Here is a 57,478-nt window from a genome sequence, read left to right as displayed (position 1 = left end):
GCAATATTCATTCTGTACATCAGGCTGTTATTCCTTTTTCGCAGGTGTGGTTTCAGCGGCGGGTTATTTATCCAGACGCCGATAATAAAGGACAGGCTTTCCTGTCTGGCGGCGTGTTTATTTAAACTGAGGTGGCAACCGGCGCCCGTTCAGGGGGGACAATGTGTTTTATCATGCCAGCATTGTCAATCCGCTATGGTCTGCAAATCATCGTCAGCCCGGCAATATAATCTCTACCATTCATCCTTATCATTCCGTGGCGACCAGAGAGATATATGGTCAGCGGAATAGCCTCAGCGGATTGATATTCTCTGTCGTAACGGCCCGATATCCATGCATTAGCCATTATTGATAATCCGCGTCGCCTTCATAAGCCGAATGCCTCGAAATCCCGCCCTTCGCAGCCATACATTGCTTGCCCCATACCAGGATTGGGGGTACCCTGACAAACAATTAAACCACACGGTCTAAATGATGAATCCCGCTATCTCCGCCAACCTGAAGCCCCGCCGCGGCCGACCGCCAAAGGCCGATCGGCAGTTTGTCGACACCCGCCAGGCGCTGATTCGCTCGGGCCTGGAGGTGCTGACCGAAACGGGCTATCTCGCGGCGGGGATTGATGCGGTAATCAAGAATATCGCCGTGCCAAAGGGGTCGTTTTACCACTGTTTCAAAAGCAAGGAGGCCTTTGGCCTCGCCGTGCTTGCCGCCTATGGCGACTACTTTGCGCATAAATTAGATAAATTCCTGCTGGACGACGCCGTGCCGCCGCTGGAACGGATGGCGGCCTTCGTGCGAGATGCCGGTCAGGGAATGGAGAAATACCAGTTTCGTCGCGGCTGTCTGGTAGGCAACCTGCTGCAGGAAGCTCCGCTGTTGCCCGAGGCATTTACCCAGCGGTTGCAGGCCATCCTGGCGGCATGGGAGGCGCGCGTGGCCCGCTGCCTGCACGAGGCGCAGGCTGCCGGGGCGATCGCCAGCGACACCTCACCGGAGGCGCTGGCCCAGGTGTTCTGGATCGGCTGGGAAGGCGCGGTGATGCGCGCCAGGCTGGTCCAGTCCGCCGCTCCCCTTAACCAGTACTGGGATTTCTTTGCGCACAATATGATGACAATAACACCTGCACAGGACGGCGATAGCGCCGATAACTCCCTTCAGACGAGGAATACTCAGTCATGAAAGCATTAGTTCTGGACCAGATTGACAACCGCACCGTGGCCGCCGTCAAAGCGATTGACCTGCCCGCCCTTGCCGAAGGCGACGTGCGGGTCGCCATCGACTGGTCGAGTCTCAACTATAAAGATGCCTTGGCGATCACCGGCAAAGGCAAAATCATCCGCCAGTTCCCGATGGTGCCGGGGATTGATTTTGCCGGCAGGGTAAGTGAAAGCCGCGATCCGCGCTTTGTTCCCGGCCAGGCCGTGATCCTCACCGGCTGGGGCGTGGGCGAAAACCACTGGGGCGGTCTGGCCACAGAGGCCTGTGTCAAAGGCGACTGGCTGGTTGCCCTGCCGGAGGCACTCAGCGCGCGCCAGGCGATGATCATCGGCACCGCCGGCTTTACCGCAATGCTGTGCGTCGATGCCCTCGTCAGTGCGGGCATCACCCCGGAAAGCGGTGATATCCTGGTCACCGGCGCCAGCGGCGGGGTCGGCAGCACCGCCGTGGTACTGCTGAAAGCGCTCGGCTACCGGGTGACAGCCGTATCGGGCCGCGAGTCGACGCACGATTACCTTCGCCAGCTCGGCGCCGACGCCATCCTGCCGCGCAGCGACTTCGCAGAGACCCGCCCGCTGGAGAAACAGCTGTGGGCGGGCGCGGTGGATACCGTTGGCGGCACGATGCTGGCTAAAGTGCTGGCGCAAACGCAATATCGCGGATGCGTCGCCGCCTGCGGTCTGGCCGGGGGCTTCGATCTGCCGACCACCGTAATGCCGTTTATTCTGCGCAATGTGCGTCTGCAGGGGGTGGATTCGGTGATGGTGCCCACCGCAGAACGCGACGCGGTCTGGCAGCGTCTGGCCCAGCTGCTGCCGGAGGGCTACTACCAGCAGGCAGCCACCGAAATCACGCTGGAGCAGGCGCCAGCGTATGCCGCAGATTTCCTCAGCAACAATATTCATGGCCGCACGCTGGTCAACATCGGCCAGTAATTCTCTCCTCCCGGCGCCCCATGGCGCCGGTCCCCCGGGCGATCCTGACATATCATTTCCTTCCCCACGGGATTATGATGACGCGAACGAATGGCTTTGCGAGTGGTAAAGAACGTAAATGGATGTCATAAGCATCATTATGGCGGCGGGCAAATCGTCCGTTGACGTCGCGCTGTATACGCTGTTGCCGATCATGGTGATCATGCTGATTATCATGAAATATCTGGAGGTCCGCGGCATCCTCGATGTGATTGTGCGCTGGGTTGCGCCATTGCTGAAGCCCTTCGGCTTAACCGGGATGAGCGCCTTCGCCCTGATCCAGATTAACTTTGTCAGCTTCGCCGCCCCGCTGGCCACGCTGTCCATTATGGACAAACGCGGCGTTTCTGACCGGCAAATGGCCGCCACGCTGGCCATGGTCTTCGCCATGGGGCAAGGCAACGTCTTCTATCCCCTCACCCCTTTCGGCCTCCACTGGCTGGCCTCGATCGTTATCTCAGTGGTCGGCGGCCTGTGCGCGGCAGCAGTCGCCTGGCACGTCACCGGACGGCGCTTATCGGTCGCCGAGAATCCTCGCGCGGAAGCGCTGCCCAACGCCGAGCAGAACAGTCAGGGCATTCTGGCGGTGATCAATAGCGCCGGCTCCGACGCCATCCGCCTGGCGCTCGGCGCGGTGCCGATGCTGATCCTGTCGTTAACCATCGTCGGACTGCTGCAGGGCGCTGGCGCCATCGACCTGCTGCAGCAGCTGCTGAAACCGGTGCTCGGCTGGCTGCACATTCCGCAGAACTTTGTGCTGCCGGCGCTGGTGAAGTGCGTCGCCGGAGGCACCGCTTACTTTGGCGTCATTTCCGAGCTGATCCAGCAGGGCAAAGTCACCGTCAGCCAGGTCAACGCCTCGGCAGGCCTGCTGATCCAGACCTTCGATCTGCCCGGAATCGGTATTTTCCTCGGCATCAGCTCACGGTTTGTCCGCCTGTTTCGCTTCGTGGTTCCCGCGGCGATCGTCGGCATTCTGCTGCGCACCGTCCTGCACCTGAGCCTCTTTTAACGCCTGCGCGCTGGCCTGCGCCTTCAGGCAGGCCACTACCGCCGCCTGTTCGCCGCAGGCGATATGCTCATCGACGCGCGCCAGCATCCACGGAAAGAAAGGATTAGAGGTGACGCGCATTAACGTCTCCAGCCCCACGCTCAGCGTTCCGGTTTCTCCACGCAGTGAAATGGTGCCCAGGCTAATGCCGTAGCGGTTCTTCTCGTCCGGCTCGCGGCCATACAGCGAGTCGCTCAGGGGAAACGGCACCGCCACATGCGACAGGGAGTACATATCCGCCGGCCAGGCAAGGTGTAGAGGATAACGATGCTCTTCCCGTTCCTGCGCCAGCGTAGTGCGGGCGACGGTCTGCAGCGTGTGCGCCGTCGCGTTGGTCACCACCGTGGTGGTATAGGCCCTCGGCGCCGGCGGCAGCAGCGTATTCACCGCCGCATAGAGCGCGGGACGGAACAGGACACGGAGATCCGCCGCCTGGTTTATGTCGAACACCACCAGCTCACTGCCGTTGTCCGGCAGGTAGCGATACAGGGACTCCACCACCGCCCGGGTGCTGACGGTGGAATCCATCACCGACTGAAAGGTGAGGACTGGCGGCAGCGCTTTCAGCTCCCCCTGACGGGACGCACGAATAATCTGCTGCTGCAGCGCCTGGCTTAACAGCCAGGACTGTCTCGCCGCTTTTACCGGAAAAGAGTTGTACTTGAACGGATTAAATTCAGGCGCCACGTTTAGCCAGGCCGCGCGGGCAAACGCCGGGAAGATGGACGGCAGCCCGGCGAGACCGGCAAAACGGGCAAACGCCGTCACGCCGATCATCGGCGACAGCAGGATAATCTGCTGCGGCTGGCGCAAATGGCTGTCCTCCAGGCTATCGAGGGCATACTTGAGCGCCAGCGCGCCGCCGTTAGAGTAGCCGACCAGATGCAGCGGCACGTCCGCCCCGGCCAGGCGCGTCGCTTCGCGCACCGCCAGACGCGTTGCCGCCAGCCAGGTCTCCCAGTCAACGGCGGTTAACGCCCCCGGCGCGGTGCCATGGCCCGGCAAACGCGGCGCCACCGCCACATAGCCCCGCTGCCGCCAGAGTTGCGCCAGATAGCGCACGCTGTAGGGCGAATCGGTCAGGCCATGGAGCAGCACCACGCTGCCGCGCGGTTTGCCCTGCGGCAATAGTACAAAAGAGCGGTTCCAGTCCTGCGTAAACTGCCCCGGCCAGACCCGGCTATGGCGATAAAAGCGGTTGACAGGGGTTTTATCTTCTTCCGGCAAGGCCTCTGTCACCTCGCGCTGAAGATCGGCGAAAATCGTTTTCTCCCGCGCCAGATACTGGGCAAAGGTCGCCTGGTCGATCTCTTTGGCCGTCATCTCGTTGCCATGCCAGGTATGCCAGGAATGCAGCGCGGGGCCGCGCTGGGACTCATAGATCCGTCCGGCGAGAAACACCACCAGCAGCGCCAGCACCGCAACGATCCCTTTTTTTAACAGTGAGCCAATAACGGCGCCTGACGTTCGCCAGTGGCGTAAAACATGCTTCATGACGCTCTCTCTATTATTTTTCGCATAGCCGAACTCAGCTGCCCTATTCCTGACAGGCTATTTTCACTGTCTGCTTCTCAGCATAGCCATCGGCTCCGGCAAATTAAACCCGGCAGATCATTCATGTTCAGCGAAAAAAAGCCTACCGCTGAGATCAACGTTAGGTCGCCTATTTTTAAACACTGTATAAACCAAGGGGATAATCTTATTGTCAGGCCTTCAGGAAACATGAATTATCGGCAGGGATGTGATCAGGACAGGAAGATATAGATGGAGTGGTGGGTAAAAAAAGTGAGAAAAAATTCAATGACCAGCCCCTGCTGCGTCGTGCTTCAGAGCGGTACATTAGCGATGATTGCTGAAATTGAAGCCTGTCGCCTTCACCTGCAGGAAGGCGATAAACTTACTCCGCTGGCCGATGCGCGTTATTGTCTGAATAATAACCCGACACAGACGTTGAAGATCCTCAAAGCAACCCACTATAGCAGTGAGCGCTGGGCAAACGCCGGCAAATAAATCGGGTCCGACCCCTTTGCCAGAGATGATCTGGGTCTCTTCGCATCTGACAGATAAATTCCCCTTCGCCCTTTTCACGCTGTGACATACTATCGGGAATGTCAGCAGACCTGAAACAAGGAGCGAATCATGAATAACAAGGCCGCCAGTCTGACCCCGGAACAAGCGCTTGCCGAGCTGGAAGCGCGCTATGAAGCCTCGGTCACGGCATTACGCAAAGCCATCGGCGACTATATCGACCATAATACGCTCCCCGATACCGAAGCCCGCGCGGAAGGTCTTTTTGTCTATCCGCAGCTCTCGGTCTCCTGGGACGGCGCCGATCATAAAGCCCTCAAAACGCGCGCCTGGGGACGTTTCACCCATGCCGGGTGCTATACCACCACTATCACGAATCCGAAACTGTTCCGCCACTATTTGCTGGAACAGCTGACCCTGCTGTATCAGGACTATGGCGCGCATATCAGCGTCGAGCTGTCGCAGCATGAGATCCCCTATCCTTACGTGATAGATGGTTCCACCCTGACACTCGACCGCTCGATGAGCGCCGGTCTGACGCGCTATTTCCCTACCACCGAGCTGTCGCAGATTGGCGATGAGACCGCAGACGGCCTGTTCCATCCTACCGAGTTCTATCCGCTGTCGCACTTTGACGCCCGCCGCGTCGATTTTTCGCTGGCGCGTCTGCGGCACTATACCGGCACGCCGGCGGAACACTTCCAGCCCTACGTGCTGTTCACCAACTATACCCGCTACGTGGATGAGTTCGTCAGCTGGGGCTGCAGCCAGATCCTCGATCCCGACAGCCCCTATATCGCTCTCTCCTGCGCCGGCGGGATCTGGATCACCGCCGAAACCGAAGCGCCGGAGCAGGCCATTTCCGATCTGGCGTGGAAGAAGCACCAGATGCCGGCCTGGCATTTGATCACCCACGACGGCAAAGGGATCACGCTGATTAATATTGGCGTCGGCCCGGCCAACGCCAAAACCATCTGCGACCACCTGGCGGTGCTGCGCCCGGATGTCTGGCTGATGATCGGCCACTGCGGCGGCCTGCGCGAAAGCCAGGCCATCGGCGACTATGTGCTGGCCCACGCCTATCTGCGCGACGACCATGTACTGGATGCGGTGCTGCCGCCGGATATTCCCATCCCCAGCATTGCCGAAGTGCAGCGCGCCCTGTACGACGCCACCAAGCAGGTGAGCGGGATGCCGGGCGAGGAAGTGAAGCAGCGGCTGCGTACCGGGACGGTGGTCACCACCGACGACCGTAACTGGGAGCTGCGCTATTCCGCTTCGGCGCTGCGCTTTAATCTCAGCCGGGCGGTGGCTATCGATATGGAGAGCGCGACCATCGCCGCCCAGGGCTATCGCTTTCGCGTCCCCTACGGCACGCTGCTCTGCGTCTCGGACAAACCGCTGCACGGTGAGATCAAGCTCCCCGGTCAGGCCAACCGCTTCTATGAGGGGGCCATCTCTGAGCATCTGCAGATCGGCATCCGGGCCATCGATCTGCTGCGCGCCGAGGGGGATCACATGCACTCGCGTAAGCTACGCACCTTCAACGAACCGCCGTTCCGCTAACCGGTGACGTGGGAATAAAGAGGAAAACGCTGGCGTTCCCCGCTGGGGAGCGTCAGCGCTCGGGTGAGGAAACAAACGTCCCGGCGGTGACTCCAGGTTTTTCGTCCGCAAGGAAACAGGCAGACAGAAAAGCAAAAAGCCTGCTCGAAAGCAGGCTTTTTTAAATTTGGCTCCTCTGACTGGACTCGAACCAGTGACATACGGATTAACAGTCCGCCGTTCTACCGACTGAACTACAGAGGAATCGTGTGAACGGGGCGAATATTAACGATGACGCCGGACGCTGTAAAGCCTGTTTTTAATAAAATGAATCGTTTGCCGAATTATTCCTCACTTTGCGCAAAAAATGGCGTTTATCCGGCAAACGGATCAGGTTTCCGGCGTTGAGGCCTTCACCCGCGGGTACTTCCACAGCCAGCGGCCGCTCACCATGCGGAAGTAAAACAGCGCGCCGCGCACTGCCCAGTCGAGCACCATCCCTAACCAGACGCCGATCACCCCCATCCCCAGCACGATGCCCAGCGTATAGCCCGCCACCACCCGACAGCCCCACATACCGAGCATCGACACCCACATGGTATAGCGTACGTCACGGGCGCCTTTGAAGGCGCAGGGTAAAGTCCACGACAGCGACCAGATCGGCATAAACAGGGCGTTGAGCCACAGCAGCTGCTTCACCACCTCTTTTACATCCTCTTCATGGGTATAGAAAGAGGCGATAAAGCCCGCGAACGGGGCACTGCCCCAGGCAATCAGCGTCAGAATAATGGTCGACAGCCAGAACACATGCCAGGCCTGGAATTCCGCCTGACCAATCTGCCCTTTCCCCAGCCGCTTGCCGGTGATGATCGTCGAGGCGGAGCCGAGGGCGTTGCCCGGCAGGTTAATCAGCGACGCCACCGAAAAAGCAATGAAGTTGCCGGCGATAACGTTGGTGCCCATCCCGGCGACGAACATCTGGGTCAGCAGCTTACCGCCATTGAAGAGAACCGATTCGATACTGGCCGGGATGCCGATCCCCATCACTTCCCAGATAATGGCGAAGTTAAAGGGTTTGAAGTAGCCTTTCAGCGACAGCCGCAGCGCGGGATTGAGGCCCACCATCAGCACCCAGATAGTGGCGATGGCGCCAATATAGCGGGCAATGGTCAGCCCGAGACCGGCGCCGACAAAGCCCAGCCCCGGCCAGGAGAAGAGGCCATAGATGAGCACGCTGCTGATTAGGATATTGAGGATGTTCATCCCGCCGTTGATCAACAGCGGGATTTTAGTGGTACCGGCCCCGCGCAGCGCCCCGCTGCCGATCAGCGCAATCGCCGCCGCCGGATAGCTCAGCACCGTCAGCTCGAGATAGGTCAGCGCCAGGTCCTTGACCTGCGGGGTGGCATCGCCGGCGACAAAATTAATAATTTCCTGACCAAAGGCGTGGATCACCCCCGCCAGCACAATGGAAAACAGGGTCATAATGGCCAGCGACTGGCGCGCGGCCGCTCTCGCTCGCCGCCGATCTCGCTTGCCGAGGCTAAAGGCCACCACCACCGTGGTACCCAGATCGATGGCGGCAAAGAACGACATGATCACCATGTTAAAGCTATCGGCCAGACCCACCCCGGCCATGGCCTCTTTTCCCAGCCAGCTGACAAGGAAGGTGCTCAACACCCCCATCAACAATACGCAGGCATTTTCCAGCAGAATGGGCACAGCGAGGGGGCTGATTTCGCGCCAGTACAGCACACGATAACGCTGACGTTTTTTAAACCAGGATGTCCGTTCGACTGCCTGGCGTACGGCGGAGGTGACGTTCAAGAGAGACCTTAGTGAGAGATGTTGAAACAACATTTCAAATGATGATCGAGAAATGGATATCCTGCAAAGTATTTTTCCGTAATAATTGTCGGAAATGACAACAAATTGTTGATGGAAGCGGCAGTTGCACCTGAACGGACGAATTGATGTTTGACAAAAGATTTTTCGCCGCTAAGATACGACTCCACACGATTCCTCTGTAGTTCAGTCGGTAGAACGGCGGACTGTTAATCCGTATGTCACTGGTTCGAGTCCAGTCAGAGGAGCCACATTTAAGAAGCCTGCTTTCGAGCAGGCTTTTTGCTTTTCTGCGTCTCTGGCCTTAACGCAGAATCGCATCCAGCCCGGCAAGCACCTCATTGACAACGGAGACAGGTATGCGTTTCAGACGCTTGCCTTTCGCTACCGCCGCCCTACGCCCCAGGTATCCTCCATGAACACGCCGCCGCTCAGCCTGAAAAAGCGCCCGGCGGTAGGATGATTTTGCTGACGCTTGCGGGTGAGATAGCGTGAATGAATCACTCTGTCCCATGTCTTATAAGGAGGCGCCATGAACCTCAGACAACAGCAGCAGCAGGCGTTTGACCGCAGCGGTCAGCCGCTTATCGTCGGCGACGTCAACCACTGTCCACTGCCGCCGGAGACCCTCGCCGCGCTGGGTCCGGATTCCCCCTATGTGGTGCAGGTATACGGTTCGGGTCTGACCGGCGAGGTTTACCGGCTGCGCATCGCCGGTAAGGAGTATAATTTAAAGAAACGACGTGCCGTCGCCGGCGTTGCCAACCTTAACGGCCAGCTGTCGTTTTTGAATGAGGTACAGCGCCGGCAGGCGTTGCAACGGCTGAAGGATGACCCAAATACCGCACCGCGCTTCACCCACATCGTCCCAACGCTGTATGCCGACTATCGCCTCGGCATCCTGCTCTCCCCCTGGATCGATGGCGAGCCGATTCACCAGCTGACCCCGCCGCTGATCGCCCAGCTGTTCACCACGCTGGAAGCCTGCGAGGAGCAGGGGCTGATGGAGTGGGATCTCTGTAGCGGGAACCTGTTGGTGGACCGGGAGGAGCAGCTGTGGCTGTTCGATTTTGGCTATATGTATCCCTTCGACCCGCTGAAAGAATTCAACAGCAACGGTCTGGCCGATCCCCTGTTTCACTTTGTCGAGCGCTTTGAGACCCGCTTCTTTTTTAGCTGGCTGATGACCCGGGTGCCCGATGCCGAACAGCAGCTGGCGCAGTATCGCGAGATGAAGCGGCTGGCCGTCGAAAGCTACCGGCGCAAGCTGGTCTGGCTTCGCGCCCGGCGGGCAGCCCCGCAGGTGCAGGCTCATTTTCAGCAGATAACGACGCGCTGGGAGACGGCGCTGGCTGACCCTGCCGCGCTGCGCCGCTTGTTCGCCCTGGAAGCCTTCCGCTCCCATGTGCTGGATATTGAAGACGACCTGCATGGCCAGTCCTGCACCTTGCTCACCCTGCAACGTATCGACTGGGTGATAGGCCAGCTGGAACAGCATTATCGCTTTATCGCCGACGAAGGCGGCCTGTTTTACGACAACGCTGGGAAATCGCAGAAGGCGCTACTCGGTGACTATGCGCAGAAGCGGCAGCAGGCGCAGCAGTACCTGCTCAATGCCGCCGCGGCAAAGGATTAACGGCGTTCGCGCCCCTGTTTCTGCTTCGCCTGATACATCAGGCGGTCGGCGGTGGCCACCAGCGCGTTGAGACTGGGATGGCTGGCGGGATCGTACTCGACGCAGCCCCAGGAGAACGCCAGCTGCCAGGGGTGAGCCGCCTGTTGATTGAAACGCGCTACGTTGTGGCTGAGCGTCTCCATTGCCGCCGCGGCATCGTGGCGGCTGGTATTGGCGAACAGAATAATAAACTCATCGCCTCCCTGCCTGGCGAGGATATCGGATTCACGGAAGGCGCTTTTCATCAAATCGGCGATGGCGATCAGCGCGCGATCGCCCTCTTCATGCCCCCAGGTATCGTTGATGTGCTTAAAGCGATCGAGGTCGACAAACGCCAGGCTCACCGGCTCATGGCGGCGCTGGGCCGTCAGCAGGGCATACTCGGCGAGGGTGAGGAATCCCCGGCGGTTAAACAGTCCCGTCAGCTCATCGGAGGTTGCCGCATCCAGCACCTTGAACTCATCCTCCACGATCGCCGCCAGATCGCTTAAGATCTGTATTTCATGCGCGGAGAACGAACGCGGCTGATGGTCCATCAGACAAAAAGACCCCACCGTCGCGCCATCCGGCAGCTGAACCGGGTACCCGGCGTAAAAGCGGATAAACGGCGCCTGAATCACCAGCGGATTGTCGTGAAAACGCTCGTCCTGCTGCATGTCGTTAACGATAAGCGGGTCGGTTTGCAAAATGGTATGGGCGCAAAATGAAATATCTCTCGGCACCGTGTCCACATCCAGACCGGCACAGGATTTGATGTGCAGCAGATCTTCCCCTACCAGGCTGATGGAGGCCACCGGCAGGTTATACAGCGAACGGGCAAGCCTGGTCAGGCGATCAAAGCGTTCTTCTTTTCCGCTATTCAACAGCCCGGAAGAGCGAAGCGATTGCAGGCGACGCTGCTCGTCGGGATGAAGTCCGGCTAATTTCATTGTCTCTCTCTTGTCTCTTGCGCAGAATTCCACCGGGATTCCCGCTGGAAACCCGGTGTTTTATCCTGCCAGGGGAAAAATAGTCGTCAGGTATCCCATGAGTTAAGCAGATTTCCCCTGCTCGTCAACCGGCGCGCCCCGGCGACTGGCGGCCAGGGCGCTGGCGGAAGGCCATTGACGGCTTTCCGCCCGGCGAAAGGGAAGATCAGGCGCGGATAAACGCCAGCAGGTCGGCGTTGATGGTATCGGCGTGAGAAGTGTGCATCCCGTGCGGGAAGCCAGGATAAATGATCAGCTGGCTGTTGGGCAGCAGCTGGTCCTGCAGGATAGCGGCATTTTTATAGGGAACGACCTGATCGTCATCCCCCTGCATAACCAGCACCGGCAGCGTAATCGACTTAAGATCTTCGGTCTGGTCGGTTTCTGAAAACGCCTTGATGCCTTCATAATGGGCTTTGGCGCTACCGATCATCCCCTGTCGCCACCAGTTCTGGATCGTCCCCTGCGACACCTCCGCCCCGTCACGATTGAAGCCATAGAACGGGCCAGAGGCGACGTCGAGATAGAACTGGGCGCGGTTAGCCGCCAGCGCTTTGCGGAAACCGTCAAACACCTCGATCGGCGTGCCGCCAGGATTCTGTTCGGTCTTGACCATCAGGGGCGGGACGGCGCTGATGAGCACCGCCTTCGCCACCCGCCCCTGCGGCTGACCGTAGCGGGCCACGTAGCGGGCGACCTGGCCACCGCCGGTAGAGTGTCCAACATGGACCGCATTGTGCAGATCCAGATGCTCCACTACCGCCGAGACGTCTGCCGCATAATGGTCCATATCATGCCCCTCGCTGACCTGATCGGAGCGGCCATGGCCCCGGCGGTCGATAGCGATGACCCGAAAACCTTCGGCAAGGAAAAACAACATCTGGTTATCCCAGTCGTCGGCGCTTAACGGCCAGCCGTGATGGAAAACAATCGGCTGAGCTTCCTTTGGACCCCAGTCTTTGAAGTAAATATTGACGCCGTCTTGGGTGGTGACAAATGCCATGTTACAGACTCCTCTCTCAGGATAACCAGCCTGCAGGCCCGTGCCTGGGCTGAATGCCGACGGCGGCCGGCTGAGATGCCAGCCGCGCAGGAATGTGATGCCAGTAACAGTGTAGAAGAAATTTATCACCCCGCCGGACGACTTATCCCGTCTCGCTTGATCGGCTCGCTCAAGCCCAGCAAGCGCCAGCGGCTACGCCGCACTCTCCTGCTGGCGGATCCGCACAATCAGCGCGCCGAGCAGCGCCCAGTCCAGCAGCACGGCGAAGGCAAAGCACACACCGCCGCGTCCTGCCCCGGCGGTGTGCCAGGTCAGCAGCGTCGCCGCGATGGCGACAGCCACGCTCAGCGCCGTGGCGCCGCTGACGCGGCTACCCGACAGTGCCGCCCGTCCCGCGGCAACGCGCCAGGCGACAGCCGCCCCCGCGCTGCCGAACGTCACGCCGGGGAGCAGCGCCGGCCAGGCCTGGCCGCCATACCACGCCACCAGCGCCAGCAGCCAGCCGGCCGCCGACAGCAGGAAAGCCCAGCGCGTTGCCGCCAGGGGCGCCCGATAGAGCCTGGGCTGCGCGCGCGCGAATCCCCATCCGGCGCCGAAGGCCGCGATCAGGAGCGCCAGCAGACCCAGCGTGCCGCTCGCCCCGATAACGGGAGCCATGATTAACAGCAAGGCCCCGGCGGCGAAGAGCACGCTGAGAGCGATGGCGCGGCCGCGCGGGTCGATGGTTCCCGCCGCGTCCGCGGCGGCATGGTGGTGTAAAACGTGCATATTCAGCTCCTGACACTGTAAACGACATGAAAATAACTCATGCCATCGTCTTTACATGCCCGTAGCCTATCGCCACTATACAGGGACACACAAACGCATAGTTTTCAGCCATAGATGAGAAAAACTCAGCCATGAGAACACCCCGCCTGCCGCCGCTGGGCGCCCTGCGCGCCTTCCACGCCGTCGCCCGCCAGCGTAGTTTTAAACTGGCCGCCGGGGCGCTCGGCGTCAGCGCGACGGCGGTCAGCCATCAGATTAAACTGCTGGAATCGGTCCTGGAGTGCCGGGTCTGCGAGCGCAGCGCGCAGGGCGTCAGCCTGACCGCCGACGGCGAGATCCTCTACGCCGCCACCCAGCGCGCCTTCAGCGCCCTGGAGCAGGCCGTTGTGCAGATAGCCCAGGCCCGCCAGCCGCCATCCTTAACCGTCACCACCACCTCCAATTTTCTCACCCACTGGCTGGTGCCACGGCTGGCGGACTTCACCGCCCGCTTTCCTGCTATCGACCTGCGTCTGCACACCAGCGTCGAACGGGTGGATCTGCATCTGGGCACGGTGGACGCCGCGATTCGCTATCGCGAAACGCCCGAGCGGGATCTGTGCTGTACGCTGCTGCATGAGGATCGCTTTATCGTGGTCGCCAGCCCGACGCTGGCCCTCAGTCGGCCTGACGATCTGGCGGAAGTAACACTGTTTCACGTCGCCAACCGGCACGTACCGGCGGATTCGCCGAGCTGGGAGAACTGGCGTCGCCGCTATGGACCGCCGACGCTGAATATTGACGCGGGGTTAACATTTAGCGATGAAACCCATGCCCTGCAGGCGGCGGTGGCTGGCCAGGGGGCGGTGATCGCCAGCGAACTGCTGGCGCGGGATCTGCTGCAGCGCGGAGTGTTATCCTCGCCATTCAGCAGCGCGTTACCGGGCGCCAGCTACTACCTGGTCACCACCGAGGCGGCAGCGCAGCGGGGGGATATTATCGCGCTGCGGGAGTGGCTGGTGGGGCAGATGGCCTCGGGCGACAGCGGCCAGCCGGCAGCGGGATAGCGGCCTTACCAGCCGCAAACGTTGGTCTCTTCGTCGGACTCATAGCCGCGGACGATATTGATCAGCTCCTTCACCGCATCGGCCGCGGTGAGCGGGTCGCGCAGCGCCGCCAGCGAGGAAAAGCTTTTATCGACTGAGACGCCGTTATTGTTATTGGTGACCGTCAGCACAAACTCCCCCTCTAAATTGTCGTCCGGCAGATCGCTCAGCAGCCCATTAACGGCCTCCACCGCCTGCTGCGGAATATACAATACCATCGGTTTGAGGAATATTTTTTCTTGTTTCCGCTGAAGGCGGCCATTCTCTACCGCTAAGGTATAACCTTTATTTTCACTGTTCATGCTTTTAGCCCTCGATGAGAATATTCGGATCAACATAGAAGTCGACATTAAATACCGTGTCCTCCGACAGGGCCTCAATGCAGTGCCATTTTTCCGGCGGAAAAACGCCAAACTGGCCGGCTTCAATGGTCAGGGTTTCAACCGGCTCGGGGCTGCTCTCATCGGCATAGCCGAGATAGCGGATCGCCCCCTGCATCACCGACAGCCGGGGATAGACCCCCTGGCGGGTGCCAGCGTCCAGATGGCGGCGCCAGATAGAGGCCGGAGCGGTCTCCTTTGTCCACAGCGGCGTGCTGCGGGTATGAACGTAATGGGTGGGAATAATAATTCGCTGCATGATTGCGCCTCACTTTACCGTCGCACAGGATACGGTCAGAAATAATCGATATGATGCATATCATATACCTCTTTCAAAGGGGAAGGATATTATTTTGCTGGTGAATTTTACCTCTACTCCTTTTTATACCCCTCAGGGATTAACGCTTTGATAAAATAAAAAAGGCGATTACAGTGTCCTGAAATCGCCCCGCAATAATTATGTTAAGCCGTTTACATTTAAATTAGCGCAGCGGACTCGGTTTGCCGATTAAATAGCCCTGCACCAGGTCGCAGCCCAGCGCCTGTAGCGAGGCCAACTGCTCTTCGGTCTCCACGCCTTCAGCCACAATACGCATATGCAGGCTCTTTCCCATGCTGATAATTAGGCGCACGATATCCAGATCGTCTTTTTGCTCCGGAATATTAATAACAAACGAGCGGTCGATTTTGATTTTGTCGAACGGGAAGTAGCTTAAACGTGACAACGAAGAATAGCCGGTACCGAAGTCATCGATGGAGATTTGAATGCCCTGCTCGCGCAGCTGGCTGAGAATTTCCAGCGAACGGGTGTTCTCATTGAACACGTCCGACTCGGTGATCTCCAGATCCAACCGTCGCGGGTCGAGGCCAGTCTGCTGCAATACGCTGATAATGGTGTCGGTCAGCGAGGTGTTCATCAGCTGAATCGGCGAAACGTTGACCGAGACCTTGAGCGGCGTCGCCCAGCTGGCCGCTTCGGCACAGGCGGTTTTCAGCACCCACTCGCCGAGGGCATTGATAAGGCCGATTTTCTCTGCCACCGGGATAAACACCGTCGGCGGCACGGCGCCGCGCACCGGATGGAACCAGCGAACCAGCGCTTCGTAGCCGTAGATTTCGCGCGTGACGGTATCTGCGATCGGCTGGTAGTAGACTTTGAATTCGTCATGGGACAGGGCCTGCAGCAGATCGTCTTCAAACGATTTATTCTCCTGCAGACGCTGCAGCATCCCCGGCCGGAAGATTTGTACATGGCCGCTGCCCTCTTTTTTCGCCTCATACAGCGCGAGGTCGGCGCACTTGTACAGATAATCGGTCCGGCTTTCGCCATCAGAGATCACGATCCCGATGCAGGCGTCGATATTAATCTGCGCATCGTAGATCTGATAGGGCTGGCTGATCTTCTCCCGGATAACATTGGCCCGCTCGAGGGCCATCTCTTCGGTGAGATCGTAAGAGAGCATCGCGAACTCATCGCCGCCGAGGCGATACAGCGTCTCAGAGGTTTTACGGAAAAAAGAGAGGCGGCTGGCCAGATCCTGCAGCAGCTTATCGCCGGCGTCATGGCCGAGGGTATCGTTTACATCCTTAAAGCTGTCGAGGTCAAAAAGCATCACCACGGCGCATCCGTTATAGGGACGCACCTGATTGACGATCTCCTGCAGACGCTGCCAGAAAGAGAGACGGTTTGGCATACCGGTCAGCGAATCATGGTAGGCGTCGTACTGCAGACGACGGTTCTGCACCTGCAGCTTCTCTTTCGAGACCTGCAGATCGTTGGCCAGGGTTTTCATACGAACGTGGGCGCGCCGCAGATTATTATTCTGCCGCAGCATCAGCAGCCCGAGGGTAATACACATGGCGATCAGCAAAATGGAGATCACCGAGTAGATATAATAGAGATGCTGAATTTTATCATGGGTGATATTAACGATATTAATATCTTGCGTCAGCGTGGCGGCCGCCATTGAGGTCAGGGGACCATCCAGCTCGCTTAACACCGGCAGGATCGCTTTAACCTGTGCCGGCGTCATGGTGTCAACTTGTTTATCAAGCAAATGAAGATTGCGGATCAGCGTGGCGACCACCGCCTTCCGCTGTTCGCTTTTATTAATAAAGCGACCCAGATCGCCCTGCTGCAGAAGTTCGATCTGGCTCATCATGATCTCGAGGCGCAGGCGCACCTCATCGTGGTCCGCCCCTTCGGCCCCAATCGCCATGCCCGCCAGACGAGACTCCAGTCGCATATATTCCGATACCATCTGCGACATTGACCACGAGTCCGTATAGCGGGTAAATTTTTGCAACTCACTTTGTCGCTCATGCACCAGATAAGTAATATATCCAGTAACAATAAACAACGACAAAATAATAGCCGTGAGTATTCGATTCAAGATCCAACCCTTACTCTATAATAATCTTAGAAACTTGCCAGGCCGATCGGGAATAATAGATCTGGTTCTGTAATTCAGCACTGCTGTCGTAAGGGTAGACGATAAATAACGGGCCTTTATCCCGAACGCGCATATATTCGCCGTTCATTTTTAACGCCATAATGACCGGGAATTTATAAAAATCGTCCATCGGGATAAGGGTGGTGTAGTCGTTGAGCGCCAGCACGCGGACGGATTGGCCTTTAGCGCCGACTAAATCCATGAGTTTATTAAGGGGAATGCCATCAAAACGGACCTTCCCGGTGTACCAGGGGGTGGTGGTTTCCACCGTCTTCATGCCCAGTTTTTCCAGCATCGCGAGATCAAAAACCGCCTTGTCACCGACGTTCGTATTTCCGATTTTCCCGGAAATGGTCAGTACAGGTTTTCCTGTCGGCGCAGGCAGTTTTTCAGCATAAGCAGAAGGCAACATGACAGAACAAAATAAAACTGCAAGAAGTAGACGCATTTAACTCACCATTCCAGAGAAGGAGACATGTTAAGTGTAAACCATTTACGTCAATTCTTAAAAGGTGCTCCTCTTTGTTATCCGTTGATTTAATTAAAAGTATAAGCTGGCTGGCAAATTGCCAGAATGTTTAGTAAAGGGTGTGATTTCGCCCGCCTTTCCGGCCGCTTATTTTTGCACCAGTTCTCCGCTTAGCAGGCAAACTACTTTCCTCCACGGCCGCCGCGCGGTAGTCTCAGAGCAGACGCAATGCTAAAAGCGTCTCATTCCAATAACAACGAATATGTGACTGACAGGACAGGATATGGATTCAACAATAAGCGTGCTGCCCGACGAGGCGCCGGATTCGCTGCATCGGGCCCGGCGGGCGGCATGGGGCAGCTTTGCCGGCGCCGTGGTCGACTGGTACGATTTTCTTCTCTATGGCATTACCGCCGCGCTGGTGTTCAACCGCGAATTTTTCCCGCAAATCAGCCCGGCGATGGGCACCCTTGCCGCATTTGCCACCTTCGGCGTCGGGTTTCTTTTTCGCCCGCTGGGCGGGATTATCTTTGGCCACTTCGGCGACCGTCTCGGGCGCAAGCGGATGCTGATGATGACCGTCTGGATGATGGGTATCGCCACCGCCTGCATCGGCCTGCTCCCGTCGTTCAGCCAGATCGGCTGGTGGGCGCCGGTGCTGCTGGTATTCCTGCGGGCGGTTCAGGGCTTTGCCGTCGGCGGCGAATGGGGCGGCGCGGCGCTGCTCTCGGTGGAGAACGCTCCGAAGGGAAAAAAAGCCTTTTACAGCAGCGGTGTGCAGGTGGGCTACGGCGTCGGCCTGCTGCTCTCCACCGGGCTGGTATCGCTGATCAGCAGCCTGACCACCGACGAGCAATTTCTCAGCTGGGGCTGGCGCTTACCCTTCCTGTTCAGCGTGGCGCTGGTCCTGATTGCGCTGTGGATCCGTAACGGTATGGCCGAATCGCAGGAGTTTGAGGCCCAACAGCGCCAGACCAACGCGCCGCAGGTGAAAAAGCGGCTGCCGGTGGTGGAAGCCCTGCTTCGCCATCCCGGGGCGTTTTTACTGATTATTGCCCTGCGGTTGTGCGAACTGCTGACCATGTATATCGTTACCGCCTTCGCCCTCAATTACTCAACGCAAAACCTCGGCCTGCCGCGTGAGCTGTTTCTCAACATCGGCCTGCTGGTGGGCGGCCTCAGCTGTCTGACTATCCCCTGCTTCGCCTGGCTGGCGGACCGTTTTGGCCGTCGGCGGATCTACATTACCGGGGCGCTAATCGGCACGCTGAGCGGTTTCCCGTTCTTTATGGCGCTGGAGAGTCAGTCCGTTTTCTGGATCCTGTTCTTCGCCCTGATGCTGGCCAATATCGCTCATGATATGGTGGTCTGCGTCCAGCAGCCGATGTTTACCGAGCTGTTCGGCGCCAGCTATCGCTATAGCGGCGCCGGCGTCGGCTACCAGGTAGCGAGCGTAGTCGGCGGCGGCTTTACGCCGTTTATCGCCGCGGCGCTGGTCACCTTCTCCGGGGGAGCCTGGCACAGCGTGGCCCTCTATCTGACCGCGGGATGCCTGCTGTCAGCACTCACCGCGCTGCTGATGAAAAAACATACCGTCGACTGACCCGCCTGCGGAGGGCGCGACCCGCGCCCTCCGGTAAGGAGAATGCATGTCTTTATTGCCTCTGGCCGACTGCTGGCCACGCCGCTTTACCCCCGCCTCGCTGGCGCTGCAGTTTTGCGAGGACCCCACCCTGGCAGAACAGCCGCTGTTTGCCAAAGCCTGCGCCGGCGAGGCCGTCGCCCAGCTCTGGCAGGCGCCGCAGGGATTCGTGGTGCCGGGGAGCTATCGTCAGTTTGCGGACCTGCCGGCGGTCAGCGCGCATTTTGCCGCGCGGGGCTGGCCGGTATGGCTCCGCCGCTCCGGGGGCGGTCTGGTGCCCCAGGGGCCGGGGATTATCAACCTCAACCTCGCCTGGCCGGTGCAGCAGCCGCTCGGCGAAGCCGCCGAACCCATCTATCACTCGCTGTGCGCTGTGCTGCAGCGCACCCTCGCGCGCTTCGGCGTTGCCAGCCACCCCCGGGCGGTGAGCGGTTCCTTTTGCGATGGCCGGTATAACCTCGCCTGCGGGGAGGGAGAGGCGGCGCGTAAGATTGTCGGTACCGCCCAGTACTGGCGGCCGCTGACGGCGAGCGGCGGCCATGTGGTGCTGGCCCATGCGGTGATCCTTATTGACGCCGACCTTAGCGCGGCGCATCAGGCGGCGAACGCCTTCGAAGCGCAGCTCGGCAGCGGGCGGGTCTACCGCGCCGACAAAACCGTCACCCTGGCGCAGTTGCTTCCCGGCGAGCGCCATCTGCTCCCCCGATTCAGCGAGGCGCTGGCGCGGGAGCTGGACGCGGCTCGCTGAAGGTCGCTTTCAGGTAGCGGCTGAATGTCTCCACCGCGCGCGACACCCGCGGAGCATAGGGCCGGATGACGTACAGCCGATCGGCGAACACCTCCACCGGCTGCCACGCCGGCAGCAGCTCCTGCACCAGCCCGCGGCCGATGGCCTCCCGGGCGCTAAAATCCGGCAGCAGCGCCACCCCCAACCCCGCCAGCACCGCATCGCGCAGCGACTCGCTGTTGTTGGTGGCGAACGGCCCCTGCACGTTGATGGTCACCCGTTCATCGGGCGTCTGGCGGGAGGCAAACGTCCACTGCGGGCGCTGGGGCCCACGGGGATAGGTCAGGCACTGGTGATGACGCAGATCGTCAGGCGTCTCCGGGCGGCCATGGCGAAGGATATAGTCGGCGGACGCGACGATCAGCGTCGCGGTGTGGCACAGCGGCCAGGCGACGTGGGTGTCCGGGAGCGCCTCGCGCCGACAGTGGCGGATGGCGAGGTCGAACCCTTCGCTGCCGAGAGAGACCAGCCGGTCGGTCACCTCCAGCTGCAGATGCAGCTGGGGATGCTGATGCAAAAACGGCGCGATCGCCGGCACCAGCTGTTGACGGGAAAAAGCCACCGGCGCGGTCAGGCGCAGCGTCCCCCGCAACGGCCCGCCCTCATCGCAAGCGCCGGTGAAAATATCCCGCAGCTGGCCAAACGGCTCATTGAGCTCCGCCACCAGCCGCAGCCCGTCGTCGCTGAGGCTGACGCTGCGGGTGGTGCGATGGACCAGTGTTTTACCGGTCACCCGCTCCAGCTCGCTGATTTTCTGGCTGATGGCCGACTTGCTGATCCCCAGCTTTTCCGCGGCCCGGGTATAGCTTTTCTGCTCTTCCAGCACCGTCAGCCAGTAGAGATGGGCCCAGTAACTCTCCGGACGACTCTCGCTCATGTTGATTGTTCACCAGTAAAAACAATGTATTCAACTATAGCGGTTTTTGCCCGCGACGGCATCGGCTAGCATCTTTATCAGACCGCGATTATTGCCTAACGATAAGGAACACCTGCATGCCATTACTGACATTTGACCTGATAGAAGGCCGTACGGAACAGGAGATCAGAACCCTGCTGGATGCCGCTCATCGCGCCGTGCTGCGCGCCTTCGAGGTACCGGAACGCGACCGCTACCAGATTGTTCACGAAAACAAAGTCCACCATATGGTGATTGAAGATACCGCCCTCGGACTGACCCGCACGCGGGATCTGGTGGTGGTGCGGGTCTATACCAGCCCGCGCAGCGACGCGCAGAAGCAGCGCTTCTTCGCCATATTGCAGCAGGAGCTGGCGGAGCACTGCGGCCTGAGCGGCGATGATCTGATGGTGTCGATTATCAGCAACCAGAAAGGCGACTGGAGCTTTGGCCGCGGGGTCGCCCAGTATCTTACCGGAGATCTTTAACCCGCGGCCGGGAGAGCGCTGTCAGCGGCGGCCAGCCGCCGCGATGCGCTGGCGCGCCTGCTGTTCGATATTTTCCAGCAGTTCCTGGACATCGTCTTCGTCAATATCGAGGAACTGTCCTTCCAGCAGCGCGGCGTGAATATCTTCCCGGGTAACCGAAATGCCCAGCGGCACCGTCCGGGATTTGACCTCCTCTGCCGCCAGCGGATGGGGGTAGCGGCGGCCAACCAGATTGTTAAACACGATGGCCAGCAGCGCCAGCATCAGGGAGTTGAGCAGCACCGGCGTCAGCACAAAGTGATAGCCTTCGCTGTGCACCCCGGCGCCGCCGAGGATCGCCGTCAGGGCCACCGCGCCGCCGGGAGGATGCAGGCAGCGCAGAAAATACATTCCGGCGATGGCCAGCGCCGCCGCCAGCCCGCAGGCCAGCGCCGGGTCGGGCACCAGCATACCCACCGTGACGCCGATCAGCGCCGACAGCACATTGCCGCCGACAATCGACCACGGCTGCGCCAGCGGACTGCTCGGCACGCCAAACAGGAGTACCGCCGAGGCGCCCATGGGGGCAATAAACCACAGGTTAACTTCGCCCAGCAGCCAGTGGCTGAACATGCTGGTCACCGCCAGGCCGGTGCCGGCGCCGATGGATCCCAGCACAATATGCCGTCGAGCCACCGGCAGCGCATGCGGCTTCAACCGCCCAAGGAAAATCCGCAGCCGTGAAAACAGGCCCGCGGGAATGACACTCAACATCGCTTTATCGCTCAGATCATAGGAATAACTTATATTTTATTTTCTTTTTTTAACCTTTCATTAACAACCCTGTATTTCGCAGGGGATTGCACGGGCGGCGATTTCCAGGCGGCACAGGGCTGTGAATTCTCGCCCGGACTGATAGAATCCCTTTTCTGTCAGGGGGATACCCCTTTGCGAACTGAAGGTCATAACCCAGTGAATAATAAAATCTCTTTAGCGAAAGAAGTGGCATGGGCCAGCCAGAATATGCCGCGTACCCTGCGCCAGGTCGCCGCCCTGCCCGACCTCAGCGGCGTCCGCCTGGCCTGCTGTATGCACCTCGACATGAAAATGATCCCGCTGGTGCAGGGGATCCTCGACAAGGGCGCTCAGGTCTTTTTAACCACCTGTAACCCCACCACCGTGCAGGACGACGTGGTGGCCTGGCTGGTGGAGCGTGGCGCCGAGGCCTGCGCCTGGCGCAATATGAGCGATGCCGACTGGCAACAGTCATGGGAAAAAGCGATCGCCTGGCAGCCGACTCACCTGTGCGAAATGGGAGCCGATATCACCACCCTCCTCCACCAGCGCGGCGAGTTCGGCAACATCGTGGCGGGTCTGGAAGCCACCGGCTCCGGCGTCAATCGGCTGGGGGATATTCAGCCCGGCTATCCGATCTTTAACTGGGACGATCTGCCGGTCAAAGAGGGGCTGCATAACCGCCATATGGTCGGACTTACCGCCTGGCATACCTTCTTCCAGACCACTCATCTCACCCTGCATGAGAAAAAAGTGCTGGTCATCGGCTACGGCCTGGTTGGCCAGGGCGTCGCGGCGGCGGCAAAAGCTTTTGGCGGCCAGGTGATGGTGGCGGAGATCGATCCTGCCCGTCGACTGCAGGCGGCCTATGACGGCTGGCACGTGGTCGATCTCCAGGAGGCTATCGCCTCGGCGGACGTGGTCGCCACGGCGACAGGCGGTAAAAACGTGGTTAATCGCCAGGCGCTGGACCGGGCGAAAGCGGGAGTGTTTATCCTTAACGTCGGCCACGTGGCGGAAGAGATCGACGGCGAATACCTGCGCCAGTATCCTCAGGAAGAGGTGATGCCGTATATCAACGCCTACCGCATGGCTGACAAAACCGTCTACCTGATGGCCAATGGCTCGATGCTCAACCTGACCGCCGGCTTCGGCGACAGCCTGAACGCCTTTGACGTCACCCTGGCGGTGATGGCCAGCGGTATCGGCCATATTGTCAGCGACGGTATGCGCGCCCCGGCGCAGGTTTACCTGCTACCGCAGGCGGTCTGGCAGCAGGCGCTGTAAACCCGGCGCATCGTCGAAACGATGCGCTTTATCATCAGGACGTTGGCGCGCTATCGGGCAGCACAATGTTGCTCTGCGCCAGGGTCCCCATCTGGTGGTACATCGCGCTGGCGGCATCCAGCAAGTGCATGGCCAGCGCAGCGCCGCTGCCCTCACCCAGGCGCATGTCCATATCGAGATACGGGCGCAGACCCAGCGCGTCGAGGGCGATCCGCGCCCCTTTCTCCGCCGACAGGTGCGAAGGGATAAGATACGGGTGCGCCGCCGGGGCCATGCGGCAGGCCGCCAGAGCCGAAGCGTAGGAGAGGAAACCATCCAGCACCACCGGCAGACCGCAGGAAGCCGCCCCGAGGATCACCCCGCTCATGCCCACCAGATCAAAACCGCCCACCTTCGCCAGCACGTCCAGCCCGTCCGCCGGGTTCGGCTGGTTATAAGCGATCGCCTGGCGCACCACCGCCACCTTATGGCCCCGCTGCGCCAGCGGCAGATTGGCCCCGCAGCCCACCACCGCGTCGGGGTCGCTGCCGGTCAGGACGCTGATCGTCGCTGCCGCCGGGGTGGTATTGGCCATACCCAGCTCTCCCACGCCAAAGACTTTCACTCCGTCGGCGGCGAGCTGGCGGGTGAAACGCATGCTGGCCAGCAGCACCGTCTCCGCCTGCTGACGGCTCATCGCCGCCGTCCGGGCGATATTCCCGCTACCGCGGGCCACCTTGAGGTTGATCAGGCCCGGCAGCGGCTCGGCGTCGATGCCGACATCCACCACCTCCACTCTCACCCCAGCCTGCGCCGCCAGCACGCAAACCCCGGTGTTGCCCCGTACCATATTGCCGGCATGAATGGCCGTCACCGCCTGCGGCGAAGGGGTCACGCCTTCATGCCAGACGCCGTGGTCGGCGCACATGACCACGATGGCTTTATCGCTCAGCGCCAGCTGCCCCTGCAGCCCCGGCAGACCGGCCAGCTGCACCGCCAGGCTCTCCAGACGGCCAAGGCTGCCGGGCGGCTTTAACAGGCCGTCAATATGCTGCTGCGCGCGCGCCATGCCCGCCACATCGGGCTGCGGAATGGCAGCCAGTAACGCCGAAAGTGTTTCCATTCTGTTCCTCACCGTGGATGCCAGGCCTTACAGTAGCGCCAGTAAAAAGAATAATTCGCCCAGCTCGATCGCCGCTCCGAGGGTATCCCCGGTCTGCCCGCCGAGGGTGCGCTTCAGCGCCCACCCCAGGCCCCCGATCAGCACCAGGGCGATCAGCGCGGCGCGCAGCCCCTGCAGCCCCAGCAGGGCGGTGGCCAGCGCGATCGCTATCGCCAACGTCGTTAGCGTCTGCTGCAGGCTAATCTTGCCAATAAACAGATTGCCCAACCCTTTTTCCCGCGCATAGCGATGGCGATACATCAGCAGTACCGCCATCCCGCGACCGACGGCGCAGGCCGCCGCCAGCGCCGCGATGGGGTTGACATCGCGCAGCAGCAGTTCGCCGACCACCAGCACCTTGGCCACCAGCACAAAAATCAGCGCCAGACCGCCGTGGGTCCCCAGCCGGCTGTCGCGCATGATCTCCAGCATCCGATCGCGGGTGCGGGCGGAGAAGATGCCGTCGCAGGTATCGGCCAGCCCGTCAAGATGAAATCCGCCGGTGAGCAGCGCCAGCGCCAGCGCGCCGAACAGCGCCGCCAGCGGGACGCCGCACCATGGCTGCAGGAGGTACACCACCGCGCCGGCGATGGCGCCGAGCAGTAAACCGACCAGCGGGAAGGTAACGATACTGCGCTGGTACTGTTCGATCTCCAGGCCCTGGGATAACCGCGCCGGGACCGGCAGACGGCTGATAAACGAGAGTGCAGCAAAGAATGACTTAATCACGTGGGGTTGACTCCTGTCGGCGAAAGCAGCGGAAGAGTTCTGTCGCGCCCGGTCAGCACCTGAGTTTGTCTTCTGGCGAATCGATCGTCGGAGAGGTGAGAGGTGTTGAGATATCGCCCTGACGCCGCTGCGTCAGATGCCCGGCCAGGATGAGAGAAACCTTTCCGATATCAATACGTTTTCGCGGGGCAGTATAGCAAAGAGTCGGTGAGGAGAGGCAGTTGCCGGGACAAAGTTTTCGCAGAAAAAGAGACAGGAGATGGTAGTGCTGAACAGTCCGGCGACGCTGACCGCCGCCGGACAGCAGGCATTAGCCTTCGACTTTGGCTTCGCCCATCACTTTCAGTTTTTTGGAGATGTCGCGACGCTCTTTGGACAGCTCGGCATTCTTGATGATGTAGTCATCAACGCGGTCTTCGTAATCGCTCTTCATGCTGGCGATGATGCCCTGGATGGCTTCCACGCTCATGCCCGGCTTGATGTAGTCGCTGAGGTTGTCCAGCAGCAGAACGCGCTTCTGGTTATCACGGATCTTTTTCTCAACGTCCTGAATTTCACGCTGCAGTTTGTTCTTACGACGGTACAGACGAACAAACTCCAGTACGTCCTGGAAAGAAGGCTTAGTTGTTTCCATTTTTACACCCCTAATAATTGAGATTCGGATTCGTAAAGCGACTGCGTTATAGGGCTAACATAACTGCTAGCAGTCGCTGATGACAATGTTTTTTCCTTTGCGTTTATCATAACCCTAAACGCTGCTGAATCGAAACAACCCATGCAGTTACCCGGCGCATCTGGTGCTTATTTGCGCAATGCGCGGCAGATCAGATGCGACAGCAGCTCCAGCTGGCGTGCCAGTTCAATAGAGAGCCAAACATAGCCATGGATCGGGGTTTCCGCCAGGCTGTCGTCCCCCTGCTCTTTCATCAGCTGGCGCAGTTCGAGGACAATCTCATTCAGCTTTTCATTGTTGGCGCGCACAGGCTGAGGGTTTCCTTCGTACAGCGCGTGGGCGATGGCCAACAGCGTCTGCTGGGTCATCTGCTGCGTCTCGCGCAGGGTGTGCGCATTGAGCATCACGAAGTGACCCGGACGGGTTGCCCACCAGGCGTTGATCTGCAGCTCCAGCATGCACACGAGGTTGCGGCTGACGGTCTGGATAGCCTCGAAGATCGCCTTCTGGATATGCGTCTCTTTGCTGGCGGGAGTGATCAGCCCGCGCATTTTGACGACGTCGTTGAGCGCCTGCTGAAGATGTTTTTCCAGCCGCGGCCGATCCACCAGATTTGGCGAGAAGCCGGCCTGGTAGAGGCGGTTGAAGTTGGTGACGTAGCTGGCCATCTGGATACGCCAGTGGATAAACGCCCGCTGCGGCCAGATACCGGTAAACAACATTGCCAGCAGCGAGCCGAAGATCACGTCGCCGCTTCGCCACAGCGCGGTATGCATATCGCCGGGCGGCGCCCCGACCACCACCGACAGGGTAATGCCGATCAGCAGCGCCTGATAGGGTTTCTTGCCCAGCGCCAGCCAGCCGCAGAGGAACATTGCCGCCGCGCACCAGAGGACCATCAGCGGCAGGGAGATAAGCTCAAGCTTCAGCGCCACCAGCCCCAGCGCCGAGCCGAGGATCGTGCCGCCGATGCGCTGAAACGCCCGCGGCACGACGTTGCCCCAGAAGGAGATCGGCCCCATCACCACCACCAGGGTAATAAGAGGCCAGGTCCCCTCGGGCACGTTCAGCAGCCGCACCAGCAAAAAGGTGAGCACAAAGGCCAGCGCAATCCGCACACCATGCACCACCCGATAATGGCGATACAAGCGGATCTCAAATGGCTTGAGTGATTTATCAGCGCGCACAACCCTCTCCGGCAAAACGAAAAGGCCAATTGTAACTGCTTTTTCGCCCGGAGCATGCCGGGAATGTAAAAATCCTTGTCCGGAACAGGGGTAAACCGCTACGACGCAACGCGCTCAACGGGGACATACATGTCGATATCCCAGTAGCCGTCATGGTTGCCATCGTTGAGATAGATCTCAAAACAGGGCCTGGGGGCCACGCGATGCGTTGTGCTCTGCAGCAGACTGTCGAAAAACTGCATCCACGGGGTAGCAAAATCGTAATCCACCACTCGCGCGCGGGCGCAGGCGTAATCCCCGCCGGCAATCGCCGCCAGTATCACCCCTTCGCTGTTGGCGGGAATGACGTAATCCTCGTCAACGGCGACCACGGTGGCGCAGCGTAGTTTTTCCGCTGGCACGTCCTCCGGGTTATCGTAGTAGACGGCAAGCCACTCGCGGGCGGGCACCTGATGGTTCTCAACCCACATCATCAGTTGCTCAAACCCCTGCTTGACGGTTTGATCCCAGGGCCCGACCAGATGGAAACCGGCAATGGTTTTCTTGCCGAGGGTGGTGACGCTGTAGTTCATCTTGCCTCCTTCGTGAACACATTACTGTATAAATATACAGTCAATCTAGCAGGAGATCCCCCCTCAGTATGTGCGCGAATTCACAGAGTCGCCATTGCGGCTGATGAAAAAAACGGCGATTTTGTCGCCGCGTCTGCCGGGCGGTAGCCGAAAAAAAACCGCCTGCAAAGAGGCGGTTATCATGGTTACAGCTCGTGGTGCAGGTAATCGCTCATTCGCGAGAATACCCCGCCTTTATTAATGCTTTCGAGGGTGACCAGCGGATAGTGGCCCACGACCTTGTCGCCGTCATACAGCGAAATCTCGCCGACCCGCTGATTGGCGGCGATCGGCGCCTCCAGATCCTTTTTATCCAGCACGTATTTCGCCTTAATCCGCGATACTTCCGCCTTCGGCAGCGCTAACCAGAAATCTTGATCGGTGCCGAGCTTAATCTGCTCTTTATCGCCGTACCAGATGCGCTCGGTGCCGACCTTCTGCCCCTTCTGTAGCACCTGCACGGTGTCGAAGTTCTGCTGACCCCAGTGCAGCAGTTTCGCGGCCTGCTGCTCGCGGCCTTTCGGGCTGTCGGCCCCCATCACCACGGCGATCAGCCGGCGCTGACCGTCCACCGCCGAGGCGATCAGGTTGAACCCGGCGCCCGACGTGTGGCCGGTTTTCAGGCCATCGACGTTCATGGTTTTATCCCACAGCAGACCGTTACGGTTTTGCTGGGTAATGCCGTTCCACGTCAGGCTTTTCTGGCTGTACATGTGGTACACGTCAGGCTCGCCATGGATAATCGCCCGCGACAGCACCGCCAGATCATAGGCCGAACTGTGCTGGCCCGGGGCATCGAGGCCGTGGACGGTTTCGAAATGGGTGTCCTGCAGATGCAGTTTTTCGACATACTGATTCATCAGGGCGACAAACTGCGGCTGACCGCCGGCGACATAGTCGGCCAGCGCGACGCAGGCGTCGTTGCCGGAGTCGACAATCAGCCCACGGCTGAGGTCGCGGACGCTGACGCGGTCCCCTGGCTTTAAGAACATCAGGGATGACCCGTCGAACACCGGGTTGCCCTTCGCCCAGGCGTCTTTACCCACGGTGACGATATCATCAAAGGTGATACGATGGCTGTCGATGGCACGATCGACCACGTAGCCGGTCATCAGTTTGGTCAGGCTGGCAGGATTACGCTGCTGATGTTCGTTACCCGCGGTCAGCACCTGACCGGTGGTGTAATCCATCAGCACCCAGGAGCCAGCCTGAATGGAAGGCGGCGCGACCGTAGCAGGTAAGTCGACGGCAAATGCGCAGGAAACGCTCGAAGCGAGCAAAGATACAGCAATAAACAAACGGCCTTTCAACGGCATATCCTCTAGATTTACAGATCCGCCGTCCTTTTTACGGAACTTCGCGTTTCATATCAGGGTTTAATTGCAAGAAAATATGACACAGCAGAGGAAGTTGCTTGCCGTTACCCTTCTGATGACCGGGCAAATCGTTTACCATACCGGTCGCACGCCACCACGGATAATGAACAGACTATGCAAGATAGCGTCAACCAGCCCGGATTTTTATTCCACGATTATGAAACCTTCGGCACCAGCCCTTCCCTTGACCGGCCGGCGCAGTTCGCCGCCATCCGCACCGACGCGGAGTTAAACGTGCTGGGCGAGCCGGAGGTGTTTTACTGCAAGCCCGCAGACGATTATCTGCCGCAGCCGCAGGCGGTGATGATCACCGGGATCACCCCGCAGGAAGCGCTGGCCAAAGGGGATAACGAGGCCGCGTTTGCCCGCCGCATCCACGATCTGTTCACGGTGCCGCAGACCTGCATCGTCGGCTATAACAACGTGCGCTTTGACGACGAAGTGACGCGGAATATCTTCTATCGCAACTTCTATGACCCTTATGCCTGGAGCTGGCAGCACGATAACTCGCGCTGGGATCTGCTCGACGTGATGCGCGCCTGCTATGCCCTGCGTCCGGAAGGGATCGTCTGGCCGGAGAATGACGAGGGTCTGCCGAGCTTCCGGCTTGAACATCTGACCGTCGCCAACGGTATTGAACACCAGAACGCCCATGACGCGATGGCCGACGTTTACGCCACCATCGCCATGGCGAAGCTGGTGAAAAACCGGCAGCCGCGGCTGTTTGACTATCTCTACAGCCACCGCAATAAGCGCAAGCTGGCGACGCTCATCGACGTGCCGCAGATGAAGCCGCTGGTGCATGTCTCCGGCATGTTCGGCGCCGCGCGCGGCAACACCAGCCTGGTGGCGCCCCTGGCCTGGCATCCGGAAAACCGCAATGCGGTGATCATGGTCGATCTGGCGGGGGATATGGCGCCGCTGCTGGAACTGGATGCCGACGCCCTGCGCGAGCGGCTTTACACCCCGCGCGCCGAGCTTAGCGATCTTCCGGCGGCGCCGATTAAGCTGGTGCATTTGAACAAATGTCCGGTGCTGGCCCAGGCCAATACCCTGCGCCCGCAGGATGCCGACCGGCTGGGGATCTCCATTCAACGCTGTCTGGAGAATGCCCAGCTGTTGCGGGCGAATCCGCAGGTGCGGGAGAAAGTGGTGGCGGTGTATGCCGAAGCCGAGCCGTTCGTGCCGTCCGAAAACGTCGACGCCCAGCTTTACAATGGGTTCTTTAGCGATGCCGACCGCGCGGCGATGAAAATCGTGCTGGAAACCGAACCGCGCAATCTGCCGGCGCTGGATATCACCTTCGCCGACAAGCGCATCGAACGCCTGCTGTTTAACTACCGGGCGCGCAACTTCCCCGGCACGCTCGATGAACATGAGCAGCAGCGCTGGTTAGAACACCGTCGTCAGGTATTTACGCCTGAGTTTTTGCAGGCCTATGCCGATGAGCTGCAGATGCTGTATCAGCAGTATGCGGATGATAAAGAGAAGCTGGCGCAGCTGAAGGCGCTGTGGCAGTACGCACAGGATATTGTCTGATTGGCGGACATGCCCGGGCTACAAACGATGACCGGGGAGGACGCCTGACCGTAGGCCCGCGCAAGCGCAGCGCCGCCGGGCATTGCCTCCCCAGTTCGTGCTTACCTTTTTGCCCGGTGGCGGCTTCGCCTTACCGGGCCTGGACGCTGGTACCAGAGTAGCCCGGGTAAGGCGCTAGCCGCTACCCGGGATGACTGGCTTAACTTTTCGCACGGCTGGCGATGATTTCATCCGCTACGTTGCGCGGCGCTTCCGCGTAGTGGTGGAACTCCATGCTGTAGGTTGCTCGTCCCTGAGACATCGAGCGCAGCGTGGTGGAATAACCAAACATCTCCGCCAGCGGCACATCGGCGCGGATGATCTGGCTGCCGAAGCGCTCTTCCATCCCCTGCACCATCCCGCGACGGGAAGAGAGATCGCCCATGATATTCCCGGCGTACTCTTCCGGCGTCTCCACCTCCACGTGCATCACCGGCTCCAGGATCACCGGATCCGCTTTGCGCGCGCCTTCCCGGAAGCCAAAGATCGCCGCCATGCGGAACGCCATCTCCGAGGAGTCCACGTCGTGGTACGACCCGAAAGTCAGGGTCGCTTTCACGTCAACCACCGGATAGCCCGCCAGCACGCCGGTGCCCATCGCTTCGCGCAGCCCTTTCTCCACGGAAGGGATGTACTCGCGCGGCACCACGCCGCCTTTGGTGGCGTCCTCGAAGACGAATCCGCTGCCCGGCTCCAGCGGCTCCAGGGTCAGCACGACGTGCCCGTACTGCCCTTTACCGCCGGACTGGCGCACAAACTTGCCTTCCACGTCCGTCACTTTCTTGCGCAGGGTTTCGCGGTAGGTGACCTGCGGACGACCAATGTTGGCCTCGACGCCAAACTCGCGCTTCATCCGGTCGACAATGATCTCCAGATGCAGCTCGCCCATGCCGGAGATAATCGTCTGGCCGGACTCTTCATCGGTATGCAGACGGAACGACGGATCTTCCGCCGCCAGCCGCTGCAGCGCGATGCCCATTTTCTCCTGGTCCGCTTTGGTTTTCGGCTCAATCGCCAGCGAAATCACCGGCTCCGGAAACTCCATCCGTTCGAGGGTAATGATCGCATCCGGATCGCACAGCGTATCGCCGGTAGTGACATCCTTCAGCCCAACGCAGGCCGCGATATCCCCGGCGTGCAGTTCGTCAACTTCGTGGCGATCGTTGGCCTGCATCAGCACGATACGTCCGATGCGCTCTTTCTTGCCCTTCACCGGGTTCCACACCGCATCGCCTTTCTTCAGCGTCCCGGAGTAGACGCGGATAAAGGTCAGCTGGCCGACGTAGGGGTCGGTCATCAGTTTGAACGCCAGCGCCGACAGCGGCTCATCGTCGCTCGGATGGCGTTCCGCCGGCTGGCCTTTCTCATCCACGCCCTGTATCGCCGGAATATCCAACGGCGACGGCATCAGCTCCACCACCGCATCGAGCATGCGCTGCACGCCTTTGTTTTTAAAGGCGCTCCCGCAGAGCACCGCCTGGATTTCGCCCTTCACCGTGCGCTGGCGCAGACCGGCGACGATCTCCGCCTCGTCCAGCTCGCCGGTTTCGAGGTATTTATCCATCAGCGCGTCGCTGGCTTCCGCCGCCGCCGAGACCATTTTCTCCCGCCACTCGCGGGCAGTCGCCAGCAGATCGTCAGGGACCGGCCCGTAGCTGAAGGTCATGCCCTGAGTGGCGTCATCCCACAGGATGGCGCGCATTTTCACCAGGTCGACGACGCCGGTGAAGTGCTCTTCGGCGCCAATGGGGATGACAATCGGCACCGGGTTGGCCTTCAGGCGGTCGATCATCATCTGCACCACGCGGAAGAAATCCGCCCCGGGGCGATCCATCTTGTTGACGAAGGCCAGCCGCGGGACATGGTATTTATTCGCCTGGCGCCAGACGGTCTCCGACTGGGGCTGCACCCCGCCGACGGAGTCATACACCATCACCGCGCCGTCGAGCACGCGCATGGAACGTTCCACCTCAATGGTGAAGTCCACGTGCCCCGGGGTGTCGATGATATTGATCCGGTGCGGCTCGAAGCTGCGGTCCATACCCGGCCAGAAGCAGCTCACCGCCGCCGAGGTAATGGTGATCCCGCGCTCCTGCTCCTGGGCCATCCAGTCGGTGGTTGCCGCGCCATCGTGTACTTCACCCAGCTTATGGCTCATCCCGGTGTAAAACAGGATGCGCTCGGTGGTGGTGGTTTTACCGGCATCGATATGCGCGGAGATACCGATGTTGCGATAACGTTCGAGGGGGATGGGTCGGGGCATGATGCGTCCTTAGTCGTTTTGACTGTCAGTCTGCGGTCGGAATGATCCGCAGTTCATTTCACTGCCGCCTATGATAGTACAATTGTACGAGTATATTCGAACTATTTTGACTATTATTATGATTGGTCAGGTTGCGGCGGCGCGCGTGGTATCAGACCTGGAGTTTGGGTATAGTAGCCGCCAGCCGCCGATACGGGCTGCGACCGCCATGCGCCGCGCCAACGCCGACACAGGATTATTATGATCGCCAATCACCCCGAACGAGAACAAATTCGCCTGGAAAATGTCCTTTCCGCGCTCGGCAACCCGCTGCGACTGGAGATCATCCGCACGCTGGCCGACGGCAGCGAGCAGAGCTGCAACGCGCTGCGTCAGGAAGAGGTGGCCAAGTCCACCATGACCCACCACTGGCGCGTCCTGCGCGACAGCGGTGTGATCTGGCAGCGGCCTCAGGGACGGGAGAATATGATTTCGCTGCGCCGGGAAGATCTGGACGCCCGTTTTCCCGGCCTGCTGGATACGCTGCTGAACGTGATGCAGCAGCCATGAATCGCTAACCGACAGCCTACTCCTCCCCCGCCAGCCGCTGATACTGTCTGAAACGGGCCCGGGCATCGTCCTCCGTTTGCCGGAACAGGGCGTCCGCCAGATCCGGTGTGGTTTTGTGCAGCGCGGCATAGCGCACCTCGCCGAGCAAAAAGTCGCGGAAGCTCTCTTCCGGCTCTTCGGAGTCCAGTATAAACGGCGTTTTGCCCTCGGCTTCGCGCTGCGGATGATAGCGCCACAGGTGCCAGTATCCCGCCTCCACCGCCCGCTTCGCCTCGCGCTGACTGCAGCGCATCCCGGCTTTCAGACCGTGGTTGATACAGGCGGCGTAGGCGATCACCAGCGACGGCCCCGGCCAGGCTTCGGCCTCGGCGATGGCCCGCAGGGTCTGATCTTTATCGGCGCCCATGGCGATCTGGGCGACGTAAACATTGCCGTAGCTCATCGCCATCATGCCGAGATCTTTTTTCCGCGTGCGTTTCCCCTGCGCGGCAAATTTGGCGATCGCCGCCACCGGGGTCGACTTGGACGACTGGCCGCCGGTGTTGGAGTAGACCTCGGTATCAAACACCAGAATATTGACGTCTTCCCCGCTGGCCAGCACATGATCGAGGCCGCCGAAGCCGATATCGTAGGCCCAGCCATCGCCGCCGAAGATCCACTGCGAACGCCGGACGAAATAGTCACGGTTCTGCCAGAGCTGCTCCAGCAGCGGAACCCCCTCTTTTTCCGCCGCCAGCAACGCACTGAGGCGGTCCGCGCGTTCGCGGGTCCCCTCCCCCTCATCCTGCTGCGCCAGCCACTGCCGCATCGCGGCGTGAAGCGCGTCGCTGACCGGCAGGGCCAGGGCGCGGGTCATCTCCTCGGCGATCTGTTGGCGGATCGCCTGGCCGCCAAGCATCATGCCAAGCCCGAACTCGGCGTTATCCTCGAACAGCGAGTTTGCCCAGGCCGGCCCGTGGCCGCGGTGGTTGGTGGTATAGGGCATTGAAGGCGCGCTGGCGCCCCAAATCGAAGAACAGCCCGTGGCGTTGGCGATCAGCATCCGGTCGCCAAACAGCTGGGTGATCAGCCGGGCATAGGGTGTTTCGCCGCAGCCCGCACAGGCGCCGGAAAACTCCAGCAGCGGCGTTTCGAACTGGCTGCCTTTGACCGTCGTTTTGCGAAACGGGTTGTCTTTTGGCGCCAGCCCCAGGGCGTAATCCCAGACCGGGGCCATCGCGCGCTGGCTGTCGAGGGAGACCATCTGCAGCGCCTTGCCGCGCGACGGGCAGCTCTCCACACAGTTGCCGCAGCCGGAGCAGTCCAGCGGCGAGATAGCCAGATGATAGTGGTAGTCTTTGGCCCCCTGGGCCGGTTTGCTCAGCAGCCCGGCGGGCGCCGCGTCCTGCTCTTCAGCGCTCAGCAACGCCGGGCGGATCGCCGCATGCGGGCAGACGAAAGCGCACTGGTTACACTGGGTGCAGCCGTCGGGCTGCCAGACCGGCACCTCCAGGGCAATGCCGCGCTTCTCCCAGGCGGCGGTGCCGGAGGGAAAGGTGCCGTCTTCCATCCCGGCGAAGGCGCTCACCGGCAGCAGGTCGCCGCGCTGGCGGTTCATGGGCTGCAGAATATCGCGGATAAAGTCCGGCATCAGGGTTGTCGCCTGCGGCGCCGGCGCCTCGAGGGTCGCCCAGTGGGCGGGAACCGTCACCCGACGCAGCGCCGCCATCCCCAGCTCGATAGCCCGCTGGTTCATCTCAATGACGCTCGCCCCTTTGCTGCCATAGCTTTTCTCCACCGCCTGCTTGAGATAGTCCGCCGCGGTTTGCGGATCGATAATGGCCGTCAGCTTAAAGAACGCCGCCTGCATCAGCATGTTAAAGCGCCCGCCGAGGCCCAGCTCGCGGGCGATGTCCACCGCGTTGAGGGTATAAAAGTCGATCTTTTCCTGCGCCAGATAGCGCCGGACGCTGACCGGCAGGTGCTGCTCCAGCTCCGCCTCGGACCAGCTGCAATTGAGCAGAAAAGTGCCCCCCGGCTTCAGCCCCTCCAGCAGGTCGTAGCGGTCGACATAGGATTGCTGAGAGCAGGCGATAAAATCGGCCCGGTGGATCAGGTAGGGCGAGGTGATCGGCCGATCGCCAAAGCGCAGGTGTGAGACGGTGATCCCCCCGGACTTTTTCGAGTCGTAGGAAAAGTAGGCCTGAGCGTAGAGCGGCGTGTTATCGCCGATGATCTTGATGGCGCTTTTGTTCGCCCCGACGGTACCATCCGAGCCCATGCCCCAGAATTTGCAGGCAGTGATCCCGGCATGGGAGACCGCCAGCGGTTCCTGCCGGGCGGGCAGCGAGGTAAAAGTGACATCATCGACAATGCCCAGGGTAAAGCCGTCCTTCGGCAGCGGCTGCCTGAGGTTATCAAACACCGCGGCGATATCGTTGGGCAGCACGTCCTTACCGCCGAGCGCGTAGCGGCCGCCGACGATCAGCGGCGCATCGTCGCGCTGATAGAAGGCGTTTTTGACGTCGAGGCACAGCGGTTCCGCCTGCGCCCCCGGCTCTTTGGTGCGGTCAAGGACGGCAATGCGCTGCACGCTGGCGGGCAGTTGGGCGAAGAAGTGCGCCAGCGAGAACGGCCGATAGAGATGGACGCTGAGCAGCCCCACCTTCTCCCCCGCCGCATTGAGCGTCTCCACCACCTCCTGGACGGTGTCGCACACTGAGCCCATGGCGATAATCACCCGCTCGGCGTCCGGCGCGCCGTGGTAATTAAACAGGTGATATTCCCGCCCGGTAAGCGCGGTGATCTTCGCCATATAGCTTTCCACCAGATCGGGCAGCGCGAGGTAGAAGCGGTTACCGGCCTCCCGCTCCTGGAAGTAGATATCCGGGTTTTGCGCGGTGCCGCGGATCACCGGGTGATCCGGGTGCAGCGCCTGACGACGAAAGCGCTCCAGCGCCGGGCGGTCCAGCAGCGTCGCCAGTTGCTCATACGCCAGCACCTCGATCTTCTGTATTTCGTGCGAAGTACGAAAGCCATCGAAGAAGTTGATAAACGGTATCCGCCCGGCGATCGCCGCCAGATGCGCCACCGCCGACAGGTCCATCACCTGCTGAACGTTATTCTCCACCAGCATGGCGCAGCCGGTCTGGCGCACCGCCATCACGTCCTGATGGTCGCCAAAAATATTCAGCGAATTGGTCGCCAGCGCCCGGGCGCTGACGTGAAAGACGCCCGGCAGCAGCTCCCCGGCGATTTTGTATAAATTGGGGATCATCAGCAGCAGCCCCTGCGACGCGGTGTAGGTGGTGGTGAGCGCCCCCGCCTGCAGCGCGCCGTGCACCGCCCCGGCGGCACCGGCTTCAGACTGCATCTCCATCAGGCGCACCGGTCGACCAAAGAGGTTCTTTTTCCCCTTAGCGGCCCATTCATCGACATTTTCCGCCATCGGCGTGGAGGGGGTGATGGGATAGATGGCCGCCACGTCGGTAAAGGCGTAGGAGATCCAGGCCGCCGCCGCGTTGCCATCCATTGTTTTCATGTTTCCGGACATCGTTCAATCCTCGAAGGTGAGCGTTCTCTTTACCGCGACAGCCCGCGGCAAACCCTGTTTCCTCTTCAAGCACAGCCTGTGCCAGCTCGCGAATTGCCGCCTGTCGCTTATTAATTCAACAGGTTAAGGGAAGAAAGGCGCAGATCCGTCCGGCGCAATTGCGGGGAATAAGACACAGGGCGCGACAAGCTGTTGAACAGTCGACAAAGCGCCGCGCCGGGCCGGTGGCGGGAAATTGTTCTGTTTCGCACATTTGGTGGCGTTATTGTGCCGTTTGCGCAGGCCCCCTACGCGGTCGGTTTACAAAAAACACCTATTTATCAAACACATAAATAAAAAATCACAGCTGGTATGTTCCCTGCACTTCTCTGCTGGCAAACACTCAACAACAGGAGAAGTCACCATGACCATGCGTCAATGCGCTATCTACGGTAAAGGCGGTATCGGTAAATCCACCACCACCCAGAATCTCGTCGCGGCTCTCGCCGAGATGGGTAAGAAAGTGATGATCGTCGGCTGCGATCCGAAGGCGGACTCCACCCGTCTGATCCTCCATGCGAAAGCCCAGAACACCATCATGGAGATGGCGGCGGAAGTGGGCTCGGTCGAGGATCTGGAGCTCGAAGACGTGCTGCAAATCGGCTATGGCGATGTCCGTTGCGCCGAATCCGGCGGCCCGGAGCCAGGCGTCGGCTGTGCCGGACGCGGGGTGATCACCGCCATCAACTTCCTCGAAGAAGAAGGCGCCTATGAAGAAGATCTGGATTTCGTCTTCTATGACGTCCTCGGCGACGTGGTCTGCGGCGGCTTCGCTATGCCGATCCGCGAAAACAAAGCCCAGGAGATCTACATCGTCTGCTCCGGCGAGATGATGGCGATGTATGCCGCCAACAATATCTCCAAAGGGATCGTGAAGTACGCCAAATCCGGCAAGGTACGCCTCGGCGGCCTGATCTGTAACTCGCGTAAAACCGACCGCGAAGATGAGCTGATCATCGCCCTGGCGGAGAAGCTTGGCACCCAGATGATCCACTTCGTTCCCCGCGACAACATTGTGCAGCGCGCGGAGATCCGCCGGATGACGGTGATCGAGTACGACCCGACCTGTCAGCAGGCCAACGAATATCGTCAACTGGCGCAGAAGATCGTCAATAACACCAAAAAAGTGGTGCCGACCCCCTGCACCATGGACGAGCTGGAGTCGCTGCTGATGGAGTTCGGCATCATGGAAGAAGAAGACACCAGCATCATTGGTAAAACCGCCGCTGAAGAAAACGCGGCCTGAGTACAGGATCCTCACCATGACCAACGCAACAGGCGAACGTAACCTTGCGCTCATCCAGGAAGTCCTGGAGGTGTTTCCCGAAACCGCGCGCAAAGAGCGCAGAAAGCACATGATGATCAGCGATCCGCAGATGGAGAGCGTCGGCAAGTGCATTATCTCGAACCGTAAATCGCAGCCCGGGGTGATGACCGTGCGCGGCTGCGCCTACGCCGGCTCGAAAGGGGTGGTGTTTGGGCCAATCAAAGACATGGCCCATATCTCGCACGGCCCCATCGGCTGCGGCCAGTACTCGCGCGCCGGACGGCGCAACTACTATACCGGCGTCAGCGGTGTCGACAGCTTCGGCACCCTGAACTTCACCTCTGATTTTCAGGAGCGCGATATTGTCTTCGGCGGCGATAAAAAGCTGAGCAAACTGATCGAAGAGATGGAGCTGCTGTTCCCGTTGACCAAAGGGATCACTATCCAGTCGGAGTGCCCGGTGGGCCTCATCGGCGATGACATCAGCGCCGTGGCCAACGCCAGCAGCAAGGCGCTGGAAAAACCGGTGATCCCGGTGCGCTGCGAAGGCTTTCGCGGCGTCTCACAGTCGCTGGGCCACCATATCGCCAACGACGTGGTGCGCGACTGGGTGCTGAACAATCGCGAAGGGCAGCCGTTTGCCAGCACCCCGTACGATGTTGCCATCATTGGCGATTACAACATCGGCGGCGACGCCTGGGCCTCGCGCATTCTGCTGGAAGAGATGGGGCTGCGGGTAGTGGCGCAGTGGTCCGGCGACGGCACCCTGGTGGAGATGGAGAACACCCCGTTCGTTAAGCTAAACCTCGTCCACTGCTACCGCTCGATGAACTATATCGCCCGCCATATGGAGGAGAAACATCAGATCCCGTGGATGGAATATAACTTCTTCGGCCCGACCAAAATCGCCGAATCACTGCGCAAGATCGCCGATCAATTTGATGACACCATTCGCGCCAATGCGGAAGCGGTGATCGCCAAATATGAGGGGCAGATGGCGGCCATCATCGCCAAATATCGCCCGCGGCTGGAGGGGCGCAAAGTGCTGCTGTACATGGGGGGGCTGCGGCCGCGCCACGTCATCGGCGCCTATGAGGATCTCGGGATGGAGATCATCGCCGCCGGCTACGAGTTTGCCCATAACGATGATTACGACCGCACCCTGCCGGACCTGAAAGAGGGCACTCTGCTGTTTGACGATGCCAGCAGCTATGAGCTGGAGGCCTTCGTCAAAGCGCTGAAGCCCGACCTCATCGGCTCCGGGATCAAAGAGAAATATATCTTCCAGAAAATGGGGGTGCCGTTCCGCCAGATGCACTCCTGGGACTATTCCGGCCCCTATCACGGCTATGACGGCTTCGCCATCTTTGCCCGCGATATGGATATGACCCTGAACAATCCGGCGTGGAACGAACTGACTGCCCCGTGGCTGAAGTCTGCGTGATTGCCCCTTCACTGTCCCGTCAGTCCACCGATTTGTGGCGCGGGAGGAGAACACCATGAGCCAAACGATCGATAAAATTCACAGCTGTTATCCGCTGTTTGAACAGGATGAATACCAGACCCTGTTCCAGAACAAAAAGAGCCTTGAAGAGGCGCACGACGCACAGCGCGTCCAGGAGGTGTTTGCCTGGACCACCACCGCCGAGTATGAAGCGCTGAACTTCAAGCGCGAGGCACTGACCGTCGACCCGGCCAAAGCCTGCCAGCCGCTCGGCGCCGTACTCTGCGCGCTGGGGTTCGCCGGTACCCTGCCCTACGTCCACGGCTCCCAGGGCTGCGTCGCCTATTTTCGCACCTACTTTAACCGCCATTTTAAAGAGCCGGTGGCCTGCGTCTCCGACTCCATGACCGAGGACGCGGCGGTGTTCGGCGGCAACAACAACATGAATCTGGGCCTGCAGAATGCCAGCGCGTTGTATAAACCCGAGATTATCGCCGTCTCCACCACCTGCATGGCCGAGGTGATCGGCGACGATCTGCAGGCGTTTATCGCCAACGCCAAAAAAGAGGGATTTGTTGACGACAGCATCGCCATTCCTTACGCCCATACCCCCAGCTTTATCGGCAGCCATGTCACCGGCTGGGACAATATGTTCGAAGGGTTCGCGAAGACCTTTACCGCTGACTACGCCGGGCAGCCGGGCAAACAGCAAAAGCTCAATCTGGTGACCGGATTTGAGACCTATCTCGGCAACTTCCGCGTGCTGAAGCGGATGATGGCGCAGATGGATGTCCCGTGCAGCCTGCTCTCCGACCCATCCGAGGTGCTCGACACCCCCGCCGACGGCCATTACCGGATGTACGCCGGCGGCACCAGCCAGCAGGAGATCAAAACCGCGCCGGACGCCATTGACACCCTGCTGCTGCAGCCGTGGCAGCTGGTGAAAAGCAAAAAGGTGGTTCAGGAGATGTGGAATCAGCCCGCGACGGAGGTGGCCGTTCCGTTGGGTCTGGCCGCTACCGACGCGCTGCTGATGACCGTTAGTCAGCTAACCGGCAAACCGATCGCCGACGCCCTGACCCTGGAGCGCGGCCGGCTGGTGGACATGATGCTGGACTCCCACACCTGGCTGCACGGCAAAAAATTCGGCCTCTATGGCGATCCGGATTTCGTGATGGGCATGACGCGCTTCCTGCTGGAGCTGGGCTGCGAGCCGACGGTGATCCTCAGCCATAACGCCAATAAACGCTGGCAAAAAGCGATGAAGAAAATGCTCGATGCCTCGCCGTACGGCCAGGACAGCGAAGTGTTCATCAACTGCGACCTGTGGCACTTCCGGTCGCTGATGTTCACCCGCCAGCCGGACTTTATGATCGGTAACTCCTACGGCAAGTTTATCCAGCGCGATACCCTGGCGAAGGGCAAAGCCTTCGAAGTGCCGCTGATCCGTCTCGGCTTTCCGCTGTTCGACCGCCATCATCTGCACCGCCAGACCACCTGGGGCTATGAAGGCGCGATGAACATCGTCACGACGCTGGTGAACGCCGTGCTGGAAAAACTGGACCACGACACCAGCCAGCTGGGCAAAACCGATTACAGCTTCGACCTCGTTCGTTAACCATCAGGCGCCCCGCCGCAGGCGGGGCCAGGAGGGAGTATGCCCATCGTGATTTTCCGTGAGCGCGGCGAGGCGCTGTATGCCTATATCGCCAAACAGGATCTGGAGGCTCGGGTGCTCCAGGTCGAACATGACGAGACCGACCGCTGGGGCGGCGCGATTGCCCTTGAAGGGGGACGTCGCTACTACGTCAATCCGCAGCCGGGGCGACCAGTCTTCCCGATAAGCCTGCGCGCCACCCGCAGCACGCTGCTATAAGGAGCTGGAAATGTCCGATAACGATACCCTTTTCTGGCGTCTGCTGGCGCTGTTCCAGACGCTGCCGGAGCTGCAGCCGGTGCAAGTCGTCGACTGGCTGGCGCAGGAGTGCGGCGAGACCTTGACCCCGGCACGCTTAACCACCCTGACGCAGCCCCAGCTGGCCGCCAGCTTTCCTTCGGCGACGGCGGTGATGTCCCCGGCCCGCTGGGCGCGGGTCATCGCCTGCCTGCAGGGGGCGCTGCCCGGCCATTTGCGCATCGCCCGCCACCCTCAGCGAACGCCGCAGCTGCGGGTCGCTTTTTGCTCGCAGGATGGCCTGGCCATCAATGGTCATTTTGGCCAGAACCGGCTGTTTTTTATCTATGCCTTCGATGACCAGGGCGGCTGGCTGGCAGATCTGCGCCGCTATGCCTCCCCTTCGGCGGCGTCTGACGCCAGCGAGATGCGCGCCAGGCTACTGGAGGATTGCCATCTGCTGTTTTGTCAGGAGATTGGCGGGCCTGCCGCCGCGAGGTTGATCCGCCATCAGATCCATCCGATGAAAGCGCCGCCGGGCACGACGATTCAGGCGCAGTGCGCCGCGGTGAGCGCGATGCTGGCCGGTCGGCTGCCGCCGTGGCTGGCGAAGCGCCTCAACCGGGATAACCCTCTGGAGGAACGTGTTTTTTAATCGTTGTGTTGTGCTTGTTGCCCGCCGACCCCGCGGGCCTTTTTTTGCCCCTGCAGGGACATCCTTTCTTTCAGCAAGGCAAGCGCCGCAGGACAGGGACAAAAGTGACAGCGGGGGGTTGGGCGCATCAGGAAATGTTGTGCTTGTTGCCCGCCGACCCCGCGGGCTTATTTTTGCCCCCGCAGGGGCATCCTTTCTTTCAGCAAGGCAGCAAGGCAAGCGCCGCAGGACAGGGACAAAAGTAACAGCGGGGGGTTAGGCGCATCAGGAAATGTTGTGCTTGTTGCCCGCCGACCCCGCGGGCCTTTTTTTACCCCTGCAGGGACATCCTTTCTTTCAGCAAGGCAAGCGCCGCAGGACAGGGACAAAAGTGACAGCGGGGGGTTGGGCGCATCAGGAAAATTGGCGAGAACGCAGGCGCGCATCCAGGACTGGCCGCCAGGACGGCGGCCAGAGGGCGGTCGAGACAGGGATGTAGAGTCCGCCCGTTCCGCCAGATGAAGCCGGAGTGGAGCGGACCGCGCAGCGGCAATTTTCAGCGCCATGCGGGGGGTCATGGGGGGCGGGCGAAACGCCCCCCATGCCGTTCACCCGCAGAGGGCGCGATGAAATAGAGAGGAAGGTCGGTGAACGGAATAGTCCACCTTATCGACCTTTCCCGCCATTCACCAGTCTGCAGCAATACTGTCGCGGTAAATCCAGTTATCAGCGCGATAAATCATGCCCCCCTTGTCCGATTGTTGCCTTTGTCGCAAAACCCACAACCCTTTTTCCTTAAAAATCAATCCCCCTCTCCCTGGAGCGCGAATTGCATCACCTCTCCGGTCTCCCACCGTCAACGAGGTCACTATGAAGGGAAAGGAAATTCTGGCGCTGCTGGACGAACCCGCCTGCGAGCACAACCAGAAGCAAAAATCCGGCTGCAGCGCCCCTAAGCCCGGCGCCACCGCCGGCGGCTGCGCCTTCGACGGCGCGCAGATAACGCTCCTGCCCATCGCCGACGTCGCGCACCTGGTGCACGGCCCCATCGGCTGCGCGGGCAGCTCGTGGGATAACCGTGGCAGCGTCAGCGCCGGCCCGGCCCTCAACCGGCTCGGCTTTACCACCGATCTCAACGAACAGGATGTGATTATGGGCCGCGGCGAACGCCGCCTGTTCCACGCCGTGCGTCACATCGTCGACCGCTATCATCCGGCGGCGGTCTTTATCTACAACACCTGCGTACCGGCGATGGAGGGCGATGACATCGAGGCGGTATGCCAGGCCGCGCAGACCGCCACCGGCGTCCCGGTCATCGCCATTGACGCCGCCGGCTTCTACGGCAGCAAAAATCTTGGCAACCGGATAGCGGGCGATGTGATGCTCAGGCAGGTGATTGGCCAGCGCGAACCCGCCCCGTGGCCGGACAACACGCCCTTTGCCCCGGCCCAGCGCCACGATATCGGCCTGATTGGCGAATTCAATATCGCCGGCGAGTTCTGGCAGGTCCAGCCGCTGCTCGACGAGCTGGGGATCCGCGTCCTCGGCAGCCTCTCCGGCGACGGCCGCTTTGCCGAGATCCAGACCCTGCACCGGGCGCAGGCCAATATGCTGGTCTGCTCGCGGGCGCTGATCAACGTCGCCCGGGGGCTGGAGCTGCGCTACGGCACGCCGTGGTTTGAAGGCAGCTTCTACGGGATCCGCGCCACCTCCGACGCCCTGCGCCAGCTGGCGGCGCTGCTGGGGGATGACGACCTGTGCCACCGCACCGAGGCGCTGATCGCCCGCGAGGAGCGAGCGGCGGAGCAGGCGCTGGCGCAGTGGCGCGAGCAGCTCCGCGGGCGCAAGGTGCTGCTCTACACCGGCGGCGTGAAATCCTGGTCGGTGGTCTCGGCCCTGCAGGATCTCGGCATGACCGTGGTGGCCACCGGCACGCGGAAATCCACTGAGGAGGATAAACAGCGGATCCGGGAGCTGATGGGCGACGAGGCGGTGATGCTTGAGGAGGGCAACGCGCGCACCCTGCTCGACGTGGTGTACCGCTATCAGGCGGATCTGATGATCGCCGGCGGACGCAATATGTACACCGCCTGGAAAGCCCGGCTGCCGTTTCTCGATATCAATCAGGAGCGGGAGCACGCCTACGCTGGCTACCAGGGCATCATCACCCTCGCCCGCCAGCTTTGTCTGACCCTCGCCAGCCCCGTCTGGCCGCAAACGCATGCCCGCGCCCCGTGGCGCTAGGAGAACACCATGGCAGACCTTATCCGTAGCGAAAAACCGCTGGCGGTGAGCCCGATTAAAACCGGGCAACCGCTCGGGGCGATCCTCGCCAGCCTCGGGCTGGCCCAGGCCATCCCGCTGGTCCACGGCGCCCAGGGCTGCAGCGCCTTCGCCAAAGTTTTCTTTATTCAGCATTTCCATGACCCGGTGCCGCTGCAGTCGACGGCCATGGATCCGACCGCCACGATCATGGGGGCCGACGGCAATATCTTCACCGCGCTCGACACCCTCTGCCAGCGCCACAGTCCGCAGGCCATCGTGCTGCTCAGCACCGGTCTGGCGGAAGCGCAGGGCAGCGATATCGCCCGGGTGGTGCGCCAGTTTCGCGAGGCGCATCCCCGCCATAACGGGGTGGCGATCCTCACCGTCAACACCCCGGATTTTTTTGGCTCTATGGAAAACGGCTACAGCGCGGTGATCGAGAGCATCATCGAGCAGTGGGTGGCGCCGACGCCGCGGCCGGGGCAGCGCCCCCGGCGGGTCAACCTGCTGGTCAGCCACCTCTGTTCGCCAGGGGATATCGAATGGCTGAGCCGCTGCGTGGAGGCCTTTGGCCTGCAGCCGGTGGTCCTGCCGGACCTCTCGCTGTCGATGGATGGCCACCTCGGTCAGGGGGATTTTACGCCCCTGACCCAGGGCGGCGCCTCGCTGCGCCAGATTGCGCAGATGGGCCAGAGTCTGGGCAGCTTCGCCATCGGCGTGTCAATGCAGCGGGCGGCATCCCTCCTGAGCCAGCGCAGCCGGGGGGACGTGATCGCCCTGCCGCACCTGATGACTCTCGACCACTGCGATACCTTTATCCATCAGCTGGCGAAGCTGTCCGGACGCCGCGTACCGGCCTGGATTGAGCGCCAGCGCGGCCAGCTGCAGGATGCGATGATCGACTGCCATATGTGGCTGCAGGGCCAGCGCATGGCGATGGCCGCGGAGGGCGACCTGCTGGCGGCATGGTGTGATTTCGCCCGCAGCCAGGGGATCCAGCCCGGCCCGCTGGTCGCCCCCACCAGCCACCCCAGCCTGCGCCAGCTGCCGGTCGAGCAGGTGGTGCCGGGGGATCTTGAGGATCTCCAGCAGTTGCTGAGCCACCAACCCGCCGATCTGCTGGTGGCTAACTCGCACGCCCGCGATCTGGCGGAGCAGTTTGCCCTGCCGCTGATCCGCGTCGGCTTTCCCCTTTTCGACCGGCTCGGCGAGTTTCGCCGGGTCCGCCAGGGGTACCCCGGCATGCGCGACACGCTGTTTGAGCTGGCCAATCTGCTGCGCGACCGCCATCACCACACCGCCCTCTACCGCTCGCCGCTTCGCCAGGGCGCCGACCCCCAGCCGGCTTCAGGAGACACTTATGCCGCCCATTAACCGACAGTTTGAGATGGTCCACGCCGACGAGTGGTCGATGAAAGTCGCCTTCGCCAGCTCCGATTACCGCCACGTCGATCAGCATTTTGGCGCCACGCCGCGGCTGGTGGTCTACGGCGTCAAGGCGGATCGAGTCACCCTGCTGCGGGTGGTGGAGTTCCCGGTCGTCAGCGGCCATCAGACGGAGAAGATAGCCGAGCGTGTCCACGCCCTGGAGGATTGCGTCACCCTGTTCTGCGTGGCGATTGGCGAGGCGGTTTTTCGCCAGCTGCTGCAGGTGGGCGTCCGCGCCGAACGGGTTCCCGACCAGACCACCATCCTCGGCTTACTGCAGGAGATCCAGCTCTCCTGGTATGAAAAAGCGCAGCGCCGCAGCACGCGGCAACGCGACCCGCAGCGCTTTAACCGCCTGCTGGAGGAGCAGACATGGCGGGAGGAGCCCGACCCGCAGCCCTGAGCCTGTCGTTTATGTGACAAAGCCCACAAAACGCCACAACAGTGTCGGCTCTGTCGGGGGAGCTGATTCAGCCAGATAATTAATAAATAAGGTTTTTATGCGTTGGTACTGCAATTGCTTGGGGAACAGTACCACCGCCAGTCCGCGGTGCACCGCGCCCCGGCGTTTTCGTCATCATCCCTGGAGCTGACAGCATGTGGAACTACTCCGAGAAAGTGAAAGACCATTTTTTTCATCCCCGCAACGCGCGCGTGGTCGACAACGCCAACGCGGTGGGCGATGTGGGTTCATTAAGCTGCGGCGATGCGCTGCGCCTGATGCTGCGGGTTGATCCGCACACCGAGATCATCGAGGAGGCCGGCTTCCAGACCTTCGGCTGCGGCAGCGCCATCGCCTCCTCTTCCGCGCTGACGGAGCTGATTATCGGCCACACCCTGACCGAAGCCGGGCAGATCACCAACCAGCAGATCGCCGACTACCTCGACGGTCTGCCGCCGGAGAAAATGCACTGCTCGGTGATGGGCCAGGAGGCGCTGCGTGCGGCCATCGCCCATTTTCGCGGCGAAAGCCTTGAGGAGGAGCATGAGGAGGGCAAGCTGATCTGTAAATGCTTCGGCGTCGACGAAGGGCATATTCGCCGGGCCGTGGTGAACAACGGCCTGACCACCCTCGAGGAAGTGATCAACTACACCAAGGCCGGCGGGGGCTGTACCGCCTGCCATGAAAAAATTGAGCTGGCGCTGGCGGCGATCCTCGCCCAACAGCCGCCCGCCCCCCTGCCGGCGGAGACGACCCAGGATGCGCACTGGCAAAGCGTGGTCGATACCATCAACGAGCTGCGCCCGCACATTCAGGCCGACGGCGGCGACATGACGCTGGTGAGCGTCACCCCGCGCCAGGTGACCGTCAGCCTCTCCGGCAGCTGCAGCGGCTGCATGATGACCGACATGACCCTCGCCTGGCTGCAGCAGAAGCTGATGGAGCGTACCGGAAGTTACATGGACGTGGTGGCGGCCCCGGCCGCGGTTAACTAACCCAAGGGGGATACGATGAAACCTGTTTATCTCGATAACAACGCCACCACCCGTCTCGACCCGATGGTTCTCGACGCGATGATGCCCTTTTTGACCGACTTTTACGGCAACCCTTCCTCGATACACGATTTTGGTCTGCCGGCGCAGGCCGCCCTTGAACGGGCGCACCAACAGGTGGCCGCCCTGCTCGGAGCCGACTACCCCAGCGAGATCATCTTTACCTCCTGCGCCACCGAGGCCACCACCACCGCCATCGCCTCGGCGGTGGCCCTGATGCCGGAGCGGCGCGAGATCATCACCAGCGTGGTCGAACATCCCGCCACCCTGGCGGTGTGCGAACAGCTGGAGCGCCAGGGATACCTGATCCACCGTATCGCCGTGGATCGGCAGGGGGCCCTCGATATGGCGCAGTTTCGGGCGGCGCTTAGCCCGCGCGTGGCGCTGGTCAGCATTATGTGGGCCAATAACGAAACCGGCGTCATGTTCCCGGTGCCCGAGCTGGCGGAGCTGGCCCATGAGCAGGGCGCGCTGTTTCACTGCGACGCCGTGCAGGTGGTGGGCAAAATCCCGATGGCGCTCAGCCAGACGCGGATCGATATGCTCTCCTGCTCGGCGCATAAATTCCACGGCCCCAAAGGGGTGGGCTGCCTCTGGCTGCGGCGGGGAACGCGGTTTCGCCCGCTGCTGCGCGGCGGCCACCAGGCGCATGGCCGGCGGGCCGGTACGGAAAATATCAGCGGCATTGTCGGGATGGGTGCCGCCAGCGAGCTGGCGCAGGTCCATCTCCCGGGCATGGCGCAGATTAGCCAGCTGCGCGATCGCCTTGCACACCATCTCCAGGCCACTATCCCGGCGGTAACGGTGATGGGCGGCAGCCAGCCGCGGGTGCCCGGCACGCTTAATCTGGCCTTCGAGTGCATTGAAGGCGAGGCGATCCTGCTGCTGATGAATCAGGCCGGGATCGCCGCCTCCAGCGGCAGCGCCTGCACCTCCGGCTCGCTGGAGCCGTCGCACGTCATGCGGGCGATGAATATCCCCTACACCGCGGCCCACGGCACCGTTCGCTTCTCCCTCTCGCGCTACACCCGGGAAAAAGAGATCGACTACGTCATCGCCGCCCTGCCGCCCATTATCGACCGGCTGCGCGCCCTGTCGCCCTACTGGCGAAACGGCCAGCCGCACCTGCAGGATGGCGCCTTCACGCCGGTCTACGGTTAAGACGGAGAGACGAAAATGGGACGCGTACTGATCAATGACACCACCCTGCGCGATGGCGAACAGAGTCCCGGCGTGGCCTTCCAGGCCAGCGAAAAAATCGCCATCGCCGAGGCGCTGTACGCGGCGGGGATCGAGGCGCTGGAGGTCGGCACCCCGGCGATGGGCGAGGAGGAGTGCGCCCGTATCCGGCTGGTGCGCCGTCAGCTCCCGGGCGCCACGCTGATGACCTGGTGCCGAATGCAGGCCGGCGAAATTCGCCAGAGCGCCGAGCTGGGCATGGACTGGGTGGATATCTCCATTCCCGCCTCCGACAAGCTGCGGCAGTACAAACTGCGCGAGAGCTTACCGCTGCTGCTGGAGCGGCTGGCGGCCCTGATCCACCTCGCCCACACCCTTGGCCTGAAGGTCTGCATTGGCTGTGAGGACGCCTCGCGAGCCAGCGACGCGACGCTGCAGGACATTGCCCGGCAGGCTGGCGAGGCGGGAGCCACCCGTCTGCGCTATGCCGATACCCTCGGTATCCTCGACCCGTTCACTACCGCGGCGCAGATCGCCGCCCTGCGCCGCGTCTGGCCCGGCGAACTCGAGATGCACGCCCATAACGATCTGGGCCTGGCTACCGCCAACACCCTGGCGGCGGTCCGCGCCGGGGCCACCAGCGTGAACACCACCGTGCTGGGCCTGGGCGAACGGGCGGGCAACGCGGCGCTGGAGACCGTGGCGCTCGGGCTGGAGCGCTGCCTGGGCGTCGAGACCGGGGTGCGTTTCACCGCCCTGCCGGCGCTGTGCGAACAGGTGGCCCTCGCCACCCGCCGCCCGGTGGACCCCCAGCAGCCGCTGGTGGGTGAGCTGGTCTTTACCCACGAATCCGGCGTGCACGTCGCGGCGCTGCTGCGCGACAGCGAGAGCTATCAGGCGATCGACCCCGCCCTGCTGGGCCGCGGCTATCGGCTGGTGCTGGGCAAACACTCTGGTCGCCAGGCGGTTAACGGCGTCTTCGACCGGATGGGCTATCACCTGACGTCAGCGCAAATTGACCAGCTGCTGCCCGCGCTCCGCCACTTTGCGGAAACCGGTAAACGCAGCCCGCGGGATGATGAGCTGGCGGCAATCTTTCACGCGCTCTGCGGCGCCGAAACGCTGCAGGCCAGGGGGTAAGCATGGAGTGGTTTTATCAGATCCCCGGCGTAGACGACCTGCGCTCCGCCGACGCCTTCTTTCAGTTTTTCGCCGTTCCCTACCAGCCCGAGCGTCTGGCCCATTGCAGCCTGCCGGTGCTGGCCGCCTTTCACCGTAAGCTGAAGGCGGAAGTGCCTCTGCTCAACCAGCTGGAGGAGAACCCGCGCGCGCACTGGCTGCTGGCGCGCCGGCTGCTGGCGGAGAGTTATCAGCAACAGTTCGAGGAGAACAGGCCATGAGACCCACATTCACCTTTAGCGAAGCGGTCCGCGTCGTGCGCGCCATCCGCAACGATGGCACCTATGCGGGCCTGCCATCCGGCGCCCTGCTGGTGCGCCGGGGCAGCATCGGCTATGTCCGCGACTGGGGGGTGTTCTTGCAGGACCAGATCATCTACCAGATCCACTTCCCGGACTGTGACCGGGTTGTCGGCTGCCGCGAACAGGAGCTGATTGCCGGCGATCGGCCCTGGCTGGCGGGGAATCTGCAGTATGGCGATAACGTCACCTGCCAGACGGCGCTGACGTTGCAGGGCGAAGTGGTGGTCAACGTCGGTCAGCAGGGGCGCATTGAAGCCACCGATCGGGGCGAGCGCGGCGACGGCTATATCGTCGACTTCGGCGGCCGCTGGTTCCAGGTGCCGGTGACCGCGCTGGCCCTGGCAGAGGAGGAAGAATAATGCAGCCATGGCAACGATTTGGCCGGCGGCGGCTGGCGCAGAGCCGCTGGAACTGCGAACCGGCGGCCATCGCCGCGGCGGACCGGGAGGCCTTCGAGGCGGCCTGGCAGCGTCAGGCCAGCGTGGAGCAGGCGCTGGTCGCCCAGGTCGCGGCGGAGGCGATCCCCGCCGCGCTACGGGAAGGCCTCGCCGCTTCGCTGGGCGCCTGGCTGGATGAGGGCGGGTTTACGCCGCCGGAGCGGGCGGCGATCGTCCTGCATCATGCCCGGCTGGAAACCGCCTTCGCCGGGATTGCCAGCCAGGCGCCGCAGCCGGATCCCGCCACGGTGCAGGCCTGGTATCTGCGGCATCAGGCGCAGTTTATCCGCCCGGAACAGCGGTTGACCCGCCATCTGCTGCTCACCGTCGATGGCGATGAGCAGGCGGTTTACTCGCGCATCCAGGCGCTTCATGGGCAAATCGCGGCCTCCCGCGAGGCGTTTGCGCCGCTGGCCCAGCGACACTCCCACTGTCCGAGCGCGCTGGACGGCGGACTGCTGGGGTGGATCGGCCGGGGGCTGCTTTATCCGCAGCTGGAGGAGGCCCTGTTTGCGCTGACGGAAAACGCGCTGAGCGCGCCGGTGGCCAGCGAGCTGGGCTGGCACCTGGTATGGTGCGAAGCCATCCGCCCCGCCGCGCCGATGACGCCTGAGCAGGCGCTGGAAAGCGCCCGCGATTACCTCAGTCAACAGAGCCAGCGCCGCCACCAGCGCCAGTGGCTGGCTGAGATGTTAGCGCGCCAGCCGGGGCTGTGCGGGTAGCCGACAGGCTACCCGCCATCGCCTACAGCAGATGCGGTTTAATCTCCTCAAGCCAGGTCGCCAGACGCGCGTCGGTCTCGTCGAACTGGTTATCCTGGTCCAGCACCAGCCCGACAAACCGCTCCCCCTCCAGCGCCGATGAGGCGCTGAACTCATACCCCTCGTTCGGCCAGCTGCCGATCATCGTCGCCCCGCGGGCGCGCAGGGCGTCGTACAGCGGCCGCAGCCCGCTGGCGAAGTTATCGGGATAGCCGCGCTGATCGCCGAGGCCAAACAGCGCCACCGTTTTCCCCTGCAGGCTGACGTCGCCGAGGGTCTGAAGAAATTCCGCCCACGACTCGCTCTCGCCCCCGGCCTCAAGGCCCGGCAGCTGGCCGTCGCCAAGCGTCGGCGTGCCCAGCAGCAGCGCCGGGTAGGCCAGCAGGTCCGCCAGCGTGGCGCGGTTAATATTGACCGGGGCGGCGGCGGCCTCCCCTAATTGCTTGTGGATCATTTTCGCGATTTTGCGGGTTTTACCGGTATCGGTGCCAAAGAAAATGCCAATGTTCGCCATAGTACGCTCCTGTCGGAATGGTGTCGGAAATAGGGATAACCGCAGGGGTATTGCGAAGGCTGTGCCAGGTTGCCCTGCACCGTGACGGCCCATCCCTGCCCCATCAGGATCGCTTCCCGCCGCAGCAGCGCCCGCGAAAGGCGGCCCCGGCGGGCCGAAAGGTAAAAATCAGCGGATTTTCCCCCTGTCGGATCAATGTTTCGTTCGGTCGTTTCGATAAGGGCGCACAGTTTGCATGGTTATCCGGGTTCGGCTCAGCCCGCCGCGATCCGCGCAGGGTGTCGGACAATTTGTCATAACTGCGACACAGGAGTTTACGATGACCCTGAATATGATGCTCGATAACGCCGCGCCGGAAGCCATCGCCGGCGCGCTGACTCAACAACATCCGGGGCTGTTTTTTACCATGGTGGAACAGGCCTCGGTGGCGATCTCCCTCACCGACGCCAGCGCCAGGATCATCTACGCCAACCCGGCGTTTTGCCGCCAGACCGGCTATTCGCTGGCGCAATTGTTAAATCAGAACCCGCGCCTGCTGGCCAGCAGCCAGACGCCGCGCGAGATCTATCAGGAGATGTGGCACACCCTGCTCCAGCGTCAGCCGTGGCGCGGCCAGTTGATTAACCAGCGGCGTGACGGCGGCCTGTACCTGGTGGAGATTGACATCACTCCGGTGCTCAGTCCGCAGGGGGAACTGGAGCACTATCTGGCGATGCAGCGGGATATCAGCGTCAGCTACACCCTCGAACAGCGGCTGCGCAACCATATGACCCTGATGGAGGCGGTGCTGAATAATATTCCCGCCGCCGTGGTGGTGGTGGACGAGCAGGATCGGGTGGTGATGGACAACCTCGCCTATAAAACCTTCTGCGCCGACTGCGGCGGCCGGGAGCTGCTCACCGAGCTGCAGGTCTCCCCTGGCCGAATGACGCCCGGCGTGGAACAGATCCTGCCGGTGGCGATCCGCGGGGCCGCGCGCTGGCTGTCGGTGACCTGCTGGCCGCTGCCCGGCGTCAGCGAAGAGGCCAGCCGCTACTTTATCGACAGCGCCCTGGCGCGAAGCCTGGTGGTGATCGCCGACTGTACCCAGCAGCGCCAGCAGCAGGAGCAGGGGCGCCTCGACCGGCTGAAGCAGCAAATGACCGCCGGCAAGCTGCTGGCGGCGATCCGCGAGTCGCTGGACGCCGCGCTGATCCAGCTGAACTGCCCGATTAACATGCTGGCGGCGGCCCGTCGGCTGAACGGCGAGAGCAGCGGCAACGTGGCGCTGGAGGCCGCCTGGCGAGAAGGGGAAGAGGCGATGGCCCGGCTCCAGCGCTGTCGCCCGTCGCTGGAACTCGAAAGCCCCGCAGTCTGGCCGCTGCAGCCCTTTTTCGACGACCTGTGCGCCCTCTACCGCACCCGCTTCGATCCCGAGGGGCTACAGCTGGACATGGCCTCACCGCATCTGATCGGCTTTGGCCAGCGCACTCAGCTGCTGGCGTGCTTAAGCCTGTGGCTCGACCGCACCCTGGCGCTCGCCGCCGAGCTGCCTTCCGTCCCGCTGGCGATGCAGCTCTATGCCGAGGAAAACGACGGCTGGCTGGCGCTGTACCTGACCGACAACGTGCCGCTGCTGCAGGTGCGCTACGCCCACTCCCCCGACGCGCTGAACTCGCCGGGCAAAGGCATGGAGCTGCGGCTGATCCAGACCCTGGTGGCGCACCATCGCGGAGCCATCGAGCTGGCTTCCCGTCCGCAGGGCGGCACCTGCCTGACCCTGCGTTTCCCGCTGTTTAACACCCTGAGCGGAGGTGAAGCATGATCCCCGAATCCGACCCGGACACCACCGTCAGACGCTTCGACCTCTCTCAGCAGTTCACCGCCATGCAGCGGATAAGCGTGGTGCTGAGCCGCGCCACCGAGGCCAGCAAAACGCTACAGGAGGTGCTCAGCGTATTGCACAACGATGCCTTTATGCAGCACGGGATGATCTGTCTTTACGACAGCGAGCAGGAGATCCTCAGTATCGAAGCGCTGCAGCAAACCGAGCAGCAGACCCTCCCCGGCAGCGCGCAGATCCGCTATCGTCCCGGCGAGGGGCTGGTGGGGACGGTGCTGGCCCAGGGGCAGTCGCTGGTGCTGCCGCGGGTCGCCGACGATCAGCGTTTTCTCGACCGTCTGAGCCTCTACGATTATGACCTGCCGTTTATCGCCGTGCCGCTGATGGGGCCCAACGCCCGGCCCATGGGAGTGCTGGCGGCCCAGCCGATGGCGCGCCAGGAAGAGCGGCTGCCGGCCTGCACCCGCTTTCTCGAAACCGTCGCCAACCTCATCGCCCAGACCATCCGGTTGATGATCCTCCCGGCCTCCGCCACCCTGCCGGGCCGCCAGCCGCCGAAGGTGGAACGGCCGCCGGCCTGCTCGTCGTCGCGCGGGGTGGGCCTTGACAATATGGTCGGCAAGAGCCCGGCGATGCGCCAGATCGTGGAGGTGATCCGCCAGGTTTCGCGCTGGGACACCACCGTGCTGGTGCGCGGCGAAAGCGGCACCGGGAAGGAGCTGATCGCCAATGCCATCCACCACCATTCGCCGCGGGCTGGCGCCGCCTTCGTCAAATTTAACTGCGCGGCGCTGCCGGACAACCTGCTGGAAAGCGAACTGTTCGGCCATGAAAAAGGCGCCTTTACCGGGGCGGTGCGCCAGCGTAAGGGGCGTTTTGAGCTGGCGGATGGTGGCACCCTGTTTCTCGACGAGATTGGCGAAAGCAGCGCCTCATTCCAGGCTAAGCTGCTGCGCATCCTCCAGGAGGGGGAGATGGAGCGGGTCGGCGGCGATGAGACCCTGCGGGTGAATGTCCGCATCATCGCTGCCACCAACCGCCACCTGGAGGAGGAGGTCCGGCTGGGCCACTTCCGCGAGGATCTTTACTATCGCCTGAACGTGATGCCCATCGCCCTGCCCCCGCTGCGCGAGCGTCAGGAGGACATCGCCGAGCTGGCGCACTTTCTGGTGCGCAAAATTGGCCAGCATCAGGGGCGCACGCTGCGGATCAGCGAGGGGGCGATCCGCCTGCTGATGGAGTACAGCTGGCCGGGCAACGTCCGCGAACTGGAGAACTGCCTCGAACGATCGGCGGTGATGTCCGAGAGCGGCCTGATCGATCGCGACGTGATCCTCTTCACCCACCAGGAACGTCCGGCCAAAGCCCTGCCCGCCAGCGGGCCAGCGGAAGACAGCTGGCTGGACAACAGCCTGGATGAACGCCAGCGGCTGATCGCCGCGCTGGAAAAAGCCGGCTGGGTGCAGGCCAAGGCGGCGCGGCTGCTGGGGATGACGCCGCGCCAGGTCGCCTACCGGATCCAGATCATGGATATCACCCTGCCGCGTCTGTAGGCCGCGGTGTCAGGTTCAGGACATTGTCGCCCGTGCGGCGGGAACACGACAATATTTTGCCGCAGGGATGCGGAATAACACCTTTCTTTTCAGAAAGATAAAAAAAACCTCTCTGGTATGCCCTTTGCAGCAGGAAGGTATCGCCCAACCAAGAAGGTACGACCATGACTTCCTGCTCTTCTTTTTCCGGCGGCAACGCCTGTCAGTCGGCGGACGCCAGCGCGTTAGCGCCGCGGGTGGCCGATAAGGTCGCCGCGCACCCCTGCTACTCCCGCAGCGGGCACCACCGTTTCGCCCGGATGCATCTCCCGGTCGCCCCGGCCTGCAATCTGCAGTGCAACTACTGCAACCGTAAATTCGACTGCAGCAATGAATCCCGCCCCGGGGTGTCTTCGACGCTGCTGACTCCCGAGCAGGCGGTGCTGAAAGTGCGCCAGGTGGCCCAGGCCATCCCGCAGCTGTCGGTGGTTGGCATTGCCGGGCCCGGCGATCCGCTGGCCAATATGACCCGCACCTTCCGCACCCTGGAGCTGGTCCGCGACCAGCTTCCGGACCTGAAATTATGCCTGTCGACCAACGGGCTGATGCTGCCCGACGCGGTGGATCGCCTGCTGGAGGTCGGCGTGGATCACGTTACGGTGACCATCAACACTCTGGATGCCGAGATCGCCGGGCAAATCTACGCCTGGCTGTGGCTCGACGGCGAACGCTACCGCGGCCGGGAAGCCGGGGAGATCCTGATAGCCCGCCAGCTGGAGGGGGTCCGCAGGCTAACCAACGCCGGGGTGCTGGTCAAGATAAACTCGGTGCTGATCCCGGGGATCAACGACAGCGGCATGGCCGAGGTCAGCCGTTGTTTGCGGGAAAGCGGCGCGTTTATTCACAATATTATGCCGCTGATTGCCAGACCGGAGCACGGCACGGTCTTTGGCCTCAACGGCCAGCCAGAGCCAGACGCCGGGATGCTCGCCGCGATCCGCAGCCAGTGCGGGGCAGCGATGCCGCAGATGACCCACTGCCACCAGTGCCGCGCCGACGCCATCGGCATGCTGGGCGAAGATCGCAGCCAGCAGTTTACCCAGCTTCCGGACCCGGACAGCCTCCCCGACTGGCTGCCCATCCTCCACCAACGCGCCGAACTTCATGCCAGCCTCGCCACCCGGGGAGAGTCGGAGGCGGATGACGCCTGTCTGGTGGCGGTAGCCTCCAGCCGCGGCGAGGTGATTGATTGTCATTTTGGCCATGCCGACCGCTTCTCGATCTACAGCCTGTCGGCCGCCGGCATGGTGCTGGTAGGCGAGCGCTTTACGCCGAAATATTGCCGCGGCGCGGAGGAGTGCGAACCGCAGGAGAACGAGGCCAGACTGGCGGCGCTCCTCGCGCTGCTCGCCGACGTGAAAGCGGTGTTCTGCGTGCGTATCGGCCATACGCCATGGCAACAGCTCGAGCGACAGGGCATTGAGCCGCAGGTGGACGGCGCGTGGCGGTCGGTCGCCGAGGTGCTGCCCGCCTGGTGGCAGCGGCGGCGACAGAGCCTGGCGGCATCGCGTCTGCGTCAGGGGGTCGCCTGATGGCGCCGGTCGACTGGTTGACCCGCCTGTGGCAACTGTATCACGCCGGAAAAGGCTGCTTTCCGCTGCGGATGGGTCTGAGCGTCGAGGCGTGGCTGGCCCTGCAGCAGCGGTTGGGTGAGATGGCGACGCCGCTGGACAGCGAGGCGCTGAGCCGCCGCCGGCTGATGACGGAGCTGAATGCCACCCGCGACGAAGAGCGCCGCCAGCTGGCGCGGTGGCTGGCGGAGTGGATGGCGCCGGGAGCCGAACCGATGGCGCCGATCGTCGCCGGGGCGGCGCTGGCGTTTAATCATCTGTGGGAGGATCTGGGTCTGGATTCGCGGGCGGAACTGGGCCGGCTGATGCGTGACTGCTTTCCGCAGCTGGTGGCGCAGAACGTCCACCATATGCGCTGGAAAAAGTTCTTTTATCGCCAGCGCTGCCTGCAGTCGCAGGGGGAGATCGTCTGCCGCTCGCCGAGCTGCGACGAGTGCCTGGAGCGCAGCCTCTGCTTCGAACCGCCGCCGCAATAAACAACCCGCAGGTGTCCTGACCGCTAACCCAATACTGCTTCTGTTTTACCGCTTTACGCGAATATCTGCCGGGTGGCGCTTCGCTTACCCGGCCTACAGGGTTCGTGCGACCTGTCCTTGATTTACCCACTTGCGTGACTGAAACTGCCGGTGCTGGCGGCCTCAAAATCGCTGAGACGTTCCCGGAAGGCCGGGGCAGCCCGCAT

General features: G+C 61.6%; 50 protein-coding genes, 2 tRNA genes and 1 pseudogene. 32 read left to right on the top strand and 21 right to left on the bottom strand.

The window, feature by feature from the left end; translation table 11 throughout:
• Positions 1–474 precede the first annotated feature (474 nt).
• The 3 genes and pseudogenes from ABLV76_RS00265 (at position 475) to ABLV76_RS00255 (ending at position 3,204) form a co-directional block, all read left to right on the top strand.
• A pseudogene (locus tag ABLV76_RS00265) lies at positions 475–1,300 on the top strand (TetR/AcrR family transcriptional regulator).
• Positions 1,239–2,153, top strand: coding sequence for an MDR family oxidoreductase (locus ABLV76_RS00260; RefSeq protein ID WP_223171745.1), 915 nt, complete (start codon positions 1,239–1,241; stop codon positions 2,151–2,153). Before ABLV76_RS00265 ends, ABLV76_RS00260 begins: the two are co-directional and overlap by 62 nt.
• 118 nt (positions 2,154–2,271) lie before the next feature.
• Positions 2,272–3,204, top strand: a complete 933-nt coding sequence (locus tag ABLV76_RS00255; protein ID WP_004203502.1) for a nucleoside recognition domain-containing protein — start codon at positions 2,272–2,274, stop codon at positions 3,202–3,204.
• On the opposite strand, the gene ABLV76_RS00250 is transcribed toward ABLV76_RS00255, so the two are convergent.
• The gene (locus ABLV76_RS00250; protein ID WP_049004400.1) at positions 3,115–4,737 is read right to left on the bottom strand and encodes an alpha/beta hydrolase; all 1,623 of its coding nucleotides are present in this window, start codon (positions 4,735–4,737) and stop codon (positions 3,115–3,117) included. The two genes, ABLV76_RS00255 and ABLV76_RS00250, sit on opposite strands and share 90 nt — an antisense overlap.
• A gap of 270 nt (positions 4,738–5,007) precedes the next feature.
• Between ABLV76_RS00250 and pmrD the strand changes: the two genes are divergently transcribed.
• Entirely contained in the window at positions 5,008–5,253 is a 246-nt protein-coding gene (gene pmrD / locus ABLV76_RS00245) for a signal transduction protein PmrD (protein ID WP_004203504.1), read from the top strand.
• Positions 5,254–5,382: 129 nt separating this feature from the next.
• Positions 5,383–6,837, top strand: coding sequence for an AMP nucleosidase (locus tag ABLV76_RS00240; protein ID WP_004203506.1), 1,455 nt, complete (start codon positions 5,383–5,385; stop codon positions 6,835–6,837).
• A gap of 167 nt (positions 6,838–7,004) precedes the next feature.
• Here ABLV76_RS00240 and ABLV76_RS00235 read toward each other — a convergent pair.
• Positions 7,005–7,080: transfer RNA gene (locus ABLV76_RS00235), tRNA-Asn, on the bottom strand.
• Positions 7,081–7,206: 126 nt separating this feature from the next.
• Positions 7,207–8,643: an EmmdR/YeeO family multidrug/toxin efflux MATE transporter gene (locus ABLV76_RS00230; RefSeq protein WP_032456343.1), complete on the bottom strand. Its 1,437-nt coding sequence runs from the start codon at positions 8,641–8,643 to the stop codon at positions 7,207–7,209.
• 193 nt (positions 8,644–8,836) lie between these two features.
• Here ABLV76_RS00230 and ABLV76_RS00225 point away from each other — a divergent pair.
• Positions 8,837–8,912: transfer RNA gene (locus ABLV76_RS00225), tRNA-Asn, on the top strand.
• A gap of 281 nt (positions 8,913–9,193) precedes the next feature.
• Positions 9,194–10,297: an AarF/UbiB family protein gene (locus ABLV76_RS00220; RefSeq protein WP_064187753.1), complete on the top strand. Its 1,104-nt coding sequence runs from the start codon at positions 9,194–9,196 to the stop codon at positions 10,295–10,297.
• On the opposite strand, the gene ABLV76_RS00215 is transcribed toward ABLV76_RS00220, so the two are convergent.
• The 3 genes from ABLV76_RS00215 to ABLV76_RS00205 form a co-directional block, all read right to left on the bottom strand.
• On the bottom strand, positions 10,294–11,265 hold the full coding sequence (locus ABLV76_RS00215) for a sensor domain-containing diguanylate cyclase (RefSeq protein WP_004203513.1): 972 nt from the start codon (positions 11,263–11,265) through the stop codon (positions 10,294–10,296). The two genes, ABLV76_RS00220 and ABLV76_RS00215, sit on opposite strands and share 4 nt — an antisense overlap.
• Positions 11,266–11,470: 205 nt before the next feature.
• Positions 11,471–12,307: an alpha/beta hydrolase gene (locus tag ABLV76_RS00210; RefSeq protein ID WP_004203515.1), complete on the bottom strand. Its 837-nt coding sequence runs from the start codon at positions 12,305–12,307 to the stop codon at positions 11,471–11,473.
• Positions 12,308–12,499: 192 nt separating this feature from the next.
• A complete protein-coding gene (locus ABLV76_RS00205) occupies positions 12,500–13,075 on the bottom strand; it encodes a hypothetical protein (protein WP_032456345.1) in 576 nt (191 codons plus the stop codon).
• 131 nt (positions 13,076–13,206) lie between these two features.
• On the opposite strand from ABLV76_RS00205, the gene ABLV76_RS00200 reads away from it, so the two are divergent.
• Positions 13,207–14,121 carry a LysR substrate-binding domain-containing protein gene (locus tag ABLV76_RS00200; protein ID WP_264947192.1) on the top strand — a complete coding sequence of 305 codons (915 nt, stop codon included), beginning with the start codon at positions 13,207–13,209 and terminating at the stop codon, positions 14,119–14,121.
• 5 nt (positions 14,122–14,126) lie between these two features.
• On the opposite strand, the gene ABLV76_RS00195 is transcribed toward ABLV76_RS00200, so the two are convergent.
• The 4 genes from ABLV76_RS00195 to ABLV76_RS00180 form a co-directional block, all read right to left on the bottom strand.
• Positions 14,127–14,462, bottom strand: a complete 336-nt coding sequence (locus ABLV76_RS00195; protein WP_043520610.1) for a DUF1869 domain-containing protein — start codon at positions 14,460–14,462, stop codon at positions 14,127–14,129.
• A gap of 4 nt (positions 14,463–14,466) precedes the next feature.
• A complete protein-coding gene (locus ABLV76_RS00190; RefSeq protein WP_004203524.1) occupies positions 14,467–14,799 on the bottom strand; it encodes a DUF1971 domain-containing protein in 333 nt (110 codons plus the stop codon).
• A 223-nt stretch (positions 14,800–15,022) separates the two neighbouring features.
• Positions 15,023–16,933: an EAL domain-containing protein gene (locus tag ABLV76_RS00185; protein WP_017899687.1), complete on the bottom strand. Its 1,911-nt coding sequence runs from the start codon at positions 16,931–16,933 to the stop codon at positions 15,023–15,025.
• 10 nt (positions 16,934–16,943) lie between these two features.
• Positions 16,944–17,405, bottom strand: coding sequence for a molybdopterin-dependent oxidoreductase (locus ABLV76_RS00180; protein WP_023318660.1), 462 nt, complete (start codon positions 17,403–17,405; stop codon positions 16,944–16,946).
• Between the two features lie 340 nt (positions 17,406–17,745).
• On the opposite strand from ABLV76_RS00180, the gene shiA reads away from it, so the two are divergent.
• Positions 17,746–19,065 (top strand): shikimate transporter, encoded by a 1,320-nt coding sequence (gene shiA, locus ABLV76_RS00175; RefSeq protein ID WP_032456347.1) that lies wholly within the window; start codon positions 17,746–17,748, stop codon positions 19,063–19,065.
• Between the two features lie 46 nt (positions 19,066–19,111).
• On the top strand, positions 19,112–19,852 hold the full coding sequence (locus tag ABLV76_RS00170) for a lipoate--protein ligase family protein (RefSeq protein ID WP_348878123.1): 741 nt from the start codon (positions 19,112–19,114) through the stop codon (positions 19,850–19,852).
• On the opposite strand, the gene ABLV76_RS00165 is transcribed toward ABLV76_RS00170, so the two are convergent.
• Positions 19,812–20,768 (bottom strand): LysR family transcriptional regulator, encoded by a 957-nt coding sequence (locus ABLV76_RS00165; RefSeq protein WP_017899691.1) that lies wholly within the window; start codon positions 20,766–20,768, stop codon positions 19,812–19,814. The genes ABLV76_RS00170 and ABLV76_RS00165 overlap by 41 nt on opposite strands.
• Positions 20,769–20,884: 116 nt before the next feature.
• Here ABLV76_RS00165 and ABLV76_RS00160 point away from each other — a divergent pair, with 116 nt between their 5' ends.
• Complete coding sequence (locus ABLV76_RS00160) at positions 20,885–21,274, top strand: tautomerase family protein (RefSeq protein ID WP_017899692.1); 390 nt, start codon at positions 20,885–20,887, stop codon at positions 21,272–21,274.
• A 21-nt stretch (positions 21,275–21,295) separates the two neighbouring features.
• On the opposite strand, the gene ABLV76_RS00155 is transcribed toward ABLV76_RS00160, so the two are convergent.
• Entirely contained in the window at positions 21,296–22,027 is a 732-nt protein-coding gene (locus tag ABLV76_RS00155; RefSeq protein ID WP_017899693.1) for an HPP family protein, read from the bottom strand.
• A 198-nt stretch (positions 22,028–22,225) separates the two neighbouring features.
• Here ABLV76_RS00155 and ABLV76_RS00150 point away from each other — a divergent pair, with 198 nt between their 5' ends.
• Positions 22,226–23,335, top strand: a complete 1,110-nt coding sequence (locus ABLV76_RS00150) for an adenosylhomocysteinase (protein ID WP_004203536.1) — start codon at positions 22,226–22,228, stop codon at positions 23,333–23,335.
• Between the two features lie 34 nt (positions 23,336–23,369).
• On the opposite strand, the gene cobT is transcribed toward ABLV76_RS00150, so the two are convergent.
• The 6 genes from cobT to dacD form a co-directional block, all read right to left on the bottom strand.
• Complete coding sequence (gene cobT, locus ABLV76_RS00145; protein ID WP_043875011.1) at positions 23,370–24,437, bottom strand: nicotinate-nucleotide--dimethylbenzimidazole phosphoribosyltransferase; 1,068 nt, start codon at positions 24,435–24,437, stop codon at positions 23,370–23,372.
• A 27-nt stretch (positions 24,438–24,464) separates the two neighbouring features.
• A complete protein-coding gene (gene cobS, locus ABLV76_RS00140; RefSeq protein ID WP_017899696.1) occupies positions 24,465–25,205 on the bottom strand; it encodes an adenosylcobinamide-GDP ribazoletransferase in 741 nt (246 codons plus the stop codon).
• Between the two features lie 310 nt (positions 25,206–25,515).
• Positions 25,516–25,839 carry a DUF496 family protein gene (locus tag ABLV76_RS00135; RefSeq protein ID WP_002911883.1) on the bottom strand — a complete coding sequence of 108 codons (324 nt, stop codon included), beginning with the start codon at positions 25,837–25,839 and terminating at the stop codon, positions 25,516–25,518.
• A 167-nt stretch (positions 25,840–26,006) separates the two neighbouring features.
• Entirely contained in the window at positions 26,007–27,065 is a 1,059-nt protein-coding gene (locus tag ABLV76_RS00130) for an FUSC family protein (RefSeq protein WP_004203544.1), read from the bottom strand.
• A 98-nt stretch (positions 27,066–27,163) separates the two neighbouring features.
• Complete coding sequence (gene sbmC / locus ABLV76_RS00125; protein WP_017899697.1) at positions 27,164–27,637, bottom strand: DNA gyrase inhibitor SbmC; 474 nt, start codon at positions 27,635–27,637, stop codon at positions 27,164–27,166.
• A 185-nt stretch (positions 27,638–27,822) separates the two neighbouring features.
• Positions 27,823–28,986, bottom strand: a complete 1,164-nt coding sequence (dacD, locus tag ABLV76_RS00120) for a serine-type D-Ala-D-Ala carboxypeptidase DacD (protein WP_004203546.1) — start codon at positions 28,984–28,986, stop codon at positions 27,823–27,825.
• A 180-nt stretch (positions 28,987–29,166) separates the two neighbouring features.
• On the opposite strand from dacD, the gene sbcB reads away from it, so the two are divergent.
• Positions 29,167–30,591: an exodeoxyribonuclease I gene (sbcB, locus tag ABLV76_RS00115; protein ID WP_348878122.1), complete on the top strand. Its 1,425-nt coding sequence runs from the start codon at positions 29,167–29,169 to the stop codon at positions 30,589–30,591.
• 199 nt (positions 30,592–30,790) lie between these two features.
• Here the strand turns inward: sbcB and fusA are convergent, their stop codons facing one another.
• Positions 30,791–32,893 (bottom strand): elongation factor G, encoded by a 2,103-nt coding sequence (fusA, locus tag ABLV76_RS00110; protein WP_004203548.1) that lies wholly within the window; start codon positions 32,891–32,893, stop codon positions 30,791–30,793.
• Between the two features lie 240 nt (positions 32,894–33,133).
• Here fusA and ABLV76_RS00105 point away from each other — a divergent pair, with 240 nt between their 5' ends.
• Positions 33,134–33,442 (top strand): helix-turn-helix domain-containing protein, encoded by a 309-nt coding sequence (locus tag ABLV76_RS00105; RefSeq protein WP_004203550.1) that lies wholly within the window; start codon positions 33,134–33,136, stop codon positions 33,440–33,442.
• Between the two features lie 16 nt (positions 33,443–33,458).
• Here the strand turns inward: ABLV76_RS00105 and nifJ are convergent, their stop codons facing one another.
• Positions 33,459–36,974, bottom strand: a complete 3,516-nt coding sequence (gene nifJ / locus ABLV76_RS00100; RefSeq protein ID WP_099441894.1) for a pyruvate:ferredoxin (flavodoxin) oxidoreductase — start codon at positions 36,972–36,974, stop codon at positions 33,459–33,461.
• 403 nt (positions 36,975–37,377) lie between these two features.
• On the opposite strand from nifJ, the gene nifH reads away from it, so the two are divergent.
• The 14 genes from nifH to nifM all read left to right on the top strand — a co-directional run bounded on the left by nifH (position 37,378) and on the right by nifM (position 51,258).
• Entirely contained in the window at positions 37,378–38,259 is an 882-nt protein-coding gene (nifH, locus tag ABLV76_RS00095; protein WP_004203553.1) for a nitrogenase iron protein, read from the top strand.
• Positions 38,260–38,275: 16 nt separating this feature from the next.
• Complete coding sequence (nifD, locus tag ABLV76_RS00090; protein ID WP_048325054.1) at positions 38,276–39,724, top strand: nitrogenase molybdenum-iron protein alpha chain; 1,449 nt, start codon at positions 38,276–38,278, stop codon at positions 39,722–39,724.
• A gap of 55 nt (positions 39,725–39,779) precedes the next feature.
• Positions 39,780–41,342, top strand: a complete 1,563-nt coding sequence (nifK, locus tag ABLV76_RS00085; RefSeq protein WP_048325056.1) for a nitrogenase molybdenum-iron protein subunit beta — start codon at positions 39,780–39,782, stop codon at positions 41,340–41,342.
• 39 nt (positions 41,343–41,381) lie between these two features.
• The gene (nifT, locus tag ABLV76_RS00080) at positions 41,382–41,600 is read left to right on the top strand and encodes a putative nitrogen fixation protein NifT (protein WP_004203557.1); all 219 of its coding nucleotides are present in this window, start codon (positions 41,382–41,384) and stop codon (positions 41,598–41,600) included.
• A gap of 10 nt (positions 41,601–41,610) precedes the next feature.
• A complete protein-coding gene (locus ABLV76_RS00075) occupies positions 41,611–42,273 on the top strand; it encodes a NifB/NifX family molybdenum-iron cluster-binding protein (RefSeq protein ID WP_094309028.1) in 663 nt (220 codons plus the stop codon).
• A gap of 849 nt (positions 42,274–43,122) precedes the next feature.
• A complete protein-coding gene (gene nifE / locus ABLV76_RS00070) occupies positions 43,123–44,496 on the top strand; it encodes a nitrogenase iron-molybdenum cofactor biosynthesis protein NifE (protein WP_135729925.1) in 1,374 nt (457 codons plus the stop codon).
• Between the two features lie 9 nt (positions 44,497–44,505).
• A complete protein-coding gene (gene nifN / locus ABLV76_RS00065) occupies positions 44,506–45,891 on the top strand; it encodes a nitrogenase iron-molybdenum cofactor biosynthesis protein NifN (RefSeq protein WP_135683282.1) in 1,386 nt (461 codons plus the stop codon).
• Positions 45,878–46,348, top strand: coding sequence for a NifB/NifX family molybdenum-iron cluster-binding protein (locus ABLV76_RS00060; RefSeq protein WP_004203562.1), 471 nt, complete (start codon positions 45,878–45,880; stop codon positions 46,346–46,348). The genes nifN and ABLV76_RS00060 overlap by 14 nt, the downstream gene beginning before the upstream one ends.
• Before the next feature lie 194 nt (positions 46,349–46,542).
• Positions 46,543–47,382 carry a Fe-S cluster assembly protein NifU gene (gene nifU, locus ABLV76_RS00055; RefSeq protein ID WP_004203564.1) on the top strand — a complete coding sequence of 280 codons (840 nt, stop codon included), beginning with the start codon at positions 46,543–46,545 and terminating at the stop codon, positions 47,380–47,382.
• A 15-nt stretch (positions 47,383–47,397) separates the two neighbouring features.
• On the top strand, positions 47,398–48,600 hold the full coding sequence (nifS, locus tag ABLV76_RS00050; protein ID WP_032456832.1) for a cysteine desulfurase NifS: 1,203 nt from the start codon (positions 47,398–47,400) through the stop codon (positions 48,598–48,600).
• 15 nt (positions 48,601–48,615) lie between these two features.
• Positions 48,616–49,758: a homocitrate synthase gene (nifV, locus tag ABLV76_RS00045; RefSeq protein ID WP_032456840.1), complete on the top strand. Its 1,143-nt coding sequence runs from the start codon at positions 48,616–48,618 to the stop codon at positions 49,756–49,758.
• A 2-nt stretch (positions 49,759–49,760) separates the two neighbouring features.
• Positions 49,761–50,018, top strand: a complete 258-nt coding sequence (locus ABLV76_RS00040) for a nitrogenase-stabilizing/protective protein NifW (protein ID WP_004203568.1) — start codon at positions 49,761–49,763, stop codon at positions 50,016–50,018.
• Positions 50,015–50,458, top strand: coding sequence for a nitrogen fixation protein NifZ (locus ABLV76_RS00035; protein WP_004203569.1), 444 nt, complete (start codon positions 50,015–50,017; stop codon positions 50,456–50,458). The genes ABLV76_RS00040 and ABLV76_RS00035 overlap by 4 nt, the downstream gene beginning before the upstream one ends.
• Positions 50,458–51,258 carry a nitrogen fixation protein NifM gene (gene nifM / locus ABLV76_RS00030; protein WP_004203570.1) on the top strand — a complete coding sequence of 267 codons (801 nt, stop codon included), beginning with the start codon at positions 50,458–50,460 and terminating at the stop codon, positions 51,256–51,258. Before ABLV76_RS00035 ends, nifM begins: the two co-directional genes overlap by 1 nt.
• Positions 51,259–51,280: 22 nt before the next feature.
• Here the strand turns inward: nifM and ABLV76_RS00025 are convergent, their stop codons facing one another.
• Entirely contained in the window at positions 51,281–51,811 is a 531-nt protein-coding gene (locus ABLV76_RS00025) for a flavodoxin (RefSeq protein WP_004203572.1), read from the bottom strand.
• A gap of 319 nt (positions 51,812–52,130) precedes the next feature.
• On the opposite strand from ABLV76_RS00025, the gene nifL reads away from it, so the two are divergent.
• The 4 genes from nifL (at position 52,131) to ABLV76_RS00005 (ending at position 57,272) form a co-directional block, all read left to right on the top strand.
• Positions 52,131–53,615 (top strand): nitrogen fixation negative regulator NifL, encoded by a 1,485-nt coding sequence (gene nifL, locus ABLV76_RS00020; protein WP_032456836.1) that lies wholly within the window; start codon positions 52,131–52,133, stop codon positions 53,613–53,615.
• Complete coding sequence (nifA, locus tag ABLV76_RS00015) at positions 53,612–55,186, top strand: nif-specific transcriptional activator NifA (protein WP_004203574.1); 1,575 nt, start codon at positions 53,612–53,614, stop codon at positions 55,184–55,186. The genes nifL and nifA overlap by 4 nt, the downstream gene beginning before the upstream one ends.
• A gap of 164 nt (positions 55,187–55,350) precedes the next feature.
• On the top strand, positions 55,351–56,757 hold the full coding sequence (gene nifB / locus ABLV76_RS00010) for a nitrogenase cofactor biosynthesis protein NifB (RefSeq protein ID WP_004203575.1): 1,407 nt from the start codon (positions 55,351–55,353) through the stop codon (positions 56,755–56,757).
• Positions 56,757–57,272 (top strand): nitrogen fixation protein NifQ, encoded by a 516-nt coding sequence (locus ABLV76_RS00005; RefSeq protein ID WP_062914136.1) that lies wholly within the window; start codon positions 56,757–56,759, stop codon positions 57,270–57,272. Before nifB ends, ABLV76_RS00005 begins: the two co-directional genes overlap by 1 nt.
• Positions 57,273–57,478: the final 206 nt, after the last annotated feature.

It is taken from the genome of Klebsiella sp. GB_Kp047 (assembly GCF_040065235.1).
GTDB classification, from domain to species: Bacteria; Pseudomonadota; Gammaproteobacteria; order Enterobacterales; family Enterobacteriaceae; genus Klebsiella; species Klebsiella quasipneumoniae.
Note: the sequence above shows the minus strand (reverse complement) of the source record. Positions and strands in the feature narration are given on the sequence as shown.

Coding starts and splice junctions, on each gene's coding strand:
- nifJ (WP_099441894.1), bottom strand. CDS start 36,974: ATGTCCGGAAACATGAAAACAATGGATGGCAACGCGGCGGCGGCCTGG.
- nifL (WP_032456836.1), top strand. CDS start 52,131: ATGACCCTGAATATGATGCTCGATAACGCCGCGCCGGAAGCCATCGCC.
- ABLV76_RS00165 (WP_017899691.1), bottom strand. CDS start 20,768: ATGAGCGAGAGTCGTCCGGAGAGTTACTGGGCCCATCTCTACTGGCTG.
- nifV (WP_032456840.1), top strand. CDS start 48,616: ATGGGACGCGTACTGATCAATGACACCACCCTGCGCGATGGCGAACAG.
- sbcB (WP_348878122.1), top strand. CDS start 29,167: ATGCAAGATAGCGTCAACCAGCCCGGATTTTTATTCCACGATTATGAA.
- ABLV76_RS00200 (WP_264947192.1), top strand. CDS start 13,207: ATGAGAACACCCCGCCTGCCGCCGCTGGGCGCCCTGCGCGCCTTCCAC.
- ABLV76_RS00075 (WP_094309028.1), top strand. CDS start 41,611: ATGTCCGATAACGATACCCTTTTCTGGCGTCTGCTGGCGCTGTTCCAG.
- sbmC (WP_017899697.1), bottom strand. CDS start 27,637: ATGAACTACAGCGTCACCACCCTCGGCAAGAAAACCATTGCCGGTTTC.
- ABLV76_RS00155 (WP_017899693.1), bottom strand. CDS start 22,027: ATGTTGAGTGTCATTCCCGCGGGCCTGTTTTCACGGCTGCGGATTTTC.
- ABLV76_RS00250 (WP_049004400.1), bottom strand. CDS start 4,737: ATGAAGCATGTTTTACGCCACTGGCGAACGTCAGGCGCCGTTATTGGC.
- ABLV76_RS00170 (WP_348878123.1), top strand. CDS start 19,112: ATGTCTTTATTGCCTCTGGCCGACTGCTGGCCACGCCGCTTTACCCCC.
- shiA (WP_032456347.1), top strand. CDS start 17,746: ATGGATTCAACAATAAGCGTGCTGCCCGACGAGGCGCCGGATTCGCTG.
- ABLV76_RS00205 (WP_032456345.1), bottom strand. CDS start 13,075: ATGCACGTTTTACACCACCATGCCGCCGCGGACGCGGCGGGAACCATC.
- fusA (WP_004203548.1), bottom strand. CDS start 32,893: ATGCCCCGACCCATCCCCCTCGAACGTTATCGCAACATCGGTATCTCC.
- ABLV76_RS00195 (WP_043520610.1), bottom strand. CDS start 14,462: ATGAACAGTGAAAATAAAGGTTATACCTTAGCGGTAGAGAATGGCCGC.
- nifU (WP_004203564.1), top strand. CDS start 46,543: ATGTGGAACTACTCCGAGAAAGTGAAAGACCATTTTTTTCATCCCCGC.
- ABLV76_RS00215 (WP_004203513.1), bottom strand. CDS start 11,265: ATGAAATTAGCCGGACTTCATCCCGACGAGCAGCGTCGCCTGCAATCG.
- ABLV76_RS00060 (WP_004203562.1), top strand. CDS start 45,878: ATGCCGCCCATTAACCGACAGTTTGAGATGGTCCACGCCGACGAGTGG.
- ABLV76_RS00210 (WP_004203515.1), bottom strand. CDS start 12,307: ATGGCATTTGTCACCACCCAAGACGGCGTCAATATTTACTTCAAAGAC.
- ABLV76_RS00040 (WP_004203568.1), top strand. CDS start 49,761: ATGGAGTGGTTTTATCAGATCCCCGGCGTAGACGACCTGCGCTCCGCC.
- nifS (WP_032456832.1), top strand. CDS start 47,398: ATGAAACCTGTTTATCTCGATAACAACGCCACCACCCGTCTCGACCCG.
- ABLV76_RS00240 (WP_004203506.1), top strand. CDS start 5,383: ATGAATAACAAGGCCGCCAGTCTGACCCCGGAACAAGCGCTTGCCGAG.
- cobT (WP_043875011.1), bottom strand. CDS start 24,437: ATGGAAACACTTTCGGCGTTACTGGCTGCCATTCCGCAGCCCGATGTG.
- pmrD (WP_004203504.1), top strand. CDS start 5,008: ATGGAGTGGTGGGTAAAAAAAGTGAGAAAAAATTCAATGACCAGCCCC.
- ABLV76_RS00160 (WP_017899692.1), top strand. CDS start 20,885: ATGCCATTACTGACATTTGACCTGATAGAAGGCCGTACGGAACAGGAG.
- nifE (WP_135729925.1), top strand. CDS start 43,123: ATGAAGGGAAAGGAAATTCTGGCGCTGCTGGACGAACCCGCCTGCGAG.
- nifB (WP_004203575.1), top strand. CDS start 55,351: ATGACTTCCTGCTCTTCTTTTTCCGGCGGCAACGCCTGTCAGTCGGCG.
- ABLV76_RS00190 (WP_004203524.1), bottom strand. CDS start 14,799: ATGCAGCGAATTATTATTCCCACCCATTACGTTCATACCCGCAGCACG.
- ABLV76_RS00180 (WP_023318660.1), bottom strand. CDS start 17,405: ATGTTGCCTTCTGCTTATGCTGAAAAACTGCCTGCGCCGACAGGAAAA.
- ABLV76_RS00025 (WP_004203572.1), bottom strand. CDS start 51,811: ATGGCGAACATTGGCATTTTCTTTGGCACCGATACCGGTAAAACCCGC.
- nifN (WP_135683282.1), top strand. CDS start 44,506: ATGGCAGACCTTATCCGTAGCGAAAAACCGCTGGCGGTGAGCCCGATT.
- ABLV76_RS00105 (WP_004203550.1), top strand. CDS start 33,134: ATGATCGCCAATCACCCCGAACGAGAACAAATTCGCCTGGAAAATGTC.
- ABLV76_RS00005 (WP_062914136.1), top strand. CDS start 56,757: ATGGCGCCGGTCGACTGGTTGACCCGCCTGTGGCAACTGTATCACGCC.
- nifH (WP_004203553.1), top strand. CDS start 37,378: ATGACCATGCGTCAATGCGCTATCTACGGTAAAGGCGGTATCGGTAAA.
- ABLV76_RS00220 (WP_064187753.1), top strand. CDS start 9,194: ATGAACCTCAGACAACAGCAGCAGCAGGCGTTTGACCGCAGCGGTCAG.
- nifK (WP_048325056.1), top strand. CDS start 39,780: ATGAGCCAAACGATCGATAAAATTCACAGCTGTTATCCGCTGTTTGAA.
- ABLV76_RS00255 (WP_004203502.1), top strand. CDS start 2,272: ATGGATGTCATAAGCATCATTATGGCGGCGGGCAAATCGTCCGTTGAC.
- nifA (WP_004203574.1), top strand. CDS start 53,612: ATGATCCCCGAATCCGACCCGGACACCACCGTCAGACGCTTCGACCTC.
- ABLV76_RS00035 (WP_004203569.1), top strand. CDS start 50,015: ATGAGACCCACATTCACCTTTAGCGAAGCGGTCCGCGTCGTGCGCGCC.
- nifM (WP_004203570.1), top strand. CDS start 50,458: ATGCAGCCATGGCAACGATTTGGCCGGCGGCGGCTGGCGCAGAGCCGC.
- ABLV76_RS00135 (WP_002911883.1), bottom strand. CDS start 25,839: ATGGAAACAACTAAGCCTTCTTTCCAGGACGTACTGGAGTTTGTTCGT.
- nifD (WP_048325054.1), top strand. CDS start 38,276: ATGACCAACGCAACAGGCGAACGTAACCTTGCGCTCATCCAGGAAGTC.
- nifT (WP_004203557.1), top strand. CDS start 41,382: ATGCCCATCGTGATTTTCCGTGAGCGCGGCGAGGCGCTGTATGCCTAT.